Consider the following 57,671-nt stretch of genomic DNA (forward strand, 5'->3'; position numbering starts at 1 on the left):
GTTAACCAATTTTTCATTCCTGGTCTACTGTCTGGCCAACTTATTTTAGTAGTGTCTGGATTTCCCCAATTATAAAGATGGAGGGAAAATGGAATTCCAAGTATTTTTTGATTTGGTTTCTGTTGTAAATAACTTTGAAGCTCTAAAGATGTATCTTTTTTATCGTTTACTAAAATAGTATTTTTTTCTAGCAGATATTCTCCATCAGAAACATGCTTAACTACATTACACGAAACAATGATTAGTAGCAATAGGATAAATAGTACTATTTTCGTGAAAATGTTATGCAATATGGCCCGAATTTAAATTTTTTTTGAAAGCAAAAATATTCAAATAATACCAAAAGTAATACTATTTAAATGCTAAGCAAAAGTCAGATAAAATTAATAACGAGTTTACAGCAAAAAAAGTACCGAATTAGCCATGGTTTATTTGTAGTTGAAGGTGTTAAAGGTGTTAATGAATTTTTAGATTCTGATTATGAATGTGAATTTTTGTTTTGTACTGGAGAATACAATGCTCGATTTTCTAAAAAGAAACCGTTATTAATTTCAGACAATGAATTAAAAAAAATAAGCTCACTAAAATCACCTAATAAAGTTTTGGGAGTTTTTAAGATTCCAGAGAAAAAGAAAATTAGAGAAAAGGGATTAATTTTAGCATTAGATGGAGTAAATGATCCTGGTAACCTAGGAACAATAATAAGATTATGTGATTGGTTCGGAGTTGAGCAGTTGGTATGCTCTAAAGATACAGTAGATTGTTATAACACAAAAGTAGTGCAGTCTACCATGGGCTCGTTGACTCGGCTATCAATTATCTATACTGATTTAACTTCTTTTTTAAAACAAACTCAACTATCAGTTTATGGAGCCGTTATGGATGGAGAAAATATTTACGAAAAGAAGTTAACTAATGAGGGAATAATTGTAATGGGTAATGAAGCTAATGGCATTACACAAGAAATTGAAAAATTAATTCAGACTAAATTAACAATTCCGAAATATGGTAGAAAGCTAACAGAAAGTTTAAATGTTGCTACCGCGACAGCAATACTTTTAAACGAGTTTAGAAGAAGTTGATTATTCAAATGTCAAGTTAAGAAAAACACCTCTTGTTCCAAAATAGTTTATAGATGCTGTATAAGGGCTTCCATTAATATTGTCTTGAACTAATTCGTCATTAATAGCAAAAACGCCTCTTATAGATGGCGAAAATTTAAAAAAGTAGAGGTAAAGATCGACACCTAGACCGACTTCATACATAAAATTATTAGTTTTCATTCTAAACTCACCACTTAGATTATCAGCAGTATTATTTTGATTACTTGAAAAGTTATAATCGTATGAAAACCCACCTATTACAAATGCCCGCATATTATGTATTCTATTGGTGCTAAATTTTAACAATAAAGGAAAACGCATATATGTTCCTGAAATATCCCGTTCTGTGCCAGCGTTATTTACACCATTCATTCCTAAAATTTGAGAGTTATATAGTATTTTTTTAGAATTACTAGATAGACCTGGTTCAAAACGTAAATTAATGTTATTATGTAGTTTATAATCTACTACAAGCCCTATATTAAAACCTAAAGACTCATCAACGACTATATAGTCTGTATTAAGAGTATTAACTAATGCATTAGTATCATCATAATTTATTTTAAACCCTTTTTTGTTCAGACCTAAATAATAACCAAAATGCAATTTCTTCTTATCAAAATTTGGCAAATACTCGATTTTATCTCTCTTTTGAGCATATAAGTTAGAAGAAATTAAAACTATAAAACCTAGTAAAAGGATAAAAAAACGTTTCATTTATAAATTACTTTGTTGCGGTATACATGGAAGCAATTCCAAAAGTTAGGGATTTGTTAGTTGTATTTATAAACCGATTTTTCTCTAAAATATTGTTGAAAGCTTTTCCATAAGGAAAAACGGCGGCTGATTCTGGTAAATAATCATATGCTCTTTTGTCTTTAGAGAACATTTTACCAACTGTAGGAATAATATATTTTGAGTAGAATTTATATAATGATTTCATAATAAAACCTTCTGGTTGTGAAGTTTCTAAAACAACAAAAATACCATTTGGCTTTAGAACTCTATAAATTTCTTGAAGCCCTTTATCTAAATTTTCAAAATTACGCACACCAAACCCCACACTAATAGCATCAAAAGAATTATCTTCAAATGGCAAATTTTCAGAATCACCTTGAATCATTTCAATTAAATGCTCTAAGCCTTTCTTTTTTATTTTTTCAATGCCAATATTTAGCATCCCTTGCGAAAGATCTAGACCAATAACTTTTTCAGGATTTAATTTTGAAAGCATTATTGCAAAATCACCTGTTCCGGTAGCGATATCAAGAACTTGTTTAGGGTTCTTTTTAGCAACAGTTTTCACTACTAACTTTCGCCATTTCATATCAATACCAAAAGTTAGTAAACGATTTAAAAAATCGTACTTATACGAAACGTTGTCAAACATCTCGGCAACTTGCTCTTTCTTACTTCTAGAATCTTTATATGGAGTTACTTTACTATCCATAAATTAATTTTCGCGCAAAGATAAGTAATCAATCTGCAAGCTCTGATTAAATATTACCCAAAATACTTGACAATGGCTATTCTGATATTGTATATTTGCCCTCATTTTCACAAAATTAGCCTACTATTATATATGAAATTATCACATTTTAAGTTTGATTTACCAAAAGAATTACTAGCAGAATATCCTTCAGAAATTAGAGATGAAGCACGTTTAATGGTTTTGAATCGTAAAGATCAAACAATCGAACACAAGCTCTTTAAAGATTTAGTTAATTATTTTGATGAAGGAGACATCATGGTGTTTAATAACACTAAAGTTTTCCCTGCAAGATTATATGGTAATAAAGAAAAAACAGGAGCTAGAATAGAAGTTTTCTTATTAAGAGAATTGAATAAAGAAAGTAGACTATGGGATGTTCTAGTTGATCCAGCACGTAAAATACGTATAGGGAATAAATTATTCTTTGGAGACAATGATGATTTGGTAGCTGAGGTTATCGATAATACTACTTCTCGTGGGAGAACATTACGTTTTTTATTTGATGGTAGTTACGAAGAGTTTCGAAAAAAACTACAAGATTTAGGAGAGACACCTTTACCAAAATATATTAAAAGAGAGACTGAACCTGAGGATGCGGAACGATACCAGACTATTTATGCAAAACATGAAGGGGCAGTTGCTGCGCCAACAGCAGGATTACATTTTTCAAAACATCTGATAAAACGTTTAGAAATTAAAGGAATAGATTTAGCAGAAGTCACTTTACATGTAGGTTTGGGGACATTTCAACCAGTAGAAGTAGAAGATCTTTCTAAGCATAAAATGGATTCTGAGGAAATTATTATACCAGAAAACGCTGCTGAGGCGGTAAACGCTGCTTTAGAAAGTAAAAAACGTGTATGTGCAGTTGGAACAACTGTAATGAGAACTATGGAAAGCTCTGTTTCTGCGGATCATCGTTTAAAACCATTTAATGGTTGGACGCATAAATTTATTTTTCCTCCGTATGATTTTAGTATCGCTGATAGTATGATTACTAATTTTCACACTCCTCAATCTACTTTAATGATGATGACAGCTGCTTTTGCAGGGCATGACTTTTTAAAAGAAGCTTATGCTGAAGCTATTAAAGAAAAATACAATTTCTATTCGTATGGAGATGCGATGTTAATTTTATAAATAAAGCTATAAATAAAACAAAAAGCCTTAAGATTTATCTTAAGGCTTTTTGTTTTAAAAGCCTTATATTTACTAACTTTTTTAAAAAAATAAATATGAAAAAAATATTACTTTCAATTTTCACATTACTTTTCACATTTTTTTCTTTTAGTCAGGTTACAAATAAAGGTGAGCCATTAAGTTGGAACTTAGCCGAAAAGATAACATCATTTCAGGCTATAAAGTTGCCTAGTCTAGATTTAAAAAAAATAAGAATTGAAGATGAAGTAAATAATTCTAAAATAACAAAACCATATAGAATTAGTTATGCGCTTAGATTAAATTATGGAATTAGAAAGAATATAGAAAATTGGACAACTTTGAGTAATGGGGATAAAATTTGGAAGATATTAATCCAATCAAAAGACGCATTACACTTAAGCGTCGTTTTTAACGAATTTCATTTACCTAAAGGCGCTAATTTATATATATATAGCGACGACAGAACTGATTTGCAAGGAGCCTATACTTATAAAAACAATAATAATCAACGGAAACTTAGCTCTTGGTTTGTAAAGGGCGATAAGTTATGGATTGAGTATTACGAACCTAAAGAAGTTACAGGTCAAGGAAGACTAAATATTTCTGATATAATGCATGGATATAGATTAGGGCATGATTATCAAAAAGGATATTTTGAGAGTAATGAAAAAGCATTAAATAGTTCAGGTAACTGTAATCATGATGTTGATTGTGATATAGGGGCTGACTTTGAAGCGAAAAAAAATATTTTAAAAAAATCAGTTGGCTTTATTATTATACCAGATCCAGGAATAGGTACTTTTGTTTGTTCAGGAAGTTTAATTAATAATACTTCGCAAGATAAGACACCATATTTTTTAACAGCAAATCATTGCTACCAAAGAAGTAACGGAACCCAAAGAGATCCGTCATTATCATCCATGAGATTTAATTGGATAAGTCCTAATCCAATATGCGCTGGAAATGAAGATAGCGATGATGCTATAAGTAATTTTACAATGAATGGAGCAACTCTAAAAGCTAGAAACGGGAATTCCGATTTTATGTTATTGGAATTCAATAACGATATCCCGAGTACTTGGGATGTGGTTTATGCAGGTTGGGATAAAACAGATACTAATCCAACATATGAAGTTGGTATTCACCATCCTCAAGGAGATATTATGAAAGTATGTAGAGATGATACTGGCGCAGTAAAACGAATTAATAATGGTGCTCAAACTTGGGACATAACTGGTTTGACTCAAGGAGGGGGTAATTCAGGTAGCATTACTGGTTGGGAAACAGGTGTAACTGAAGGTGGTTCTTCAGGATCTCCATTATTTAATCAAAATGGCCATATTATTGGTCAATTATTTGGTGGTACAGCTGCTTGTATTGGAGTAACAGATAATGCAGGACATGATTTTTATGGACGTTTTGCTATTTCGTGGGATAGCGGAAGCTCATCTTCTCGACTTAAAGATTGGTTAGACCCTGGAAACTTAAACCCAAATACTTTAGATGTTTTACAAAATGTTTTAGCTACGAATGATGAAGCTTTAGAAGAATCTTTATCATTATTTCCAAATCCCACTAGTGGAAAACTTCAAGTAAAATTATCTGGTGTAGCTGGAGAATTAAAGTATGATGTTTTTAATGTACTAGGGCAAACATTAAAGTCAGGATTGTTAAATAACGATTCAATAGATTTAAGTTATTTACCAAATGATATATATTTAGTTAAAATTACGGATTTAGATAGAAACGCGAGCTTAACAAAAAAGATAGTCTTGAATAAATAAGGTTTAAAAGATAAAAGATTATGAAGTCCCGCCTTGGCGGGATTTTATATTTTTGCAACAATGACAAAAAAGAAAGACATACGCGCTCTAACAAAAGAAGAACTTCGTGATTTTTTTATAAAAAATGGCGATCAAGCCTTTCGCGGAAATCAAGTATACGAATGGCTATGGAGTAAAGCATCACATTCTTTTGATGATATGACGAATGTTTCGAAAGAAACAAGAGCAATGCTCGATAAACATTTCGTAATTAATCATATAGAGGTTGATCAAATGCAACGGTCAAATGATGGGACAATAAAAAACGCCATTAAGCTTCATGATGGATTAATTGTTGAGTCAGTTTTAATCCCTACAGAAACGAGAACAACTGCTTGTGTATCAAGCCAAGTAGGATGTAGTTTAGATTGTAATTTTTGTGCTACAGCGCGTTTAAAGCGAATGCGAAATTTGAACCCAGATGAAATTTATGATCAAGTTGTTGCCATAGACCAACAAAGTAGATTTTATCATAATCATAAATTGTCAAATATTGTTTTTATGGGTATGGGTGAACCATTGTTAAACTATAAAAACGTAATAAGTTCTATTGATAAGATTACTTCTGATGAAGGTTTAGCTATGTCGCCTAAACGAATCACGCTTTCAACAGTTGGAATTCCTAAGATGATTAAAAAAATGGCTGATGATGAAGTGAAATTCAATCTAGCTGTTTCATTACATTCTGCGATTGATGAGGTCCGTTCTAAAATGATGCCTATTAATGAGAAAAGTAACCTAGCTGAGTTATTAGAATCATTACAATATTGGTATAACAAAACTAAAAAGATAATAACATTTGAATATGTAGTTTGGAAAGGAATTAATGATACTCAAAAAGATGCAAATGCTTTAGTAGATTATTGTAAAAAAGTACCAAGCAAAGTGAATCTAATAGAGTATAATGCTATTGACGATGGAGAATTTCAACAAGCTACTCCAAAAGCCACTGATATGTATATTAGAGCTTTAGAAGCTAATAGAATAGTGGTAAATGTACGTAGAAGCAGAGGTAAAGATATTGATGCTGCTTGCGGACAGCTAGCCAATAAAACTTCTTAAATTTTATTCATTCAATAAATTATTAATAGCATCTAAATTTGGTGCTAGAATAATTTCTATACGTCTATTTTTTGCTTTACCAGAAACTGTATTATTACTTGCTACAGGTAAGAATTTACTTCGACCAGCAGCAGTAATTTGCTTCGGTGAAACATTATTGTTCATTAAAATACGGGCTACTGCTGTTGCACGCTTAGTTGATAGATCCCAGTTGTCTTCTATAGCGCCTTTCCCTCCGTAAGGCACATTATCTGTATGCCCCTCTATTAACACATCAATATCAGAATTTTGTCGTAGTACGCCAGCCAAATTCACAACGGCTGAACGTCCTTGACTTCCTACCGCCCAACTACCTGAACTAAATAACAACTTATTTTCCATAGAAACATATACTTTACCGTTTCTACGTTCAACAGTAAGACCTTTTCCTTCAAACCCGCTTAAAGCAGCAGAAACAGCATCTTTTAAACGTAGCATCTTAGCTTCTTTAGCAGCGATTAACCCTTCTAACTCATCCACACGTTTAGAACGAGCGTCTAAATCACCTTGTAATTTTTCTAGACGCCCACTTTCTTTAGCTAATTGCGCTTCTTTTTCTTGTAATTGTAATAACAATTCTCTGTTTTGTTTCTCTTTATCAGATAATTGCTCAGCACTCATTTCAGAAAGCTCATTGTATTCCTTTTCAAGTTTACTTTTACGATCTTCTAATCGAACAACCTCATCATTAAGTTTACTTTTATCAGAAGATAATTTATCTACTTCTGATTGTAATTTTAATTTACTTGCTTCTAATTCTTTTTTCTTGTCTATAAGGTCTTGATTCTCACCAAAAAGCTCAGAATTATTATCACGTAAACGGTTGTATTTATCTTCTAATTCGGTATATACTTTCTTAGAGACACAAGAGGTTAATAAGCTGGTTAGGATTAGAATAAAAACTACTTTTTTCATGATTTTTTAGTTTAATCTATTTCAACACCAATAGGACAATGATCAGAATGCTTTGCTTCGGGTAGAATATAAGCACGCTTTAATCGACCTTTTAATGGTTCAGAAGCCATACAATAATCGATACGCCAACCTTTATTATTATTTCTAGCATTGGCGCGATAACTCCACCAACTATAGTGATGAGGTTCTTTATTAAAATGTCTAAAAGTGTCTATAAAACCATTATCAATAAACTTGCCAATCCATTCTCGCTCAATTGGTAAAAATCCTGAAACACCTTTCATTTTTGGATTATGAATATCAATTTCTTCATGACAAATATTATAATCGCCACAGATAAGAAGGTTTGGAATCTCTTTTTTTAACTGATTTACATATTCTTGAAATTCAGCCATATAATTGAGCTTGAAATTTAGCCGAGCATCACTTGTTCCAGAAGGTAAATATAAGCTCATAATAGAAACATTATCAAAATCTAAACGTAAATTTCTACCTTCAAAATCCATGGTTTCTATCCCAGTACCATATTCAATATGATTGGGTTCTATTTTTGATAAAACAGCTACACTACTATACCCTTTTTTTTGTGCAGAAAACCAATAATGATACGGATAACCAGCCTGTTCAAATATTTCTAAATCTAGTTGTTCTTTGTGTGCTTTTGTTTCTTGAATGCAAACTACATCTGGATTGGCAGCTTGCAACCAGTCAATAAACCCTTTTCTTAAAGCTGCACGAATGCCATTTACGTTGTAAGAGATAATATTCATTTAGAATTGCATTTCAGGAATTTCACTATTAACAACCAAAGTCCCTTCAGTAGCATTTTGAATTTCTTCAACTGAAACACCAGGAGCTCTTTCTAGTAGATGAAAAGCATTATCCTTAATTTCTAAAACGGCAAGATTTGTTACAATTCTAGTAACACATCCAACGCCAGTTAAAGGAAGCGAGCATTCTTTTAGGAGTTTAGATTCTCCTCGTTTATTTGTGTGCATCATGGCTACAATAATGTTTTCCGCGGAAGCGACTAAATCCATAGCACCCCCCATACCTTTAACCATTCTTCCTGGTATTTTCCAATTGGCAATATCGCCATTTTGAGCTACTTCCATTGCCCCTAAAACGGTTAACTGCACATGTTGACCACGAATCATGGCAAAGCTTGTTGCTGAGTTAAAAATAGATCCGCCATCTAGCACAGTTACCGTTTGCTTTCCCGCATTGATTAAATCTGCATCGACATCTTCTTCATAAGGGAATGGTCCCATACCCAATAATCCATTCTCACTTTGAAACTCTATATCAATCCCTTTAGGGATATAATTTGCCACCAAAGTGGGAATACCAATACCTAAATTAACATACCAACCATCTCTAAGCTCTTGTGCGATGCGTTTTGAGATTCCAATTTTGTCAAGACTCATTAGACTAATTTTTAGGTGTTATAGTTCTGTTTTCAATACGTTTTTCATAGCGCTCGCCTTGAAAAATACGCTGCACAAATATTCCGGGAGTATGAATTTGATTTGGGTCTAATTCACCAGCAGGCACTAATTCTTCTACTTCGGCAACAGTAATTTTACCAGCCATAGCCATCATAGGATTAAAATTTCTAGCGGTTCCTTTAAAAATTAAATTACCAGCTGTATCACCTTTCCAGGCTTTTACAAACGCAAAATCTGGGTTAAAAGCATGTTCTAAAACATACATTTTACCATTAAATTCACGTGTTTCTTTGCCTTCAGCCACTTCGGTACCATAACCCGCTGGTGTATAAAATGCAGGAATACCAGCACCAGTTGCGCGGCAACGTTCAGCTAAAGTTCCTTGCGGGATAAGATCTACTTCTAATTCTCCACTTAGCATTTGACGTTCGAATTCGTCATTTTCACCCACATAAGATGAAATCATTTTTTTTATCTGACGCTTTTGAAGTAGTTGACCTAATCCAAAATCATCAACGCCAGCATTATTAGAGATACATGTTAATCCTGTAATTCCTAATTTTACTAATTGAGCAATACTATTTTCTGGAATACCACATAAGCCAAATCCGCCCAGCATAAAAGTCATGTTGCTTTCTACACCTTGCAAAGCTTCTTCAACACTATTAACAACTTTATTTATCATATTCTTTGATTAAAATTCAGGATCTTCTTCAACAGGAGTTTCATCTCCATCTTGATTTTCTGGATTTTTATATTTTTCGCAATCTAATTCTATACTTAGATTTTCAGGTTTTTCAAAAGCTTTATCACTAATCTTTAAGTCTTTATTTGCATAACATTTTTTCATGTACAATGCCCAGATAGGTAGTGCCATTGAGGCTCCTTGACCTCTTGCTAGATCAGGAAAGTGTACAGCGCGATCTTCTGCACCTACCCAAACCCCTGTTGTCAAATTAGGTACGATACCCATAAACCAGCCATCCGATTGATTTTGTGTAGTTCCTGTTTTACCTGCAATAGGATTTGTAAATTTATATGGGTAACCAGAAGCTATACTATCTGGATATTTCCCTGCTGAGCTACGCAAGCGTACACCAGATCCATATTGAGTTACACCTTCTAATAGGTTGATAACAGTATAGGCAGACTCTTCACTTAAAACTTCTTTGGTTTTAGGTGTAAAATCTTCTAATACAGTTCCATTCTTGTCTTCAACACGTAAGATCATCATAGGCTCTACATACATACCTTTATTTGCAAAAGCATTATACGCTCCAACCATTTCGTATAATGTTAGATCAACACTCCCCAATGCTATAGATGGCACAGGAAGAATTTCATTCTTCACCCCTAAGTTTTCAGCCAACCTTACCACATTTGTAGGTGTCACCATATCTATTAATGTAGCAGTAATTACATTGGTAGAATTTGCTAGTGCATTCTTTAATGTTTTGGTACCACCATATTTTAAGCTAGAATTTTTTGGAGTCCAATCTTTAGGTAAACCATATTTCCCTTTTGGGATGGTGTATGGAGTATTATTCAATTCATAACATGGAGACAATTGCAATTGATTAATAGCTGTAGCATAAACAAACGGCTTAAATGTAGAGCCTACTTGACGTGAACCTTGTTTAACCTGATCATATTGAAAATGCTTATGATTAATACCACCTACCCAAGCTTTTACATGGCCCGTTTGAGGATCTGTAGATAATACACCCGCTCGCATAATATGTTTATAGTAACGTATAGAATCTCTAGGTGTCATTAAAGTATCAATTTCACCTTTCCAAGAGAAGATTCTCATGTCTGTTTTTTCATCAAAGGAAGCACGAATTTCTTTTTCAGACTTTCCCTGTTTCTTCATTCGCTTCCATCGGTTGGAACGCTTCATAGCTGATTCTATATTACTACTAATTTGCTTTTTTGTTAAATCGTAAAAAGGAGCATTTCTATTTCTTTTCTGACTTTTAAAGAATACTCTTTGTAAGTTAGACATGTGTTCCTCCATCGCTTCTTCGGCATATTTTTGCATCCGAGAATCGATGGTTACATATATTTTGAGGCCATCTCTAAAAATATTATACTCTGTTCCGTCTGGTTTCGGGTTTTCTTTTACCCAATCTTTCATAAAACCACGTAAATATTCTCTAAAATAAGTAGCCACACCAAAGCTGGTATCTTCAGGTGAATAATCTAAAGTAAGGGGTAGATTTTGTAATGAATCTTTTTCTTTTTGGGTTATAAAGTCATATTTACCCATTTGAGCTAGCACAACATCACGTCTATTTTTAACCATTTCTTCTCTTCGTAGAGGATTATAAAGAGATGAGTTTTTAAGCATCCCTACCAACATGGCAGATTCTTCTTGTTTTAAATCAATAGGTTCTTTGCTAAAATAGATTCTTGATGCTGAGCGAATACCTACCGCTTGGTTTAAGAAATCGTACTTGTTAAAATACATAGCAATGATCTCTTCTTTGGTGTATTGGCGCTCAAGGCGAATGGCAATTACCCATTCCTTCATTTTTTGAAGGATTCGCATTACTATATTTTGCGAAGCTCTTTCTGTAAATAGCATTTTTGCTAATTGCTGTGTAATAGTACTAGCTCCACCGTCTTTACCTAATTTTATTGCCGCTCTTGCCGTTCCTTTAAAATCTATGCCAGAATGCTTTTTAAATCGAACATCTTCTGTGGCGAGTAATGCGTCTACTAAATTTTGAGGTAGATCTTTATATCCAATTGGAGTTCTATTTTCTAATGCATAAGTTCCGATGGTTTTTCCATCTATAGAAATAACTTCAGTAGCTAAATTACTTTTAGGATTTTCTAATTCAGCAAAATCTGGTAGAGGACCAAAAACTCCAAATCCAGCCAATAAAAACAGTAATATTAAAGATGCTATCCCAATAAAGAAAAGACGCCAAATCCAACGTGTATATTTTTTAAATGTGGTTTCTTGTTGAGTTACTTTTTTAGTCATTTGTTTGCACTTTTTCTATACTTAATCCGACATCTGTAATCCCGTTAAGGTTTGTAATTCCATCGACATCGCCACTTTTTCGCATAGCTTGTTGTAGGTTGATGTTATACTCACCTGATTTAGGAAAAACAACATTGGTTTTGTACTCTAATTTATTTTCTTTTAAATCTGTGAATCCTGTACCCAAAAATTTACCTTCTGCATCTGCCATTTCATATTCCAACGTATCTACAATACTTGTATTGTTAGGAAAATCAATACCGACAATTAGAAATAGATTACTGTATTGATAATCATTATTATTTCTTAGATTAACATAAATATTATTTCTTGAAAGTGTGTCTGCTGGGGAAAACTTAAAATTAATGATTGAATCTTTATGCCATTGCGCATTTGCAACTGGTTTGTACTCATCAAACACCTTAGAATTACTACATGAAAGGACAATTACTGACCCTAAAATTATCATTAAAAATTTACGCATTCTTGCGAGATTTTTTTCTTCTATTGTTATTTCTATTTCTCCTTTTTTGCTTTCCTTTTTTATCGAAACGAGTAAGGCTATCTTGACCTACAACATCACCAAAAATAACATCATCAGTTTTAGTGGTTTCATATTCGGCAGCATATTCTTCTAAACTTGCTACTTTCTTTTTTGTAGAATTTATTTCAATAATCTTATTAGCCTGCTCTACTTTAAGCTGATGCCAATTCATAGGATTTTCTTTATATGCATACCAGATCAATCCTTTAAAAATATCCATTTTCTGAAAAACACCAACTCCTTTTTCTGTTTGCAACCATGTATCTGTATTCGGAAACTCTTTTAAAGCATCCATATAAGAATCTAATTCATAGTTCAAGCAACACTTCAACTTACCACATTGCCCAGCTAGTTTTTGAGGATTTAAAGACAATTGTTGATATCTAGCAGAAGATGTTGTAACTGATCTAAAATCTGTCAACCAGGTAGAGCAACATAACTCCCTACCGCATGAGCCCACGCCTCCTAAACGAGCGGCTTCTTGACGTAAACCAACTTGTTTCATTTCAACTCTAATTCTAAAAGTTGATGCCAGCTCTTTGATTAACTGTCTAAAATCTACGCGATCATCTGCAGTATAATAAAATGTAGCCTTGTTACCATCGCCTTGAAATTCTACATCAGATAGCTTCATTTGCAATCCAAGTCGACTAATAATAAGTCTAGATTTTCGTTGTACTTCTAATTCTTTATCTCTAGCTTCTTGCCAAATATCAATATCTTTTTGTGATGCTTTTCTATAGATTTGTTTAATATCTTCACTATCTATTTCGACATTCTTTTTACGCATTTGAATTTTAACTAATTCTCCAGTAAGAGAAACAGTTCCAATATCATGGCCTGGTGAAGTTTCTACAGCTACCACATCGCCAATATTAATTGGTAAATTTTTAGAATTCTTAAAAAAATGCTTTCTTCCGTTTTTAAAACGGATCTCCATAATGTCGAATTTTGATTGACCATTTGGTAAGGTCATATTAGATAGCCAATCAAAAACAGTTAACTTATCACAGCTTCCTGTACCACAACTTCCATTACTTTTACAGCCTTTAGGAATGCCGTTAGCATCTGTAGAGCAACTATTACAGCTCATATATGTTATATTTTGAAATCGAACCTGAAGATCGATTTTAAATTCGTAAATCGTTTATAATTTGTAAATATAATCAATATTGATAAAAGAAAAACCTAACTATTTTTTAAGTTTTACAGCAGAATAGATGCCTTATTGGTTTATATTTGTTTAATGCTTTTTAAAGATATTATTGGGCAACAAAAAGCCAAAAAACAATTAGTAAAGTCGGTTGAAAATCAGCGGATTCCTCATGCGCAATTGTTTGTTGCGCCCAAGGGTAGTGGCGCATTACCACTAGCGATTGCTTATGCGCAATATATTCTATGTCAAAATTCAGACGGCGAAAATATTACTGGTAACGAAGCATGTAATTTAAAGTTTAATAAACTGATGCACCCAGATATGCATTTTGTATTTCCTGTTGCTGCTAACTCTAATGTAAAAAAGCATCCTGTAAGTGATCTTTTTTTGGATGAATGGCGACATTTTATTACTAATAATTCGTATGGAGATTTATTTGATTGGTATCAACAATTAGGTATAGAAAACAAGCAAGGACAAATTGGAGTAGATGAAGCCGAAAGTATAGTTAAAAAATTATCATTCAAAGCTTACGAAGGAAATTTTAAAGTAATGTTGATTTGGATGGCTGAAAAGATGAATATAGCTGCCTCAAACAAATTATTAAAACTAATTGAAGAGCCTCCAGAAAAAACGATCTTATTATTAATTACAGAAAATGAAGATCAGATAATAAACACCATTCTATCACGGAGTCAGATTGTAAAATTATTTCCATTAAGTGAAAAAGAAATAAAAAGTGCACTTTTAGAATTAGAGCATGTAACCGAAAAAGAAGCATTTAAAATTGCACATCAATCAGATGGCAATTGGAATAAAGCTTTAAAATTATTACATAACGAAAATACTGATGAGCAATTTGAGCAGTGGTTTATTATGTGGGTAAGAACCGCCTTTAAAGCTAAAGGAAATGCCGCTGTAGTTCAAGAATTAATCAGTTGGAGCGATACTATAGCTGCGTATGGTAGAGAGGTGCAGAAGAACTTTTTGCAATATTGCTTACAATTTTTTAGACAAGCTATGTTGAAGAATTATAAAGCTGATGAATTAGTTTTTTTAGAGCCAAAAACTTCAAATTTTAGCTTAGAAAAATTTGCACCTTTTGTACATAGCAATAATGTTTTAGAAATTAGTAATGAGTTGAATGATGCAATTTACCATATAGAACGAAATGGAAATGCTAAGATCATATTGCTAGATTTATCAATAAAACTAACTAGATTACTACACCAAAAAGAAACAGCTTAGTTTATTAGAATATAATAGTATACCGCTATAAAATGTGAAAAACTACCTAACAGCACAAACACATGGAAAATAGCATGATTGTATTTTATTTTTTCGATACTATATAAAATAGCCCCCAGCGTGTAAAAAATTCCTCCTGCTAGCAACCAATACAATCCGTTTAAAGGTAGATTTTCTATTAAGGGTTTAATGGCGAAAATGATAATCCAACCCATAGCTACATATGCTACTGTTGAGATTTTATCGAAGCGTCCTGTATAAAATAGTTTAAGGATAACTCCAATTAAAGCGATTCCCCAGGTGATACTAAAAATAGTCCAGCCCAGCCATCCTTTTAAAGTTATAAGTGTAAAAGGAGTATACGTCCCTGCAATTAGCACATAGATTGAAGCATGATCAAGAATATTAAGTTTTTTTCGCAATTCAGGATTTTGAAAATAGTGATAAAAAGTAGAAGCTGAGTATAATAAAATAAGGCTCGCGCCGAAAATGGCAAAACTTACAATATGTCTTATGGTTCCATAGTTGTTTGCATGAATTACCAATAAAACGAATGCGATAATACTTAGAATTAACCCTAAACCATGTGTGAGTATATTTAACCTTTCTTCTGTTTTACTATAATATGTTAGATATTTATCGTCCATGTATTTTTTTGTCTTCAATCAATTCATTGTAAATCAAATCGAAAGCTTGTTGTTTTAGATTGTCCATATCCTCTACTGTTAAGTTATTAGCCTCTATAAATTTATGAACCTTAACACGCAATTTTCCGGGCCAACCGCTAAAAAAAGTCCATGAAAAACGCTTTTTTACATCATAAAATGTCATGGGTACAATAGGGATTTGATGCTCAATAGCCATTCTAAAAGCTCCATTTTTAAAAGGGGCAAGAGTTACGCTTTCTTTAGGAACCAGCCCTTCCGGAAAAATACAAATACTTAAACCTTGTTTTAATCTTTTTTGAGCACTTATATAGACTTCTTTACGGCTGTCTGCACTACCACGATCTACTAAAATACTCGTCTTCTTCGCTACATAACCAAAGACAGGAATTTTTTCAACTTCTTTTTTCCCTACAAAAACAGCAGGGTTTTTCATTACAGAGAGCATTAGCATCACATCAATTAAAGATGCATGGTTTGCTATAAACATATAACTCTTATTAGGCATTATTTCTTGCTCATATTCAACCATAGGTTTAAAACCCATAATAAAAACGATGGTTTTACCCCATGCTATAGCAATTTTAAAAAAAGTTTTATAATACCGCTCGTCATAAATCACAAAGATCAATAGCGGTAGGGCAAAGAGTATGGTAAAAAATACCCAACCGTAAAACCAAGCACGCCAGAAAATGCGGAAAATGTTTTTGAAAAATTCCATGAAAGCCAAAAATAGTATTTTTTCTAATGAGTGAATTTGAGTAAAAAAGCACGAAATAAAAAAAATGATTAACTTTAACTTTATTAATCAATTAAATCAATTCAATTATGGAAGGAATTTTATATTCTATTATCATTGGTGGTGTAGCTGGATGGCTCGCTGGAAAATTAATGAAAGGCGGGGGATTTGGCCTTTTAATGAACATTATATTAGGTATTATTGGAGGTGCGGTTGGTAACTGGCTCTTAAATAATTTAGGTGTGTCGCTCGTAGATGGTGTTGTTGGTGATTTGTTACGCAGTGTGATTGGCGCTGGCCTCGTTTTATTTGTAGCTGGGTTTTTCAAGAAGTGATGTTAGTTTAATAAATTTATAAAGCGACCAACGGTCGCTTTTTTTATGCCTTTAAATATGTATTTTTGCGATCAAACTTGTCATTGCGAAGCTTTGAAGAAGCTGTGGCAATCTCTTTAAAAGATTCCTTCGTTTTTACTCGGAATGACAAAAACTTTATTATGGCAAGAATACTTACAGGTGTACAAAGTACAGGAACTCCACACCTAGGAAATTTATTAGGTGCAATCATACCGGCAATAGAAATGGCAAATGACCCTAAAAATGAGTCATTTCTTTTTATTGCAGATATGCATACGCTTACTCAAATTAAGGATGGTAAAATTGTTAAACAGAATACATATAGTACCGCAGCGACATGGTTGGCATTTGGGTTAGACATTAATAAAACTGTATTCTATCGTCAAAGTGATATACCAGAAGTGACTGAACTGTCATGGTATTTAAGTTGTTTTTATCCATATCAGCGATTAACCCTAGCGCATAGTTTTAAAGATAAAGCGGATCGTCTAGAAGATGTAAATGCGGGGCTGTTTACGTATCCAATGTTGATGGCGGCTGATATTTTATTATATGATGCTGATATTGTACCTGTTGGTAAAGATCAGGCACAGCATTTAGAAATGACACGAGACGTAGCAAGTAGAATTAACCATCAGGTAGGAGATATACTTGTGCCACCAGCTACTAAAGTGCAAGAAGAAACCATGTTAGTTCCAGGTACGGACGGTGAAAAGATGAGTAAGTCACGTGATAATGTGATTAACTTGTTTTTAGATGATAAGAAGCTGCGTAAGCAGATCATGAAAATTCAAACAGATAGTACACCTTTAGAGGAACCTAAAAACCCAGATATTTGTAATTTATTCGCTTTGTATAAATTAGCAGCAAATGAGGAGCAAATTGCTGAAATGCGTGCGAATTACCTTGGTGGAAATTATGGATACGGTCATGCTAAGCAAGCCTTTTTTGAATTACTAATCACCAAGTTTGCTAAAGAACGTGAGTTATATCATCATTACATGAATAATTTAAATGAAGTTGATGATGCTTTAGCAATTGGAGCTGAAAAAGCAAGAACTGTAGCTCAAGAAGTTTTAGAAAGAGTTCGTAAAAAATTAGGGTATTAAGCAGCCGGATTAGGCATTACAGCATGCACTGCATTTATTTCATCAATTATTTTTTGAGATAATTTTACGTTGATACTATCAATATTTTCTTTTAACTGACTCATTTTAGTGGCACCGATAATATTGCTTGTTACGAATGGTAATTGATTTACAAAAGCCAATGATAATTGAGCTAGCGTTAACCCATTTTTTTCTGCAATCTCTTTGTAAGCCAAAACGGCTTTTTCTGATTCTTTACTACTATAACGATTGTAATTTGGAAATAAAGTTACACGTGCGTCACTTGGCATGTTGCCGTTTAAATATTTGCCAGATAGAACCCCAAATGCCAATGGTGAGTAGGGAATAAGACCAATATTTTCGCGCAAACAGATTTCAGAAAGATTGGTTTCAAAACTTCTATGCAATAATGAATATGAGTTTTGTAAAGTAATCATTCTTGGTAATCCTTTTTGTTTAGATTCTTCAAGATACCGCATAACTCCCCAAGCTGATTCGTTAGAAAGACCGACATGTCTAATCTTACCAGCCTTCATGTGTTCTTCTAGCGACTCTAATATTTCTGCAAAATTATCTTGCCATTGTGTCTCTTGATGATATGGATAATCTCTAACACCAAAACAATTTACAGGCCTTTCGGGCCAATGTAATTGATACAGGTCAATATAATCTGTTTGTAAACGTTTTAAACTACCTTCAATAGCCTCTGCAATTGCTTCTTTTGAAAAACCAGTATTTCTAATATGTGCAGTATATGGTCCTGGACCAGCAATTTTGCTAGCTAAAATTACTTTATCACGATTACCACTCTTTTTAAACCAACTACCAATAATTTTTTCTGTCGATCCGTAAGTTTCTGCTTTAGCAGGAATGGAATACAATTCAGCTGTATCAAAAAAATTAACACCTTTCTCAAAAGCATAATCCATTTGTTCATGACCTTCTGCTTCGGTATTTTGCTGACCCCAAGTCATGGTGCCAAGGCATATTTTACTGACTTTTATATTTGTATGTGGTAGTGCGGTGTATTTCATTTCTTAATTTAAAATAGCTTCAATTCCTGGCAAGGTTTTTCCTTCTAACATTTCTAACATAGCACCACCTCCGGTAGATACATAACTTACTTTGTTTTCAAAACCAAATTGCTTTACGGCGGCTACTGAATCACCTCCACCTACTAATGAAAATGTTCCTTCGGAAGTAGCATCTGCAATGGCATTACCTAATTCAATTGTTCCTTTTGCGAATTTTTTCATTTCAAAAACCCCAAGAGGTCCATTCCATAAAATGGTTTTAGAATCAGCAATAACAAATGAAAAACCAACGTTCGTTTTCGGACCAACATCTAAGCCCATCCAACCATTAGGGATCTCATTTGCAGGAAAAATTTGAGTGTTTGCATCCTCATTAAAGGCATCTGCAGCAACAACATCAATTGGCAAATGGATTCTCGTATTCTTTTGTTTCGCTAAATTCAGAATATCTTGAGCAAGTTCTAATTTATCATCTTCAACCAAGGAATTACCTACTTTACCTCCTTTTACTTTTATAAAAGTAAAAGCCATACCACCACCAATGATAATATTATCTACTTTGTCTAAAATATTTTCGATAACATCTATTTTAGAAGAAACTTTAGCACCACCAATAACAGCAGTTACAGGTTTTTCACTATCGTTCAGTACTTTTTTAATACTTTCTATTTCTTTTGCCAAGAGATAGCCGAAGCATTTTTTATCGTTAAAGAATTGAGCAATAACTGCCGTTGAAGCATGTGCTCTATGTGCTGTACCAAAAGCGTCGTTTACATAAATATCACCAAGCTTAGATAGCTGTTCTGCAAAATCAACATCACCGGCTTTTTCCTCTCCGTGAAAACGTAAATTTTCTAGCAAAAGCACTTCACCACACTGTAATTCACTAGCAGCTTTTTCGGCAGCCTCACCTACGCAATCATTAGAAAATTTAATTTGAACACCAATAACTTCACTTACCTTGTTTGCTACATGTTTTAATGAGAATTTATTTTCTACACCTTTTGGGCGCCCCAAATGAGACATTAGAATACAGCTACCGCCATCCTCCAAAATTTTAATAATAGTTGATTTAGCAGCCTGAATTCGAGTGTCATCAGTAACTTGAAATTCATCATTTAATGGCACATTAAAATCTACACGAATCAATGCTTTCTTATCTTTAAAATTAAAATTATCTACTGTTATCATTCCTAAATTTTTAAGAAGACCAAAGATACTAGTTATGACTTATTTTTTACCGAACTCAATTTGTTTTTTTATAATGGTGGCATCATTAATTACAAATGGCATTGGCATCATAATTTCTGAACGAGGTTTCACATTGAAATTCGAATTATTTAAGAGGTCATAAGCGACTTCATAGATAATTAATTTTGGGGTTTGCTCCTTTGGTGTTGAAAATTGAATTTTTAAAATAGAATCTTTAGGAGTAAAATAGCAAGAAAGAATTTTTTTATAATTTTTAGTGTTATAAACAAAGTCTTTATCTTTTTTGTTTTCAAGATTAAAATTATTGATAGTTAATGACTTAACAATAAAATCATTTTCGGCTAATATTTCAATACGATTTACTTTACGTTGAGGTTTAATAGAAAAATCGATCGATCTTAATTCACCAGAAATGGTATCTTTATCTATACTTATTTTTGGTTCTAAAATTGGTTTAACATCAGCTTTTTTATGAAGTTTTATACCTATACTGTATTTACTACTTGTAGTGTTAGAATCATAACCTCCTTTTACAGGATTGTCTCCTAAAAATTGTTTAGTATACTCATCTACAGAATTGTTATAGCTCGCCCAATAGGCTTCATTTTTATCGACATCTAAAACATAGTTAATACTATTTGGTTTTTTTCTATCTACTGTATAAGATGATTGAAAAGATGCAGTAATAAATAAAATTACTGAAAGCAGTAAAAACAAACGCCCTAACTTTATCTTTTGGTAATTAGAAAATATAGGAATTAACAATCCGAATAATAATACAATAAACGTAGTGCTAACCACTAAGATCTTTAAACCTAATCCGACTGGAAACATTTGAATCATTGGCACAAAAATTAGGATAATAGGTATTGATAAGATTGTTACCCATAATAATTTGCTTTGTTCCGAAGATTTAGAAAATAAAAGTACTGCCAAACAGATAACTCCAAACAATCCTGCTGTTATAAAATAAGCTGCCCCTTTAAGATATAACGCAACTGCTATATTAATGGTAACCCATAGTATGATAGGAGCAATTAATAAGTTAGAGGAATTATATTTTTTGAAATATTTTTTATAAGTAATAAAGCAAATAGCTAAGGCTAATGCAGAAAATGCGGCAATATATAAATGTCCGTTATACGTAAATCCGTGTTGAATATCATTGTATTGAGGGTGAATTGTTTTTAAGAACTCCCAGCCATACTTGGCCAATAATCCTGAAATGATTAAAGATAATAGTAGTGGAATGAATCCTTTAAAAATTTCAGTTCTTTTTAATTTTCCTTGAGACAATCCGAAAAATAATAATCCTAAGAAGAGAAGTATAGAAACAATTAGCATGGGTATAATCCATGCAAAAGGATAATATACCATTCCGATAAATGGGAAATTAAAATAGACATAGTCTACATCTGATTTAAGGTTTGACAGATCTGCACCAGCAAAATAATGCAATAAAGGCATTAAATAAGTACCTTGATGTTGTAATGTATTTTTATCGAGTCGCTCAACTCTATCTTGGGCTGTATGGTAATCGAAATGATCATCTATAAATGCAAAATTAAATCCGTCTATATTACCTTTTTCTCTAAAAACAGTTAGATCAGTATCATTAGGGAGCATTTTGTAAATGCTATACATTAATGATGTTGCAACAGGATATTTAGATTTTGCTTTTTGAAATTGCTGAATTAAATCTTTGTTACCACCATTCGTTTCCATGAGCATATAACTGGGGCCGCCACTACCACGTGCCTCAAAATTTAAAACCAATCCAACATCTTTTGCCCAAAGATGATTCTTTACAAAAGCATGAGCACCGAGTAATCCTAATTCTTCACCATCCGAAATAAGAATGATAATATCATTTTTTGGTTGTTTTTCTGAAGCAATGTAAGCTCTTAAACCTTCTAAAATTGTTACAATTCCACTGCCAGCATCACTTGCTCCAATAGCAGAATGAGGATCTGAATCATAATGCGATAAGAGTAGCAATGCTTTACCAGATCCCTTACCTTTAATTCTAGCTAGTATATTTTGCACATTAGTACCTTCTCGCCACTTTTTCTCTATAATAAGTTGTTCTTGAATTTCGGTTTGTAGCCCTAGTTTTTCAAGCTCAGAAACGATATAATTTTGAACTTTTTTATGATTTTCTGAACCAACATAGTGTGGCTTTTTAGAAAGTTTTTTTAACTGAATCATGGCTCTTTCAGTAGAAAATTCTGTTAACGGAGCAGATGCATCAGAAATTTTTTGAGGCATTAACGAATAAAAACTAAAATAGATAGAGGCAACTAAGATTAGAAAAGAAATAGCCAGCGCATATTTTTTCATTGTATAGATTTAGAGTTGGTTAAAAGTAGCTAAAAAAAGAGGAAATCTAAACTTGTTAAGCGCTTAGCAATCTTAACTTTAAGAAATATTGTCTATATTTAAAATTATAAATTTTTATTGTTATGGGTATTAAAAGTTTTCAAGGAAGAAGAAGTCAGCCAAAAAAAGCGGAATTAAAACCAGCTTTAGTTTCTGATTACATGACAAAAAAACTAATTACATTTAGACCAGATCAATCTGTATCTGATGTGATGCAAACTTTAATAAAAAATAAAATTTCTGGCGGACCGGTGGTAAATGAAAAAAATGAACTCTTAGGTATTATTTCTGAGGGCGATTGTATTAAACAGATTTCAGACAGCAGATATTATAACATGCCTATGGAAAATGATACGGTTGATAAGCATATGGTAAAAAATGTAGAAACCATAGATGGCAATTTAAATGTTTTTGATGCCGCAAAACAATTTATTGATTCTAAACGTAGACGTTTCCCGATAGTAGAAAATGGTAAGTTGGTAGGGCAAATAAGTCAAAAAGATATTCTAATTGCTGCATTAGAACAAAAAGGACAGAACTGGAAATAGCCCTGTTTTTATATAACTAACATAACCTAGTAAACATATCATTTCTTTTTACCAGATAATAATTCATTGTTAGATCGTACCGAATTATAATGATTGTAGATGGTATTTATAAAACTTAAAATAATACCAATACCAATAATTATATAGAAGATAGTAAATATCTTGCCCCCGTTTGTTTGAGGTGAAAAATCACCATAACCAATTGTGGTTAATGTTATTATTGAAAAATAAATAGCATCTAACCAATTCCAACCCTCTAGATAATGATAAGCTACAGAACCTATAGCTATTACTATTGAAGTAGTAATTAAGAGGTCGCGGTATTCTTTTTCTTTTAAAAATGATATGATTGTTCTAAAGAATAGCATGTTTTTATTTTAAGATTAATCTCTTTTAATTAATAAATAATATTCATTTTCTAAGGCTAAATAACCTTGATCGTATACATAATAATAAGTGTTACCAGTTTTGGTTGTGTAAATTGAAGTAAAAAAACGAAAGTCAAAACCTTTATCATATAATTTATTTCTACTCACTTTTGTTTTGCCAGTTTTATTTAATTCAGAAAGCACTTTGTAATTTTTGCGTAAGCGATTGTTTATGTTTCTAATTAAGTTTTTACTTTCTTTATTGACCTTATTATTAAAGGTATTTCGGCAATAATCTGAGCAGAATTTTTTATCTATTCTACCAACGACTTTTTCGCCACACTCTAAACATTTTTTATTCATTTCATTGGTATAATTCTATTTCAATATTATCTATAAAAACAGAAGATTCAATTTTGGTATTTAGATATAATCGCACCCTAATTTTACTAGTCTCCAGGGGTAAGCAAATAGCAGATGTTTCAAAATCCTCATATAACATTGTTCCAGAGTTATTGTTAATTAAATTATAGTAAAGCGCAAAAAATTCATCACTCTTATCATAAAGATCTACTATTAGAAAGAAATCACCTTCGGTCAAATTTTTAGTAATCACATCAGCTCTTACTGTTATGTTAGCACAAAGATCAAATTCTGAAACACTAAAATCTTTATACCAATAAGCATAAGCATAAGATGTAGCATCAGCTTTTGAAGAAATACCTATAGATGATGGGCTAGAAAGTGCATTATCATTATCAATAAAGAAGGTATATCTACCAGAGTTGTTAGGGTCATTTACTACTCTAGTTTCCCAGTTTTTCAGTGGATTTTCGAAATTTTCATTATATAGATTTTCTGAAAATATTTTTTCACTAGCCCATTCAGGCATTTGTATTCTAGAATCAAGTAATTGATCTAAGTAATAATTTCTCTGATCTAGCTGATATTTATTATATGTTCTGTAATTATTACAAAAATCACTACTGCACATTATAGATTTAGGAGATCCATTAGGATAATAATCACTAAAATGCTGTTTACCTAAAAGCGCATGACCAAACTCATGATAAAGTAAATTTTCTTTTTGTATATCACTCCAGCGACCCCAGCAATTTTCTGAATCAATAATTTCAACTCTATCAACCCCACTTCCATTAAAATTATTCCAACCATACCCACAGAATCTTTGATCGTTTTGACCAGTAATTCTGTCTACAAAAACAACTGTAATATTTCTGCTTTTTAGGTTTAAACCCCTTACTTCCATTTCATTTAAAAAGTTATTTAAATAAGGTTTAAACTCTTCATCGACATTATGTATTCCTTGAGGCTCGACAGGATTGTCCAAGATTGGTGTATTAGTATCATCCCCACTAGTACAAGAAAAAATGAAGATTAATAAAAAACAAATGGAAATGTTCTTCATCACAGATTACTGTTTATAGAAATATAAAGATAATAAAAATTCTAAATTGACAACAATTGATTACATTCATTTACAATCGAAAGCAAACGTTTAACAACCGAATAATATTTTAAATCTATAACATTTTTGCATCGTTGAATTGAACAAACGATATTCAATAGGCTTAACTGTTAAACAATAAAATTTAAATTATGAACACACTTAGAAACAAAGTACAGTTGATTGGTAACTTAGGAAACAACCCAGAAATTTTAACATTGGATTCTGGTAAAAAATTAGCAAAATTCTCTATTGCTACAAACGATAGTTACAAAAATGCTAAAGGAGAAAAAGTAACAGACACACAGTGGCATAATGTAGTGGCTTGGAACAAAACTGCAGAAATTATCGAGAAATATGTGGTAAAAGGAAATGAAGTTGCTATTGAAGGCAAATTAACTTCTCGAAGTTATGAAGATAAGAATGGAGACAAAAAATATATAACTGAAGTAGTTTGTAATGAGCTATTGATGCTAGGTGGGAAATAGTTATTTTGAAAAAGAACTAAAAAAAGAGCGACCAATTGGTCGCTCTTTTTTAATCCCCTTTTTATTTTTTAGATTAATTACCTGCTTCTTTTTTAGCATCGTTAATCATTTTATCACTAGCTAGAATAACAATATTCACTCTTCTATTTTTTGCTCTACCAGAAGCTGTGCTATTATCTGCCATTGGTTTGTCTTCACCAAACCAGTTTACATTTAATCTAGAACCGCTAATACCACTATTATTTCTAAAGTAATTAGATACTGCATTAGCTCTATTTTTAGAAAGTGTCATATTATAACTCCCATCACCCGTACTATCTGTATGACCAACAACTAGTAACTTAGTGTCATTATATTCTTTAAAAACACCTGCCAATTTATTAAGCGTTTGTTGAGAGGCATTATTAACAGTGTATTTATTCGTGTCAAAATAAATACCACCGCCTTTATTCTCATCAAATGTTACCACAATGGCTTCGTCTATACGCTCTACTTCTGCACCAGGCACTTCATTTTCAATTTTTTGTGCTTGCTTGTCCATTTTACGACCGATCAATACACCAGCAGCTCCACCTACAACACCACCAATTACAGCTCCTAATTCACCATTACCACCTTTACCAACATTGTTACCAATAATAGCTCCGATAACGGCACCACCAGCAGCTCCAATAACACCACCTTTTTGTGCATTATTAGCATTTTGAATGGCTTTACAATTAATCAAGCTAAATACAATAGCTAATGCTAAAGTTGTTGAAAATAGTTTTTTGCTTATTGTTTTCATAGTATTATTTTTTAGAAAAATTCATATTTATTTTAAATGGCTTGCCATCTACTGAAACGGTTTGTTGCCATTGCATTGTAGACTCAGAAAGTTGGGTTAACTGTAGTCTAAAACCTTCGTTAGTTTCTGACTTTTTCTTTTCATTAACTGGTTTTAATAAAAACCCTTGATAACCAGTAGCACCATCCACATCTTCTATTGTAAAGATGAAATTTCTAGTACCAGTTGTACATCCATCATTTGTAATAGCATATGTGCCCGAATTATTGTTTGGGATAAATTGCCAGTTACTACCTTCAAAACATTCTTTTGAAGCATCTTTTAATAACTTAACGTTATAGGTGCCAGTTTCACTGTAGGATATAGTATTTAAAATCCATTCACCTTTAATAGTTTTTTTAGATTGTTGTACTAGTTTAGAAGTACCACAAGAAAGCATTGCTAAAACAACCATGCTTAAAATTATTTTTTTCATATCGTATTAATTTTAGCGCAAGATTATTTAAAAATCTAAAGATTTTCTAAAGAGAAACATATTTTATACAGTAGTCTGATTTCTTTAGATTTACTTCAGATTTCTATATTACTTTTGACTCAAAATCAACCATTAGTATATTTAAAACTAATGTTCTAAATATAAGCCTCCTCCCGTACAATTCGGCATTGGAGGCTTTTTTATTTATGCAACTTTAACTGAATTCGCTTTCGCGGGACATCGATAGCTAAGACTTTAACTATAACTTGTTGGTGAAGGTTTACATGCTCATTTACATCTTTTACAAAAGTATCTGATAAGTTTGAAACGTGTATTAAACCACTTTCTTTGATTCCAATATCTACAAAACAACCAAAATTGGTAATATTATTTATAATACCTGGCAATAACTGACCTTCACGCAAGTCATTAATGGTTTTAATATTTTGGTCAAATGTGAATACTTTTGCTTTTTCTCTCGGGTCTAATCCTGGTTTTTCTAGCTCTTTAATTATGTCTTCTAAAGTTGGTAAGCCGATCGTTTCAGTACAATATTTTTCAAGATTTATTTTTTGAAGAATGGCTGAATTCCCGATTAAATCGGAAACAGAGATATTTTTATCCTTTGCCATTTGCTCAACAATAGGATAACTTTCTGGATGCACAGCAGAATCATCTAATGGATTCTTAGCGTTTTTAATTCGTAGAAATCCAGCTCCTTGTTCAAAAGCTTTTCCGCCTAAGCGAGTCACTTTTTTAATTGATGCTCTAGAAGTAAAAGCACCATTTATATTTCGATGATTTACAATATTTTCAGCAAGTTTTGGGCCAATGCCAGAGACATAACTCAAGAGAGGTTCACTAGCCGTGTTGATATTAACACCAACGGTATTTACACAACTTTCTACTACGGTATCTAGTGATTTCTTCAATTTGTTTTGGTCAACATCGTGCTGATATTGCCCTACACCAATAGACTTTGCATCAATTTTCACCAATTCAGCAAGCGGATCAGCTAAACGTCGGCCAATAGACACAGCGCCTCGAACGGTTACATCATAATTAGGGAATTCATCACGAGCAATTTTGGAAGCTGAATAAATAGATGCACCAGCTTCACTCACTACAAATACCTGGACCTCGTTTTTAAAGTGAATTCTTTTAACTAAATGTTCAGTTTCTCTTGAAGCTGTTCCATTTCCGATGGCAATCGCTTCAATTTTATAGGCATCAACTAAAGAACTAATTTTTTTTATAGCTCCTTTCTGATCATTTTTTGGAGGATGCGGAAAGATGGTTTCATTATAAACTAATCCGCCTTGTGCATCTAAACAAACCACTTTACAGCCAGTTCTAAATCCTGGATCTATAGCTAAAATTCGTTTTTCACCCAAAGGAGAACCTAACAATAATTGCTTTAGGTTTTTAGCAAAAACAGTAATGGCCGCTTCATCAGCTTTTTCTTTTGCAATAGACAAGGCTTCATTTGATAAAGCTGGGAATAACAAGCGCTTATAAGCATCTTCTATTGCTATCTGAATCTGTTTAGAACATTCGTTATTTGATCTGATAATTCTATCTTCAATCTTTGTTAAAGCTCTTTCATTATCAATCTCAATTTTTACACGAATAAACCCTTCGTTTTCTGCTCGTAGAATAGCTAATAAGCGATGTGATGGAATTCTATTTAGTGACTCATTCCAGTCAAAATAGTCTTTAAATTTTTGAGCTTTTTCGTCATTTATTTTCGATTTGATCGCTTTTGTAGATATGGTTGCAAAACGTTCTAAATGATAGCGAATATTATTTCGAATATCTGTTCGTTCGTTAATCCATTCTGCAATAATATAACGAGCTCCTTGTAAAGCGTCTTCAACAGATATAACTTCTCCTTTTACATATCTAAAAGCGATAGACTCAATATCATTCGCGTTTTGAGCCATAATAATTTTTGCCAAAGGCTCTAAACCATTGTTACGAGCTGTTTCAGCTTTGGTCTTACGTTTCTTTTTATAAGGTAAGTAGAGGTCTTCTAAAGATGTAAGATCAGAACATTTGCTAATATTTTGCTTAAGCTCATCAGTTAGAACGTCTTGTTCTTCCAATGCTTTTAAAATGGCTTCTTTACGTTTTTCAAGAGCTTCAAATTGTTCTTTGTATTTAACAATGTCACCAATCTGTACTTCATCTAAATTGCCTGTTCTCTCTTTTCTATATCGAGCAATAAACGGAATAGTACAATCTTCATTTAATAATTCAATGGTATTTTGAATTGATTTTTCAGGGAAATTGGTTTTGGAGATTATAAATTGAATCATTCTAACTTACTTGCTCCCCATTAGTAACAGCTCTTTCAGCCTCTACAAAAGCTAGTTTTCCATCTGGTGTATCAGTCATTAGAATCATACCCTGACTTTCTACTCCTCTAATTTTTCTAGGAACTAAATTACATAATACAGTTACTTGCTGCCCAATAATTTCTTCAGGTGAAAAGCTTTCGGCTATACCAGAAACAATAGTGCGTGTATCTATACCTACATCTACTTTTAATTGAAGTAACTTTTTAGTTTTGGCAACTTTTTCGGCTTCTAAGATCGTACCTACACGAATATCTAATTTGGTAAAATCGTCAAATTCGATGGTGTCTTTTTGTGGTTCTACAGTTTTTGCTGCCTGCTCATTCGCTTTTTTAGAAGCTTCTAGCTTGTCTAATTGTTTTTGAATCTCAGCATCTTCAATTTTTGTAAAAAGTAATTCTGCTTTACCAATTTGGTGATTAGAAGCAATTAACTCTCTATTTTCGGAAACACCTGACCAACTCAATCTATTTTCTAAGTTTAGAATAGATTTTAATTTCTTGGATGTAAATGGTAAAAAAGGTTCAGATAAAACAGCTAAGCCAGATGCAATTTGTAGTGCAATACTCATGATGGTTTTTACGCGTTCTTCATCTTCTTTAATTACTTTCCAAGGTTCTTCATCAGCCAAATATTTATTTCCTAAACGTGCGAGATTCATTAATTCATTTAATGCTTCTCTAAAACGATAGCGTTCTATGGATTTAGAAATAATTTGAGGATATTTTCTAAGCTGTTCTAATGTTTTATCATCAACTTGAGAAAACTCATTTGCTGCAGGCACAACACCATTGTAATATTTATTGGTTAATACTACTACACGATTGATAAAATTTCCAAAAATAGCAACCAATTCATTGTTATTTCTAGCTTGAAAATCTTTCCAGGTAAAGTCATTATCTTTAGTTTCAGGTGCATTTGCTGTTAAGGTGTAACGTAATACATCTTGCTTATCTGGAAATTCTTCTAAATATTCATGTAACCAAACAGCCCAGTTTTTAGATGTAGATAATTTATTTCCTTCTAGGTTTAAAAACTCATTGGCAGGCACATTATCGGGTAACACATAAGTACCATCTGCCTTTAACATACTTGGGAAGATAATACAATGAAACACAATATTATCCTTACCAATAAAGTGTAATAATTTGGTGTCTTTATCTTTCCAATAAGGTTTCCAATCTTTGCCTTCTCGCTCCGCCCATTCTTTGGTTGCTGAGATATAACCAATAGGCGCATCAAACCATACATACAATACTTTGCCTTCTCCACCCTCTACCGGAACAGGAATTCCCCAATCTAAATCACGCGTAACTGCTCTGGGTTTTAATCCGTCATCTATCCAAGACTTGCATTGCCCGTATACATTTGGTTTCCAATCATTTTTATGACCTTCTAAAATCCATTCTTTTAAAAATCCTTCATATTGATCTAAAGGTAAAAACCAATGCTTGGTTTCTTTTAATGAAGGAACATTCCCTGTAATAGCAGATTTTGGATTAATTAAATCTGTAGCATTATGACTGGTACCACAGTTTTCACATTGATCACCATAACTTTCTTCAAATCCGCATTTAGGGCAAGTTCCCACTACAAAGCGATCTGCTAAAAATTGATCTGCTTCGGCATCATATAATTGTTGATTGGTTTCTTCTACAAACTGCCCATTTTCATACATTTTTTTAAAGAGTTCAGAAGCAGTTTCATGATGCACTTTTGCTGAAGTACGCGAATAATTATCGAACGATATCCCGAAATCTTCAAATGACTTTTTAATAATACCATGGTACTTGTCAATAATTTCTTTAGGTGATACACCTTCCTTTTTAGCACGCATAGGTATAGCAACACCATGTTCATCACTTCCACAGATGTAGATAACATCTTTTCCGGTTAACCGTAAATAACGTGCATAAATATCTGCAGGCACATAAACCCCAGCTAAATGCCCAATATGTATAGGGCCATTAGTATATGGTAACGCAGCTGTAATGGTATATCTTTTCGGTGTTGTCATATTCAAAAATTGTAAGGGCAAAAGTAAGAAAAAGGTGCTACACCAAATGAGTTTTGAAATGGTAATAAAGAAATTGGAATATTTTTTTGATAGTCTAGGCAATTTTTTTTCAGCATAGCATTAGCTACGGTTAAATTTTTTAACGAAGAATAGCGAAAAAGAAGTGATTTATTACAGCTGTTTTAATACTTATTTGGTGTTAAGTGCGTTTATAGATAAAAATGTATTTTTACAAAAAGTAGCATAATGATGAAACTCAAATTTTATAGAATTTTTTTCATTGTAATGCTTGTGTTTAACCTAACACTTTGCTTTTCGCAAAGTAGAAAAGCAAAAATTATTAATTCGCCGCTTATGCAAGCTCCATATTTACAAAAAGGTGACACTGTGATGATCTTGGCTACAGCTGGAATTGTTTCTGATTCTACCTTTATAGATAACGGAATTGAACTTCTAAAAAGTTGGGGATTAAATGCCAAGCTTGGCAAAAATTTATTCAAGTCTAACGGGCATTTTGCAGGTACAGATGAAGAACGTGTAGAAGATTTTCAAAATGCACTAGACGATCCTTCAATTAAGGCAATTTGGTGCGCGCGAGGCGGATATGGAACTGTTCGTATTGTAGATCAGTTAAATTTTTCTAATTATGAAAAGAACCCGAAATGGATAGTTGGTTTTTCTGATGTTACAGTTTTACACAATGCAATTCATAATAGAGGAGGAGAATCATTACATGCATTGATGCCATCTACATTAAAGTTGGGTAATGAAGAGCAACAGGCATCTCAAGAATCATTACGAAAAGCGTTGTTTGGTGAAGAAATCGAATATGAATTTGAAAGTTCAAAATTCAATAAAAAAGGAAAAGCTAAAGGACAATTAATAGGAGGAAATCTTTCCATTTTATATAGTGTTTTAGGTTCTGAAACTTCATTAAAAACAGATGGCAAGATCTTGTTTGTTGAAGATTTAGGTGAATACGCATATCACATAGACAGAATGATGCGTAACTTAAAGCGAAACGGATATTTCGACAATTGTTATGGTTTACTGGTTGGCGGAATTACTAATGTTCGTGAGAATGATGTTGAGTTTGGTAAACCCGTAGAGCAAATAATTTTGGATGTAGTAGAAGAATATGATTTTCCAGTAGTTTTTGATTTCCCTGCTGGGCATATTCGTGATAATAGAGCTTTGATTCTAGGTAGAGAAATCTCTTTAAAAGTCCGTGAAAATAAAACCATTGTTAAGTTTAAGAATTAGTGGCGCAACACAACGAACTTGGTAAAAAAGGCGAAGAGTTAGCTTTAAAACATTTAGAAAGTAAAGGCTATACTATTTTAGATAAAAATTGGCGCTATCAAAAAGCAGAAGTAGATATTATTGCGAAAAAAGAAAATATATTGGCTGTTGTAGAAGTAAAAACACGTTCTACAACAGATTTTGGCAATCCACAAGATTTTGTAAACCCTAAAAAAATAAAATTGCTAGTTTCTGCAATTGATGAATATGTAATATCTAAAGACTTAGATGTAGATGTTCGCTTTGATATTATAGCAATTGTAAAAGAGAGTAGCAATTTCTCTATTGAGCACTTAGAAGATGCTTTTTTGCATTTTTGACTCAGAGTGTCACCCTGAACTTGTTTCAGGGTCTCATTATCTAAAACTAATTCAGTTTATGGTTCCTAATACACGTAATTAATAACTAAGTACACATTTTACCTTTCGCAAACCTTATTTATTTGTAAATTTAGGGCTAAACTAGCTGAAAATGAGACTATTTAAAATCCCTTCCGTTTTTGCTGCACTTATTATTTTATTGACTGTAGCTTGTAAAAAAGATAAACCTAAACCTTTTCCTGAGTTAGCTTCTCTTGATTTATTGAGAGGAGAACTCTTATTGTGTGATACAGAAGAATTTGGAGAAGTAGATTTCTCACTTTCCTGCAACTATGAAACGCGTGCTACATTCGATTTAGCATTGTCACTATTACATTCTTTCGAATATGCTGAAGCAGAAAAAGCTTTTGTAAAGGTAATTGATGCAGATCCAAATTGTGCAATGGCCTATTGGGGAGTATCAATGAGCATTTTCCATTCTCTTTGGATGCAATCTGATTTAAGCTACCTAGAAAAAGGAAAAAAACTATTAGAAATAGCAAAGAAATTACCAACTTCTGGTAAAGAAAAAGATTATATAGATGCAATAAGTATATTTTATAAGGATTGGGATACGAAAGACTTAGCAACCAGAAAATTATTGTATGAAAAAAAAATGGAAGAACTTTACAATAAATACAAAGATGATACTGAAGCAGCTGTGTTTTATGCATTGGCAATTCGTGCTGCTGCTGATCCAAAAGATAAAGAATATGTAAAACAAAAAAAATCTGGAAAAATACTCGAAGATCTTTTTATTAAACAGCCTAATCATCCAGGGATAGCACACTATATAATTCATAACTATGACTATCCTGAACTCGCAGAAAAAGCATTAAAAACGGCAAGGCGTTATGCTATCATAGCTCCAGCTTCAGCGCATGCTCAACATATGCCTTCTCATATTTTCACAAGACTAGGGCTTTGGCAAGAATCTATTGATACCAATATAAATTCAGCCTCGTCTGCTATTTGTTATGCAGAGAGTGTAAATCCAGACGCAAATTGGGCAGCAGAGATACATGCGGTTGATTATTTAGTATATGCTCATTTACAAATGGGTAACAATCAAAAAGCAACAGAATATTTAAATGAAATGCAAGCCGTAAAAGATGTTTTCCCTAAAAATGATTTTGCTGCCACTTATGCATTGACTGCAATGCCTGTAAGGATGGTTTTGGAAAATAAAAACTGGAAAGCTGCTTCAAATCTTAAATTCCCATCAATAAATTTTCCATGGGAAAAATTACACTGGCAAACAGCGATGTTACATTTTGGTAAATCATTAGGCTATTCTCATGTAGGAGATGTAAAATCCGCAGAAACTGAATTGCAAACATTACAAGCGTTACATAAGAACTTGTTGGAGGCAAAGGAAATTTATAAAGCCGATCAGGTTGAAGTTCAAGTAAATGCAGCACATGCTTGGGTTGAATTAGCAAAAGGAAATAACGATGAAGCACTTAGATTAATGAAGAAAGCAGCTGACTTAGAAAGTAAAACTAGTAAGCACCCAGTAACACCAGGAGAAGTGTTACCAGCTGATGAACTTTTAGGTGATATATTATTAGCTTTAAATAAACCAAAAGAAGCTTTAGATGCTTATGAAGTTAATTTAAAAGGACACCCTAATAGATTTAATGGTTTGTATGGAGCAGCCATTGCCTCACAAAAGACTAACAATAGAGAAAAAGCTGAAAAATATTATAAAGCGTTACTCGACCTTGCAAAAGGGGTTAATAGCAATAGGCCTGAACTAAAAGAAGCCGAAAAGTATTTACAGAGTATTTAACTTATTCAGATTCACTATAAAAAACTTTTAATTTTTTCACATCATCTGGTTTAGCCAAAATCTTCTTTTTTGAATCTAAAAAGTAAAAAGAAGGTGTAGCATTAACTCCATATTCGTTGGCAAAACGATTTTTCCATTTGTCTTTGCCATAAACGTGTGTCCAATTTGGGTATTTAGCAATTTCTTTTTGCCAGTTTGTGGTACTTTGCTCATCTTCCAGCCCAACTGCTACCACATGAATTGTAGGCTTATCTTTTAAATACTCTTTTAGTTGAGGTAATTCTTTTAAACAATGTGAGCAGCCAGAACTCCAAAACAGCACCAAATAATTAGTTGAACCATATAATTTATGCAATGTTTTTTGTTCGCCATTTTCATCCCATAAAATATTGGGTGCTATATTGCCGATAGCTGTTCGTAATTGCCCTTTTACATCATTAATAAATGAAGCATCTTGCAGTTCTTTCGGTAATTGTAAATAATGATTAATAATATAATTGGTCATTACCACATCTTGTTGCTGTGCAAAATTGTATAATAAACTTTCCTGTACATCCTTAGAGAACGCCGTGTTTGTCTTAATTTTTTCTAATACTTGATCTACGGCTACTTTTCGCAGTTTTGTTTGTGTTTCCGAGTCATCGGTACTATTCAGATAAAAGATAAAATCATTGATCTTATCATGTTTAAATGTAGAATTTTCTAACTCAGTACTATTAAAATCTATATTGTCGAAAAAATGTTCTTGTGTAGTTTTTAAATAATCTGATGGTAGCTTAATTAATGTATCGTTATTATATCTGGCACTCGCTTTTATAAAATGGTATGCTAATTTGCCTTTTGCTATATTTTCAAAATGACTTTGAATGGTCTTAAGCCGATCGTATTTTTTTTTATACAAAATAGAAATAGCACCGTTTGCATCTGGCTTAAAATAATCTACTTGCAACGAGTCTAACTGTTGTTGAGGCTTCGTAATTGCCCTAAGATAATTGTAGTATAACTTGTTGTTTTTAGATTTGGAAAACTGTACCAGATTATTAGGATGTTTCGGATGAAAGTTGAATTCGATATCTTCCTTATCATAAATTACATCTACAAATAATTGGTTTTGATTATCATATACCAATCTATAAACTCCACTAGTTGCATTTTTAGGAACTGTTATTTGAAACTTTCCATCTTTTATAGAATCATAAGCCACAAAATCTTGCTTAGAACCTTGTAATTTGTACAATAGCATCCAAGGATAATTTTCAGCTGGGTGCATTTCACCCTTAATAGTGTGTTGTGCATTACTAAGAAATGCTGTGAAAACAAAAAGACAGAATAAATTTTTAATCATAGTTACAGATTTACAAAAACCGAACCAAAAATACAGTTTTAAATCAATTAAGTACATTTGTTTAAAATCGAATTTTATGAGTTTTAAAGACAAAGTTGTTTGGTTAACCGGAGCTTCTTCGGGTATAGGTAAAGCAACCGCGTTAGAGTTGTCAAATCAAGGTGCAAAGGTGATTATTTCTTCACGAAATATTGAGAAGCTAGAAGAGGTTCGACTATTGTGTAAACATCCTGATAAAACAAAGATTTTACAAGTTGACCTTGACGATTATAAAAAATTAGATAAACTGGTAAAAGAAGCAATTTCCCTTTTTGGAGAAATTGATGTTTTAATAAATAACGGGGGTATCAGTCAACGATCTTTAGCTATTGATACAGGAATAACCATCGACATACGCATTTTTAAAACTAACTACTTTGGCACTGTGGCTTTAACCAAAGCACTGTTACCGTATTTTGTTGCCAGAAAAGAAGGACAAATTGTGGTAGTGACTTCTGTAGTTGGTAAGTTAGGAACACCGCTACGATCTAGTTATGCAGCATCAAAGCATGCATTGCATGGTTTTTTTGATAGTTTGCGTGCAGAAGTTCATAAAGATAATATTGCCATCACTTTAGTATGCCCTGGTTATGTAAACACGAATGTTTCTATGAATGCCTTAACTGAAGACGGTACGCCGCAAAATAGTATGGATAAAAAAACCGCCAATGGTTTAGCACCAGATTATTTCGCTAAAAAAATGCTAAAAGCTATTGACAGAAAGAAACAAGAAGTTGTTATTGGTGGATTTTTAGAAAAACTATCTGTATATGTAAAACGGTTCTTCCCGAGATTGTTGTCAACTATGATTCGTAAGCTGGCTGTGACATAGATTACAACTAGTTTTTAGAGATTCCTTTTCGTTATATTTGTAATCCTCACTTTTAAAATTATCGATTATGAATATATTTTCTTCTAAGAAATTAGAGCAATTTTTACCTAAGGTTAAAACTATTTTAGAAGAAAACTTATTCCCGTTAGAACAAAAATATTTGCACTTACCATTCAGTAAGGTTGAACCAGAATTAGCAAAAATTCGCACACTAGTTAAAGAAAGAGGTTTGTGGAATCCACATTTATCAGAACCCCACGGAGGGTTAGGTTTCAATCTTGTTGAGTTTGGTCAAATAAGTGAATTATTAGGTCAATCGCCTTACGGACATTATTGTTTTAATTGTAATGCGCCAGATATTGGCAATCAAGAATTGTTATTAGGCTATGCTTCAGACCATATTAAAGAAACTTATTTAAAACCCTTGTTAAAAGGTAAGACTAGAAGTTGTTTCTCAATGACTGAACCAGATTTTGCAGGTTCTAATCCTGTCAATATGGGTACCACCGCAGTTAAAGAAGGTAATAATTATATTATTAATGGCACCAAATGGTTTACTACTTCTGCTGATGGAGCATCTTTTGCGATTGTAATGGCAAATACAAATATAGACGCTGAAAATAAATACCAAAAAGCGAGCATGATCGTGGTGCCGGCTGATACCGAAGGTTTTCACTTAAAACGGAATATCTCCATTATGGGTGAAACTAATGACACCTATTTTAGCCATGCAGAAATCGAATATAAAAAATGTAAAGTACCAATTACAAACCTAATTGGTAACGAAGGAGATGGTTTTTTATTAGCTCAACAGCGCTTAGGACCTGGGAGAATCCATCATTGTATGCGTTGGATTGGTATTTGCGAACGCGCTTTTGATATGATGTGTTCTAGAGCAGCAACTAGAGACTTAGGAAATGGTACTATGTTAGGCGACAAACAAACCATTCAAAATTGGATTGCCGAGAGCAGAGCAGAAATAAATGCTTCAAGATGCATGGTGTTGCATACTGCTCAAAAAATAGATAAAGTTGGTACCAAAGCTACACGATTAGAAATTTCTACTATTAAGTTCTATGTTGCCAATGTTCTAATGAAAGTGCTAGATAGAGCAATTCAAGTGCATGGCGCTTTAGGAATTACAGACGATACCATTTTATCGTTCTGGTATCGACATGAGCGAGGCGCTAGAATTTATGATGGCCCAGACGAAGTCCACAAATCTACATTAGCTAGACAGATTTTAAAGGATTACGGATTAAACACAAAAAAGTAGATGAGCAATACTATCGATAAGGCTACTGAAATCCGTAAAGGTGAAGAACTCGATATAGCAAAACTAAGTGCTTATTTAAAAGAAAAACTATCTGGTTTTAAAGAAAGCATCAACGTAAAGCAGTTTCCAGGAGGTTTCTCTAATCTTACCTATTTAATTACCTCTGGTTCTAGCGAATATGTGTTGCGTAAACCACCTTTTGGTGCCAATATAAAATCTGCTCATGATATGAGCAGAGAGTTTAATGTATTGAGTTTATTAGAGCCTGTTTATGCTAAAATTCCAAAACCAATTGTTTATTGTGAAGACGATTCAGTTTTAGGATCATCTTTTTACTTAATGGAACGTGTAAAAGGAATGATCTTAAGAAACCGAATACCTAAAGGATTAGATTTAACTCCGAACCATTTTCAGAAACTATCAAATCAAACTATTGAAAATTTAGTTGATCTACATGATCTTGAATTAGAAAAATCTAATTTAATTTCTTTAGGAAAACCAGAAGGTTATGTACAACGGCAAGTAGAAGGCTGGACGAAACGTTATTTTAAAGCTGAAGCGGATGAAATAAAATCGATGAATGAGGCGGTAGAATGGATGCAAAATAATATGCCTGAACATGAAGGAACTTCTTTTATTCACAATGATTATAAGTATGATAATTTAGTTCTAGATGCTGATTCATTACAAATTAAAGCTGTTTTAGACTGGGAAATGGCTACCGTTGGTAACCCTTTAATGGATTTAGGAACTTCATTAGCCTATTGGGTAGAAGCAAAAGATCACCCCGCTTTGCAAGCATATAATTTAACATGGCCTGAAGGTAATTTAACGCGACAAGAAGTTATTGAAAAATATGCTGAAATGAGAAGCATCAAAGTAGAGGATATTTTATTTTATTATGTGTTCGGATGCTTTAAACTAGGTGTGATTGCTCAGCAAATTTATGCTCGCTATAAGAAAGGATTTACCAAAGACGAACGTTTTGCAATGCTAATACATATTGTGAAGGCATGTGGGAGTAATGCTAAAAATGCTATTAAATTTAATCGAATCAATAATTTTTATTAAACATTTGTCATTCCTGTAAAGGCAGGAATCTTTTTTTTGAATTTTCTGGATTCCGCATCAAGTGCGGAATGACAAAAAAATATAGATATGAAGGAATTAAAGGATATTAGAAACATACTCGTTTTAGGTAGCGGTACTTTAGGGCTACGCATAGCGTTAGCAAATGCCTTAAATGGTTATAAAGTAATAGTATATGATATACGGGAAGAAGCCTTTGAACAGGCAAAAAAAATACAGTTAGACTTAATAAAATTTTTGATTAAGAATGAGACTATAACTAAAGAACAATCAGAAAAAGCATTAGCAAATCAAACATTTACAACAGATGCTAAACTAGCAGCTAAAAATGCAAATTTAGTTAGTGAATCTGTAACTGAAGATTTAGAATTAAAGAAAAAAGTATGGGCTCAATTTGGTGAATTATGCCCAAGTGATACTATTTTTACTACCAATACTTCATCATTATTGCCATCACTCTTCGCAGAAGAAACAGGCCGACCACATTTATTTTGCGCCTTGCATTTTCACGATGTTTTTTATGCCAATGTGGTAGATATAATGCCGAATCCTAAAACTGAGTCGTGGATTATTCCACTTTTAAAAGAATATGGCGAAAGTATTCAGCAAACACCAGTGATTATTAAAAGAGAAAATCCTGGATATATTTTTAATGCAATGTTAATTTCACTAATTGGAGCAGCTGGAGCACTAGTAACTTTTGATGTTGCTAGTATAGAAGATGTAGATCGTTCTTGGATGGGTAATTTTAAAATGCCAATGGGGCCATTTGGCATTTTAGACGAAATAGGTTTAGATACTGCTTGGCATGTTGTACATGTGTTTAAAGACGAAAAAAGTAAACGATTCTCTAAGCTTTTAAAAGAATATACAGATAGAGGAGAGCTAGGGAAGAAGGTCGGTAAAGGTTTTTATTCGTATCCAAATCCTAGATTTCAAGAAGAAGATTTTGTAAAAGGGTAAATCTTGAAAAAACCCTAATTAACCTTTCATTAAATTTTGATTTTTTTTCACCTGATCTAAATAAACCTTACCTATATTAAAATTTTGTATTGACCAATTTTCATTTAAATTGTGAAGCAAAAAAAGAATATTAAAAGATTTGTTAGCATATTTAACTAAACAAATAACTTCTTTTTTTTGAGGACTTAGAATTTGTGTATTAACTATTTTATAATCTATAAAATCACCTGATTTACTAAGAATCTTTTTTAATTCTTCTGTAGTTTCTTTTTTCTTATAATGATTTGCGTTTTTAAGATTTGAAGCTTCTGTATATAATTTTTCTACTGTCTTTACAGGAGCATCTTTAAAAGAATCAAAGAAACTGTCTAAGGTCTTATCATTTTCTTTTTGCGCATAGCAAGTTATAGAACCTAAAACTAGAAAACTTGCTATTATCAATATCTTGAGTTTCATTTTTTTATTGATAAAGTTATTATTAATCATAATTCTTTGATTATATTTTTGATAAAGTTTCTAACGCCTTATCAACAGGATGATAAAACTTTACTGCGAGTATCTGAGTTCTAGATTTTACGAGGATGATTTTGTAAAAAATAAGTCATTCAGTTTTTACTCGATTGAATACTTTCTATTATTACAGTAGACAGTATTAAAACTCCACCAATAATAGTTTTAGAAGAGGGTATTTCACTTAAAAATAACACTCCTAGCAAAATACCATATATAGGCTGTATACTACTCATAATACTTGCACTCGATATTGAGAAATTTTTAAAACTCTTTACAAATAGAGTATGCCCTATAGCAGTAGTAAGTAAAGCCAAAACAATTAGTGCTTTCCAATCATTTACACTAGGTTGCACCTCAAAAAGAAAAAGTACTGGCGATAAAACTAATACAAGCGTTATTAATTGATATAGCATCAACATTGAACCATTATAAGTTGATATTTTCTTTTTAAGAATTATGTTTCTAATAGCATAAAAAATAGCTGAGAGCAAACCTAAAAGAATGCCTTTTGTATAATTGTTTTCTATGCTTAACTCTGGAGTTAAAAAATAGATGCCAACCAAAACGATAATGCCAAGTAGTACGTGTTTTTTATTGAGCTTTGAATTGAAAAAAACAGGCTCTAATAAGGCCGTAATTACTGGATATGTAAATAAAGAAAGCATTGCAATTGCAACATTAGATAATTGCAGACTGTGGAAATAAGTTATCCAATGAGCACCTAAAAAAACACCGCTTAAAGCAATTGTTTTCCAGTCTTTTTTGCTGGTAATTTTTAAACCTATTTTTTGATACCAGCAAAAAATTCCAAGTATAACCATAGCCAATAAACATCGAATCCAAATAGTGACTGGTGGCGGCATTGAAATATAACGACCTAAAACACCTGAAGTACTAATAAATAGCATTGCTAAATTAAGCTCTACAAGATGTTTTAAATGTTGATTTTTCAAGTCAATATTTTTTTCAGAATAGCAAATGCCTTATCCACAGAATTTATGTTATCAAAAGAAAGTAATAAACGTAAACCTAATTTGGTTTCTTTTTCTTTCATTTTACAGATAGATGAATTATGCTGCACAAACTTTAAAATGCGTGTAAATATTTCACTTTGGTAAAAAGGTGATTGTTGATCAGAAACAAAGTACCCGATCATCTTTCCTTTCTTTAAAATCAATCGAGTTATACCTAATTGTTTAGCAATCCATTTTAATCGAACACTATTTAATAAATCTTGAGCTTGCACTGGTAATTCACCAAATCGATCAATTAATTGAGATTCATAAGTCATCAATTCTTCTTCATTCTTTAGAGCACTAAGGTCGTTATACAAACTCAAACGTTCTTTTATAGAGTTGATATAATCATCTGGGAAAAGAATCTCAAAATCTGTATCTATTTGCGTATCCTTTACAAATGTTTTAGGCGTATCATCATCATTTTTATATAAGTCTTTAAATTCATTTTCTTTCAACTCATCAATAGCTTCATTCAATATTTTTTGATAGGTTTCAAAACCGATATCATTAATAAACCCACTTTGTTCACCACCTAATAAATCACCAGCACCACGTATTTCTAAGTCTTTCATTGCAATATTGAATCCGCTACCTAGATCAGAAAATAATTCTAATGCTTGAATACGTTTTCTGGCTTCGTCAGTCATCATATGATATGGCGGCGTAATAAAATAACAGAAGGCTTTTTTATTAGAACGACCCACGCGTCCTCGCATTTGATGCAGATCAGACAAGCCAAAATAGTTTGCATTATTAATAAAGATAGTATTGGCATTTGGCACATCAAGACCGCTTTCCACAATAGTGGTAGAAATCAAGACATCAAATTCATTATTCATAAAACTAAGCATCAATTGCTCTAGCTTTTTCCCTTCCATTTGACCATGACCAATACCTACTTTTGCATCTGGTAGTAAACGTTGAATCAATCCAGCAACTTCTTTAATATTTTCAATACGATTATGAATAAAAAAGACTTGACCACCACGAGAGATTTCATACTGAATAGCATCTCGAATGGTTTCTTCGCTAAAGCGGATAATATTAGTTTCAACAGGATGTCGATTTGGTGGCGGCGTATTAATAACCGATAAATCACGCGCTGCCATTAACGAAAATTGTAATGTTCTTGGTATTGGTGTTGCTGTTAAGGTTAATGTATCAACATTTTCTTTAATAGTCTTTAACTTATCTTTTACAGAAACACCAAATTTTTGCTCTTCATCAACAATCAATAAGCCTAAATCTTTGAATTTAACATTTTTATTTACCAATTGATGCGTACCAATCACAATGTCTACGGCTCCACTTTTTAATCCATCAATAACCACATTGCGCTGTTTAGTAGTTCTAAACCTATTTAAATAATCTACTGTTACCGGAAAGTTTTTTAAACGTTCACTAAAAGTTCTAAAGTGTTGAAATGCTAAAATGGTAGTTGGCACTAAAATGGCTACTTGTTTTCCATTATCAACTGCTTTAAAAGCTGCGCGGATGGCTACCTCAGTTTTCCCAAAACCTACATCCCCACAAACTAACCTATCCATAGGCTGCTGACTTTGCATATCTTGCTTTACGTCAGCAGTTGCTTTAGATTGATCAGGGGTATCTTCGTACATAAAACTAGACTCCAATTCCAATTGCATATAACTATCAGGATTGTAAGCATACCCTTTTTGCATTTTACGCTTAGCATAGAGTTGAATTAAATCATATGCAATCTGTTTTACACGAGTTTTGGTCTTTTGTTTGAGTTTTTTCCAAGCTCCAGAACCTAGTTTAAACAACTTAGGAACCTTGCCATCTTTACCGTTATATTTAGAAATTTTATGGAGTGAATGAATGCTAATGTAGAGTACATCTCTATCTCCATAAATAAGCTTAATTGCTTCTTGTTTTTTGCCTTCTACATCAATTTTTTGGAGTCCGCCAAACCTACCAATGCCATGATCGATATGTGTTACATAATCACCAATTTGTAAACTATTTAGTTCTTTTAAAGTAATAGATTGCTTTTTAGCAAAGCCACTTTTTAATCTGAATTTATGATAACGTTCAAATATTTGATGGTCTGTATAGCAAGCAATTTTGTGTTCTGCATCAATAAATCCTTGATATAATGGAAAAACAATGGTTTTATAAGTGACATCTTCATCAACATCATCAAAAATATCATGAAAACGTTGTGCTTGTTTTTCATTGGCGCAAAACAGATAATTCTCTATGCCGTTTTTATTATTTTCATTGAGATTTTCAATCAATAAATTGAATTGTTTATTAAAAGAAGGTTGAGGGGAAACATTAAATTCAATTTGAACGTCATTCCGAACTTGTTTCGGAATCTCATCATGCGATGCTGAAACAAGTTCAGCATGACGACTGTTTCCAATCTCTACAAAGCTATACTCTTCTAATTGTTGCTTTATGAGGTCACTATTACAGAATAAAGCTTCTGGTTCAGATAATTTTAATTCACCTTTTGTTTCGACAAAAGCCACTTGAGCTTTATTAAATAATTTATCTAATCGACCAAAAAGCAACTCTCTATTTTTAGAAAAAATGACTGTTTTATTAGTGATATACTTTATAAAACTCTCACGCTTTTCTTGTAGTTTTTTATTCTCAACATTTGGTAGAATACTAATCTTTTTTTCTTTTTCTGTTGATAGTTGAGTTTCAATGTCAAAAGTTCGTATACTATCAACTTCATCACCAAAAAATTCGATTCTATAGGGCTCTTCGTTAGAAAAAGAGAACACATCAATAATACCACCACGAACTGCAAATTCACCAGGTTCAGTAACAAAATCAACACGATTAAATTGGTACTCAAACAATACTTCGTTTACAAAATCGAGTGAGATTTGTTCACCTACACTTAATTTTAATGTGCTTCGTTCTAGTTCACTTTTAGTAACAACTTTTTCGAACAACGCATCAGGATAGGTAACAATAACAGCTGGTTTTTTGCGTGAATTGATACGATTTAAAACTTCTGAACGCAATAAAATATTGACGTTATCAGTTTCTTCTATCTGATAAGGTCTACGATATGAGCCTGGATAAAACAGTACATTTTTATCGCCTAATAATTGTTCTAAATCGTTTAAATAATAGGCCGCTTCCTCTTTATCATTAAATATTAATAAGTAGGGTTTTTCAACCTGTTTAAAGCTACTTGAAATTACAAAAGACAATGAAGATCCTGCCAAATGCTGTAGTTGGAGCTTTTGGTTTTCTTGTTGAAGTTGTTGAACAATCTGCTTTATTTTAGGCGATTGTTCGTAAAGAGAAACAATGGTTTGTTTACTCAATTGTTAAAATTTTGGGCAAATATATACTTAATGATTAAATTACTTATGTAGTTACCACCAATTATTTACTCTGCTTTTACTTTAGGGTCATGTTTCTGCCCACGTTTGTTTTTACTTTGATATTCTCTTCGTTGTTTGGCTATTTCATACAATACAATTCCAGAAGAAGTTCCCAAATTCAGACTTTCAATAATCCCAAACATTTCAATTTGAATGCAGGCGACACTATTTTCAACTGCCAATTGACTAATTCCACGTGATTCATTTCCAAACCAAACGGCAAGTCTTTTTTGAGTAAAGTTTGTTTCGTGTAAAATTACATTGGTTTTACCTTTTATATGAGGTGAAGTAACTACTGAAGTAAATCTATTATTGTTTAAATGATCAATACATTCTTGAGTGTTTTCAAAAGTTTTAACAAAACTCCATTTAATTGCTGAAACAGAAGGCTTAATTAAAGAACGCCTTTCTCTCATTTCTTGCCAATCATCTGGTAGTCGGTTTTGACTGTCGATAACATAAAGTTTTTCAACTCCTAGCGCGTTTATATTCCGAATTACGGTTCCGATATTTTTAATCATATTCGGCTCTTCTAGAACGGCAATTAGATTTTTGCACCTATGTTTTTTTATTTCGTCAGCTCTTTTTCGCAAAGAACTTTTTTCATTTATTTCAATTTCTTTACTCATTTCTCAAATTATTCTAATGACTATATATTATGGGGTGTAATTAAAAATTTACTTAAAACACTGAATCAATCTCTCAAAATCTTGCTTATCATTATAAACATTCGAAGATATTCGAATGGCATTACCACGAAATGAAACATATACATTATTATTATAGAATGTAGTTTTGAGCTTTTCTAAATCAACATGTTCTGGTAAATAAACGCCAAATAAATGTTTTCTTCGATAAGCATCTTCTTCAATAAAGCAGTCTAGCTCTCTTAATTTTTCAATGGCAGACTTAGAAATTGAATGACAGTATTGTTGTATGTTTTTTGGTTGCCATTCTTGTAATTGCTCTATACTTTTTGTCATCATTGGGGTAGCAATAAATTGTGAACGCTCACCCATATTATAACGACCTGCTTTTGGTTGGTATTCATCTTGGTAATTCACCAAATTTCTAAAGTCTTCGCTACCCTTTCTATTAATCCAGTTTTCCTCAAGAGGCACACCATCATTAAATCGATCAGAATAGTAAGCCATTCCCATAGAGTATAAACCTAGTAACCATTTATAACCTACTGTAATTAAAGCATCAGGCTCAATCTTTTTAACAGAAAATGGTACAGCTCCAATATTTTGAGAGCCGTCTATAATAAGCAATGCATCATTTTGAGTTGTCTTTTCTCGAATTGGTTTTAAATCGAAAATGGTACCATCTGCCCAATGACAAGGGCCCATGGCTACAACCGCAGTGTTTTTATTAATTGCTTGTAAGATACTGTCATTCCAAAGTTTACCTCTGTTCGAGAATTCAATTGGAACTTTTACAGTTATGAGCTTAGCGTTATATTGATCTGTTAATCTTTTCCACACATAATAATTACTAGGAAATTGCTCGTCTATAACTACAACTTCATCACCAGCTTTTAGCTTTATATTATTTGCAACAGTAGATAATCCGTAAGACGCAGAAGGAATAATAGCCGTATTATGATAATTTGGAGCATCAATAAATTTTGCAAAAGTCTTTCGAAGCTCTTCGGTATGGGTAAAAAAATCTTCAGATTTTATTAAGTGAGGTAAAGCTTCTTTTGTAATCAACTCATGACCAATTTTTTCAACTGTTTTTAATATTGGAGAACGTGAAGCTCCATTAAAATAAGTAATGTCTTCGGGTAATTTAAATTTATCTTTTTGGCAAGCGAGTATTTCCAATGTTTCCATATTCAAATGTATGGGTTTTGATTAACAATTTAAATTTTTAGACATGTCTAAAAATTTATTTATATTTATCAAAAATTAATTGATTGTGTTTTCACAGGCCGAAGAAAATTACTTAAAAGCTATTTACTCATTAGAAGCAATTGCAACTAAAGGAGTGAACACCAATTTGATTGCTAAAAAGATGCAAACAAAAGCTTCTTCGGTTACAGATATGATAAAGAAATTATCAGATAAGGGGCTTGTTGATTATAAAAAATATCAAGGAGCTCAATTGTCAAAAAAAGGAAAAAGTATTGCGGTGTCTATAGTACGCAAGCATCGTTTATGGGAATGTTTTTTGGTCGATAAACTCAATTTTTCCTGGGATGAAGTACATGATATTGCTGAACAATTGGAACATATTAAATCAGAGACATTAATAGATAATTTAGATGCTTTTTTAGAATTTCCTACAGTTGACCCTCACGGTGACCCAATTCCCGATAAGGAAGGAAACATTACCGCAAGAAAGAAAGTGAAACTATCTACTTTAAAACCACAAGAGGAAAGCCAATTGTTGGGGGTAAAAGATTCATCAGATGAATTTTTAAGGTATTTGAACAATAAGAACATCGCAATCGGTAATCATATTAAGGTGGTGAGCATTGAGCCTTTTGATAAATCGATGCAGATAGAAATTAACAAGAACGAATTATTAATCACTGAAGAAGTCGCCAAGAATTTATTGGTAAAAGAATTAGAATAATAGATGAAGAAACAAAATTACATTGTCGTACTATTTTTATTAGCAAGTGTTGTATTCTCTAATGCACAAGAAGAAGATAAAAAACAAGATTATGGAATTATTTCTACCGATAGGCCAGATCAAACAGAAGCTTCTAATTTAGTACCAAAAAAGTTTTTGCAAGTTGAGACGGGAGCGTTCTTTGAATCATTAAATGATGTTGATGCAACGACCTATAATACAACTTTACTTCGCTATGGATTATTAGATAACCTTGAATTAAGATTAGGATTTGACAATACCGAAGTTAAATTTAACTCTAATACAATTGCAAGTGGATTTTCACCTTTGTTATTAGGTGTGAAAATAGGCATTACCGAAGAAAAAGGAGTGCTACCAGAAATTGCTTTTATTGGTCATATTAATTCTAACTTTTTAGCTTCAAACGATTATAAAACTATGAATACGGCTGTTGATTTTAGATTTTCATTATCACATACATTGAGTCAAAAATCAAGTATAGGTTACAACCTCGGTATGGCTTGGGATGGAGATACAACAGAACCATCATATGTATATACTGTTGCCTATGGATATAATATTTCAGACAAAGTAGGAGCTTATATAGAATTATATGGTGATTTGCCTGAAGACAATAGAGCTATACATAAATGGGATGCTGGTTTAACTTATTTATTAAGTGATAATATTCAATTAGATATTTCTGGAGGAACAGGAATAACAAAAAATGTACAAGATTTATTTTTAAGTGCAGGTATAAGTTTTAGAATACCTGAATAAAATAGAAAAGATGAGAAAAGTAGTATTTATATTTCTTGCTTTAGCAATAATTAGCTGCAAGACAAAAGAAAAAAATGAGAACGGTAAGCTGCAGGTTGTAACTACCACCACAATGATTACTGATCTCTTAAAGAATATTGGTGGCGATAAAATAGATGTACAAGGTTTGATGGGTACAGGTGTTGACCCACATTTATACAAAGCCAGTGAAGGCGATGTAAGCAAATTATTTAATGCAGATGTAGTTATTTATAATGGACTACATTTAGAAGGGAAACTAGAGGAAGTTTTTGAAAAAATGCGTCATCAAAATAAAAAAGTGATTGCAGTTGCAGAAGCAGTAGATGAAAAGACTTTAATTGGGTCAGAATATTTTGCTTCTAATTACGATCCACATATCTGGTTCGATATTGATAATTGGGAACGTGTTACACTATATGTAGTTACTAGGCTATCTGATCTTGATCCAAAAAATGCTGAAACTTATCAGACAAACGGAAAAGGCTATTTAAATCGTTTAGCAATTCTAAAAACAGCTATTAACACAGCAATAAATCAGTTACCTGTTGAAAAACGAATTTTGGTAACAGCACATGATGCATTTAACTATTTTGGTAAAGCTTATAATTTTCAAGTAGTTGGTTTGCAAGGGTTGTCTACAGCTACAGAAGCTGGTGTGCAAGATGTTCAAAAAATGGGCAATTTTATTATAGAAAATAAAGTAAAAGCCATTTTCGTAGAAAGTTCGGTGCCAAAAAGAACAATAGAAGCTTTGCAAGAAGCTGTAAAATCAAAAGGATTTGAAACTGTAATTGGCGGAACATTGTTTTCTGATGCTTTAGGAAGTGATGGAACTGAAGAAGGGACTTATGTTGGTATGTATAAATACAATGTAAAAACCATAGTTGACGCATTGAAATAATTTGTCATTCTGAACAAAGTGAAGAATCTAAATTTAATTACTTCGCTAGGCTCAGTATGACACTTAAAAATAAAAATGAGCAATAAAAAACTAGCAGTAACGGTAGACGATTTAACAGTAGCTTATAACTATAAACCAGTACTATGGGATATTGATTTAGCGATACCAGAAGGTGTATTGATGGCCATTGTTGGCCCAAATGGCGCTGGAAAATCAACTTTAATAAAAGCTATCTTAGGAATTATTGAGCCGATTGCTGGCAGTATCTCTATTTACAATAAACCATACAATAAACAGCGTAAACTAGTAGCGTATGTGCCTCAAAAGGGAAGTGTTGATTGGGATTTCCCAACAACGGCTTTAGATGTAGTAATGATGGGTACGTATGGTAGCTTAGGATGGATTAAAAGACCAGGACAAAAACAAAAAAAAGCTGCACTAGAAGCTCTAGAAAAAGTAGGGATGCTCGCTTTTAAAGACCGGCAAATTTCACAGCTTTCGGGAGGGCAGCAACAACGAATTTTTTTAGCTAGAGCATTGGTGCAAAATGCATCTATTTATTTTATGGATGAACCCTTTCAAGGGGTAGATGCCACTACAGAAATTGCTATTATTAATATTTTGAAAGAACTCCGTAAAGCGGGAAAAACATTAATTGTAGTTCATCATGACTTGCAAACGGTTCCTGAATATTTTGACTGGGTAACATTCCTTAATGTAAAGAAGATTGCTACAGGTCCTGTAAAAGATATTTTTAATGATGATAATCTAACAAAGACCTACGGAATCAATTATAAAGTAAGTATTCAAGAATAATGGATTTTTTAGAGTACTTTAAACTTGTTTTCACCGATTATACGCTACGTACAATTACGTTAGGCACGGCTATTTTAGGCGCTATCTGTGGTATGCTGGGTAGTTTTGCAGTGCTTAGAAAGCAAAGTTTATTGGGTGATGCAATCTCGCATGCGGCCTTACCAGGAATAGCCATCGCATTTTTAATTACTGGAACAAAAGAAACAAATATCCTTTTAATTGGTGCTTTAATAAGCGGATTAATAGGTGCTTTTTGGATTCGAGGAATCATTAGAAAAACGCATTTAAAATCAGATACAGCACTAGGATTGATCTTATCACTCTTTTTCGGATTCGGTATGTTATTGCTAACATTCATCCAAAAACAACCCAATGCTAATCAATCAGGCTTAGATAAATTTCTATTCGGTCAGGCTGCAACATTACTAGCAAGAGATGTATGGTTTATGGCAATAGTCACGGGAGTTTGTTTAATTGTATTATTGTTATTTTGGAAAGAATTCAAACTGTTATTATTTGATGCAGATTATACCAAAACGCTAGGGTTTGACACCAAATTCATCGATATTTTAATCACATCTTTTATAGTATTAGCAATTGTTTTGGGTCTACAAACAGTTGGTGTAGTACTGATGAGCGCCATGTTACTAGCTCCCGCAGCAGCAGCACGACAATGGACTAATAGTTTGGGCATCATGGTTGTTTTAGCTGCAATTTTCGGGGCTTTTGCAGGAGTAATTGGCACAGGCATTAGTGCCAGTCAAAGCAATTTATCAACCGGACCAGTAATTGTATTGGTAGCTGCTGTTTTTGTGATCTTTTCCTTTATTTTTTCACCTTCAAGAGGATTGTTATTTCGACAAATACGACTCATTAAAAACAGAAGAGACTTACAATTGCACAAGACTTTAGCCTTTATGTTTGGTATTGCCGAAACGCATGAAGATAAATCACACCCACATACAATAAAAATCTTAAATAATTTTCAAGGATTTACTAGAAGTACACTAAAAAAACTTGAAGACAGAAACTATATCAAGATTAATGGTCAAATGTGGTCAATGACAAATGAAGGCTATAATTTTGCTGGTAATTTATACAATCAACAAGTAGAAAAAGAAGATGAGTAGCGCGCAATTCGAAATACAATTAATAGCCAGTTTAGTCGCAATTGCTTGTGCTATTCCGGGAGTGTTCTTAGTGTTAAGAAAAATGGCATTAATTAGCGATGCCATTAGCCATTCTATTTTACCTGGCTTGGTCATTGGTTTTTTTATTACGCATGACTTAGGCTCGCCATTATTGATCTTTATGGCAGCATTATCTGGCATTATTACGGTCGTATTGGTGGAATACATTCAAAAAACAGGATTGGTAAAAGAAGACACAGCAATAGGTTTAGTCTTTCCAGCGCTATTTAGTATTGGTGTTATTTTAATAGCTAAAAATGCCAATGATGTACACCTAGATATCGATGTGGTGCTATTAGGCGAATTAGCTTTTGCGCCTTTTGATCGAATTATTGTAGATGGTATGGATGTAGGCCCAAAATCATTATGGGTAATAGGTTGCATCCTTTTGGTTACACTCATTTTATTATTTGCCTTTTTTAAAGAATTAAAAGTAAGCACCTTTGATGCCGGTTTAGCGACTGCACTTGGTTTTTCACCTGTAGTGATGCATTATGGACTTATGAGTATAGCTTCGGTTACTACCGTTGGGGCATTCGATGCTGTGGGCGCTATTTTGGTTGTAGCTTTAATGATCGCTCCGGCCGCGACCGCTTATTTATTGACGAATGATCTAAAAAAAATGTTGCTATTGTCTGTTTTATTTGGAGTCTTTTCAGCAATTGCAGGATATTGGGTGGCGCATTGGCTAGACGCTTCAATTTCAGGCTCAATGACAACAGTACTAGGGTTGGTATTTTTATTAGTGTACTTGTTTGCCCCTAACAGAGGATTGATTTCAGTACTATATCGTAACAAACAGCAACAAATAGAAGTACAATTACTGACTTTTTTATTACATCTGAATAACCATCAGGAAGAACAAGAACGTCATATCAACCACTTAAATGAACATATTAATTGGCATAAAGTGAAATCGCAATCAGTAGTAGATTTAGCTTTAAAAAATAATATGGTTACTATTGAAAAAAATATTATTTCCCTTACCAGAAAAGGAAAATCGTTTACCGATAAAGCCATTGATTACATTATTACAAACGATGATACGGGTATCGAATCGATGAAGGAAGATTTCTTCTTATTTAGGGGTTAATTTTTGTATTTTGCATAAAATTCTACGGTGCAAAAACCTACAACATTTAAAGTCTATAACGCTTCTGCGGGAAGCGGTAAAACTTTTACGTTAGTTAAGGAATTTCTTAAGATTCTATTAAGTACTCCAGATTCAAATCGCTTTCAGAATATTTTAGCAATTACTTTTACTAATAAGGCTGCAGCCGAAATGAAAGAACGTGTTATTTCTAATTTGCGCGATTTCTCTAAAGCGGAGATTTTACAAGATAAAACAGCTATGTTTTTGCAAATAGAAAATGATACGGATATTCAGGATAGTATATTATATCAACGATCAAAGAAAGTTCTACAAAATATTCTTCATAACTACTCAGCTTTTAATATTACTACAATAGATAGTTTCACCCATCGATTGATTCGAAATTTTGCTTTTGATTTGGGTTTATCTCTCAATTTTGATGTAGAGATGGACACTAAATCATTATTGAATGAAGCAGTTGATCTACTTATTTCTAAAATTGGTGAAGACAAAGAATTAACTAAAGTACTGATCGATTTTTCATTACAAAAAGCAAATGAAGATAAGTCTTGGGATGTATCAAGAGAGTTAAAAGAAATTGCTCAAATCTTATTGAATGAAAATGATTTGTTGCATGTGCAACAATTAAAAGATAAGTCACTTGAAGATTTTATTGAACTAAAAGAAAGCCTTCAAAAGAAATTAAAATTAGCTGAAAAAGAATTTGAAGAAATAGGAAAACAAGGGTTAGAACTTATTGAAAATTTTGAGATTGATCATAAAGACTTTTATTATTCACAATTCCCAAAGCATTTTCAATATAGTATATCAGATATTTCTAAACTGAACTTCGATAAGAGTAAAGGTTTAGCAAAAAGTATTGAGAACAGACAGTTTTATACAAAAAATAAACCCGAAGAGGTTAAAACTGCTATAGATAGCATTGTGAATCCTTTATTAAATTTATACGATCAATCCGGGAAATTATACCAAGAGTATTCCTTATATAAACTGTTTTTAAGTAGTCTAATTCCATTGGCGGTTTTAAGTAAGATCAATGAAAGTTTAGAAGAATTAAAAACAGATAAAAACATTCACCTAAATGCAGAGTTTAACCAACTTATTAGTGAGCATTTGCGAGAGCAGCCCGCAGCATTTATTTATGAACGTATTGGTGAAAAATACAAGCATTATTTTATTGATGAAATGCAAGATACTTCAAAACTACAATGGCAAAACTTAGTTCCATTAATAGGTAATGCGCTATCACAAGAAAGATCAAGCTTATTATTGGTTGGCGATGCCAAACAATCTATTTACCGATGGCGTGGCGGAGAAGCAGAACAATTTATTAGCTTGGCTAATAAAGAGAATCCTTTTTTTATGGAAAAAAAGATTTCTCAACTAGAAATAAACTATCGGAGTTATTCTGAGATTATAAATTTTAATAATGACTTTTTTCAATTTCTATCAAAGTACTTTAATAAAACAGCACACTCAGAGATCTACTCTAAAGAAAATCAACAACAGCTTACAGATAAAATTGGCGGTTATGTAAATGTGTCTTTTATAAAAGAAGGGTTATTGGCCTCGGAAAAGGACGAGATTTATCCTAAAAAAATATTAGATATTATCAATAATATTAAATACGATTTTGATCTTAATGAAGTTTGCATACTAACCAGAACTCGAAAACAGGGGGTCATTATTGCCAATTATTTAACCGAAAATGGTATTGATATTATCAGTTCAGAAACCTTGTTGCTACAGAATTCTACCAAGGTGCAATTTATTGTTGACTTACTATCATACTTACATCAACAATCTAATAAAGAGGCCCAATTAAAAGTTCTATATTTTCTGTTTAACCATATAAGGCCTCAGCACAATAAGCATGAATTTTTAAGTAAGTTTATTGACTATGAAACTGAGCAATTGTTTAATGAATTAAAAGAATTTAATATTAATTTTAGTTATGAAACATTTTCACAATTACCTATTTATGAAAGTGTAGAATACATTATTAGAGGTTTTAATCTAACTGAAACTTCAGATGCATATTTACAGTTCTTTTTAGATGAAATATTACAATTTTCAATTAAAAAATCAGAAACTACGTCAGGATTTTTAGAGTACTGGAATGAAAAAAGAGAGAGTTTAAGTATCGTAATTCCCGAAGAAAAAAATGCTGTTAGAATTATGACGATTCATAAATCAAAAGGATTGGAGTTTCCAGTAGTAATTTTTCCTTATGACTTAGATATATATCGTGAGCTGAACCCAAAAACTTGGTATCCTATTAAAGAAAAAGAGCAATTTAATAACTTCGAAAGTTTGTTGGTGAATGCAAATAAATCTTTAGAACAATCAAGTAAGATAGGTTCATCATTATACCAACAAAGAAGAAATGAATTAGAGCTAGACAATATTAATTTACTTTATGTTACACTTACCAGAGCTATTGAACAACTTTATATAATTTCAGAGAATAGAAAGCTTATAGGTGAGCCAAAGTGGTATTCACAATTCTTTTTAGAATATTTAAAATCAAAAAATGAATTTGAAAAAGATAGAATTGAGTATGAATTTGGTATAAAAGAACGTGTTTCTATAAAGAAATTAACTAGAACGAATAGTTATGAATTAAAGCAGTTTATCAGTTCACCATGGCAAGGTCATAATATTACTATAGTTGCAACTTCTAGCCTACTCTGGGATTCTGAAAAAGGAGCATCTATTCTTTATGGTAATTTAATACATGAAATTTTAGCTAAGGTTAAAACAAAGGCTGATTTAGATGAAGCTATTGAGCATTTTGTAATTAATGGAACAATTACCAAAGACCAAATAGAAGAGATTACTAAAGTGGTTAAAAATGTAATTGAGCATCCTCAGTTAGAAAAGTATTTCCAACAAAATCTTACAGTTTATAATGAGCGTGAAATTTTAACTACCGACAAAGAAATTATTATTCCAGATCGTTTGGTTATAGAAGAAAATAATCAAGCCACCATTATTGATTACAAAACGGGAAAGCCAGATAAAAATTATCATTTTCAGCTAGAATTGTATGCAAATACTATTGAACAGCTAGGCATTAAGGTTAAAAAAAAGATGTTAATTTATATTGCTGACATAATTGAAATTGAAGAAGTATGATTAAAAGTAATATCTTTGACAACCTTATCAAATTAATTGAATGAGCACCATAGATATTATCCTAGCAGCAATATTACTTTTCGGATTGGTAAAAGGATTTATGAAAGGATTATTTGTTGAAATTACTTCGCTTGTAGCTTTAGTATTGGGTTTATATGGGGCTATTCATTTCTCTTATTTTATATCAGATTTTTTAAAGGAAAGAGTTGAGTGGTCAGAAAAATATATTCAGATCATAGCATTTGCCAGTACGTTTGTTCTAATAGTTTTATTAATTTCTTTATCAGGAAAATTACTCACAAAACTTGCCGATGCTGCATCATTAGGTATTATGAATAAAGTTTTTGGAGGAGTATTCGGATTATTAAAAATAGGACTGATATTAAGTGTAGTATTGATAGTATTTGATAAGTTAAATAGAAATTTACCTTTTGTTAATGAAGAAAAGTTGGAAACTTCGATATTATATAAACCAGTTAAAAATTTAGCCCCAATAATTTTCCCTTCAATTTTAGAAAGAGAATGGGATGCTGTTAAAAAAAGGTAATCTAATAATATAAAAAATGTCAACAGCCAAAAAAGAATACAAAAGAATTACAACCAAAACTTTAGTTGAAATGAAGCGTAATGGTGAAAAAATCGCCATGTTAACTGCTTATGATTATAGTATGGCCAAAATTGTAGACCATGCTGGTATCGATGTGATTTTAGTAGGTGATTCTGCATCAAACGTTATGGCAGGTCATGAAACTACCTTGCCAATTACCTTAGATCAAATGATCTATCATGCTACCTCGGTAGTAAGAGCTATAGAACGTTGTTTGGTGGTTGTAGATATTCCTTTTGGGAGTTATCAATCAGACCCGAAAGAAGCGCTACGTTCTGCAATTAGAATTATGAAAGAATCTGGCGGACACGCAGTCAAGCTGGAAGGAGGGAAGGAAGTTAAGGAGTCGATAAAACGAATTTTAAATGCTGGTATTCCAGTTATGGGACATTTAGGATTAACACCACAATCTATTTATAAATTTGGCACATACACGGTTCGTGCAAAAGAAGAAGAGGAGGCTGATAAGTTAAAAGAGGATGCTAAACTTTTAGAAAAATTAGGTTGTTTTGCTGTTGTCTTAGAAAAAGTACCGGCAAAATTAGCCAAAGAAGTCGCAGAAAGTATTTCTATACCTGTAATTGGTATTGGAGCTGGTAATGGTGTTGATGGTCAGGTATTAGTAATACATGATATGTTAGGAATGACACATGAATTTAATCCACGTTTTTTGCGTCGTTATCTTGATTTATATACCGAAATGAATGGTGCTTTTAAACAATATATCTCAGACGTAAAGTCTAGAGATTTTCCTAGTGACAAAGAACAATACTAAAGATATTATTTCTATAGAATAAAAAACCTCGCAACTGCGAGGTTTTTTTTATTAATTCATTTTTTAAAAACTAAACGTAATACCAGCTTTTAAAACAGTTCCTAAGAAACCAAATTGATTTACTTCCCATGGATACCTAAAGCGACCACCTAAATCTGTAACAACATCGCCACCAGTTACAATTTCATCAGGATATACATCTAAAACATTATTAGCTGTAATATTGGCACTAAACTTATCAGAGAAATTATAATTAAGAATAACATCAGTTACAACTTTTCCCCCAAAAGTTTGGTCATTTGCAGGAGTTGAAGCATGTTGCCAAGTTACCTCACCAAAGTAAGTATTGTTTAAAGTAGCACTAAATTTATTGATTTGATAATTCAAACCTAATGTTCCTTTAATGTTTGGCCTAGCACTTTCAATTCTAGAAGCTTCCTTTCTATTAAAGATTTCGTAACCATTTGCAGCTAAGATCCCTGGTGCAGTAACTGTACCTTGTATTTCAGTTTTATTCCAGTTTCCTGCTAGAGTAACGTTTAACTCGCCTTCGCCTAATTCAATATTATTATAGTTTGCAACGAAATCAATACCATTAGTTTTTGTATCTACGGCATTAGTAAAGAATTTTAAACTAGTTACACTAAAATCATTTAAAATTGCCTCAACAGGATTAATTGTTGTGTCATCACCGTCGAAACCTATTTCTCCGGTAAAAAGAACGCGGTCATCTACTGAAACATTATAATAATCTAATGAGATATTAAATTGAGGTGAAACTTTATAAGTTATACCTGCAGATATATTATTTGAAGTTTCAGCTTTTAACTGTGGTACCCCCAATCCTTCTCTAATAAC

Annotated in this window: 54 protein-coding genes (2 of these 54 only partly in view); 25 read left to right on the forward strand and 29 right to left on the reverse strand. The window is 32.5% G+C overall.

Translation table 11 applies throughout. The annotated features are described in order from the left end of the window. Window positions 1–290, reverse strand: the beginning of a protein-coding gene (gene tamL / locus AC3IF2_RS12665; protein WP_489167830.1) for a translocation and assembly module lipoprotein TamL. Its footprint begins 2,320 nt before the window's first position; the window shows 290 of its 2,610 coding nt (coding positions 1–290); its start codon is at window positions 288–290; the stop codon falls past the left edge of the window. A gap of 69 nt (window positions 291–359) precedes the next feature. Here tamL and AC3IF2_RS12670 point away from each other — a divergent pair, with 69 nt between their 5' ends. Continuing rightward, window positions 360–1,082, forward strand: a complete 723-nt coding sequence (locus AC3IF2_RS12670; RefSeq protein ID WP_489167832.1) for a TrmH family RNA methyltransferase — start codon at window positions 360–362, stop codon at window positions 1,080–1,082. On the opposite strand, the gene porT is transcribed toward AC3IF2_RS12670, so the two are convergent. Continuing rightward, window positions 1,083–1,820: a type IX secretion/gliding motility protein PorT/SprT gene (porT, locus tag AC3IF2_RS12675; RefSeq protein ID WP_489167833.1), complete on the reverse strand. Its 738-nt coding sequence runs from the start codon at window positions 1,818–1,820 to the stop codon at window positions 1,083–1,085. It abuts the gene before it with no gap. A 7-nt stretch (window positions 1,821–1,827) separates the two neighbouring features. Further along, a complete protein-coding gene (gene ubiE / locus AC3IF2_RS12680) occupies window positions 1,828–2,553 on the reverse strand; it encodes a bifunctional demethylmenaquinone methyltransferase/2-methoxy-6-polyprenyl-1,4-benzoquinol methylase UbiE (protein ID WP_489167835.1) in 726 nt (241 codons plus the stop codon). 132 nt (window positions 2,554–2,685) lie between these two features. Here ubiE and queA point away from each other — a divergent pair, with 132 nt between their 5' ends. The 3 genes from queA to rlmN all read left to right on the forward strand — a co-directional run bounded on the left by queA (window position 2,686) and on the right by rlmN (window position 6,641). Continuing rightward, on the forward strand, window positions 2,686–3,735 hold the full coding sequence (queA, locus tag AC3IF2_RS12685) for a tRNA preQ1(34) S-adenosylmethionine ribosyltransferase-isomerase QueA (protein WP_489167837.1): 1,050 nt from the start codon (window positions 2,686–2,688) through the stop codon (window positions 3,733–3,735). A 95-nt stretch (window positions 3,736–3,830) separates the two neighbouring features. Next, a complete protein-coding gene (locus tag AC3IF2_RS12690) occupies window positions 3,831–5,540 on the forward strand; it encodes a T9SS type A sorting domain-containing protein (RefSeq protein ID WP_489167838.1) in 1,710 nt (569 codons plus the stop codon). 60 nt (window positions 5,541–5,600) lie between these two features. After that, window positions 5,601–6,641 (forward strand): dual-specificity RNA methyltransferase RlmN, encoded by a 1,041-nt coding sequence (gene rlmN, locus AC3IF2_RS12695; RefSeq protein ID WP_489167840.1) that lies wholly within the window; start codon window positions 5,601–5,603, stop codon window positions 6,639–6,641. 3 nt (window positions 6,642–6,644) lie between these two features. On the opposite strand, the gene AC3IF2_RS12700 is transcribed toward rlmN, so the two are convergent. Genes AC3IF2_RS12700 through AC3IF2_RS12730 form a run of 7 tightly spaced genes read right to left on the reverse strand, consistent with a single transcriptional unit; the run spans window position 6,645 to window position 13,672 of the window. Next, entirely contained in the window at window positions 6,645–7,595 is a 951-nt protein-coding gene (locus AC3IF2_RS12700) for an OmpA family protein (RefSeq protein WP_489167842.1), read from the reverse strand. An 11-nt stretch (window positions 7,596–7,606) separates the two neighbouring features. Then, a complete protein-coding gene (locus AC3IF2_RS12705; protein WP_489167844.1) occupies window positions 7,607–8,365 on the reverse strand; it encodes an exodeoxyribonuclease III in 759 nt (252 codons plus the stop codon). After that, window positions 8,366–9,022 carry a 3-oxoacid CoA-transferase subunit B gene (locus tag AC3IF2_RS12710; protein ID WP_489167846.1) on the reverse strand — a complete coding sequence of 219 codons (657 nt, stop codon included), beginning with the start codon at window positions 9,020–9,022 and terminating at the stop codon, window positions 8,366–8,368. 4 nt (window positions 9,023–9,026) lie between these two features. Next, a complete protein-coding gene (locus AC3IF2_RS12715; RefSeq protein ID WP_489167847.1) occupies window positions 9,027–9,728 on the reverse strand; it encodes a CoA transferase subunit A in 702 nt (233 codons plus the stop codon). A 9-nt stretch (window positions 9,729–9,737) separates the two neighbouring features. Beyond that, entirely contained in the window at window positions 9,738–12,035 is a 2,298-nt protein-coding gene (locus AC3IF2_RS12720) for a transglycosylase domain-containing protein (RefSeq protein WP_489167849.1), read from the reverse strand. Further along, on the reverse strand, window positions 12,028–12,519 hold the full coding sequence (locus AC3IF2_RS12725; protein WP_489167851.1) for a gliding motility lipoprotein GldH: 492 nt from the start codon (window positions 12,517–12,519) through the stop codon (window positions 12,028–12,030). Before AC3IF2_RS12725 ends, AC3IF2_RS12720 begins: the two co-directional genes overlap by 8 nt. Beyond that, on the reverse strand, window positions 12,512–13,672 hold the full coding sequence (locus AC3IF2_RS12730; RefSeq protein WP_489167853.1) for a PSP1 domain-containing protein: 1,161 nt from the start codon (window positions 13,670–13,672) through the stop codon (window positions 12,512–12,514). The genes AC3IF2_RS12725 and AC3IF2_RS12730 overlap by 8 nt, the downstream gene beginning before the upstream one ends. A gap of 153 nt (window positions 13,673–13,825) precedes the next feature. On the opposite strand from AC3IF2_RS12730, the gene AC3IF2_RS12735 reads away from it, so the two are divergent. After that, window positions 13,826–14,983 (forward strand): DNA polymerase III subunit, encoded by a 1,158-nt coding sequence (locus tag AC3IF2_RS12735; RefSeq protein ID WP_489167855.1) that lies wholly within the window; start codon window positions 13,826–13,828, stop codon window positions 14,981–14,983. Here the strand turns inward: AC3IF2_RS12735 and trhA are convergent. Both trhA and AC3IF2_RS12745 read right to left on the reverse strand, forming a co-directional pair. Further along, window positions 14,980–15,630 carry a PAQR family membrane homeostasis protein TrhA gene (gene trhA, locus AC3IF2_RS12740; protein WP_489167857.1) on the reverse strand — a complete coding sequence of 217 codons (651 nt, stop codon included), beginning with the start codon at window positions 15,628–15,630 and terminating at the stop codon, window positions 14,980–14,982. The genes AC3IF2_RS12735 and trhA overlap by 4 nt on opposite strands. Further along, the gene (locus AC3IF2_RS12745) at window positions 15,620–16,369 is read right to left on the reverse strand and encodes a lysophospholipid acyltransferase family protein (RefSeq protein WP_489167859.1); all 750 of its coding nucleotides are present in this window, start codon (window positions 16,367–16,369) and stop codon (window positions 15,620–15,622) included. Before AC3IF2_RS12745 ends, trhA begins: the two co-directional genes overlap by 11 nt. Window positions 16,370–16,476: 107 nt before the next feature. On the opposite strand from AC3IF2_RS12745, the gene AC3IF2_RS12750 reads away from it, so the two are divergent. Continuing rightward, window positions 16,477–16,722: a GlsB/YeaQ/YmgE family stress response membrane protein gene (locus tag AC3IF2_RS12750; RefSeq protein WP_489167860.1), complete on the forward strand. Its 246-nt coding sequence runs from the start codon at window positions 16,477–16,479 to the stop codon at window positions 16,720–16,722. A gap of 161 nt (window positions 16,723–16,883) precedes the next feature. Next, window positions 16,884–17,852, forward strand: a complete 969-nt coding sequence (gene trpS, locus AC3IF2_RS12755; RefSeq protein WP_489167862.1) for a tryptophan--tRNA ligase — start codon at window positions 16,884–16,886, stop codon at window positions 17,850–17,852. Here trpS and AC3IF2_RS12760 read toward each other — a convergent pair. The 3 genes from AC3IF2_RS12760 to AC3IF2_RS12770 are packed head-to-tail and all read right to left on the reverse strand — an operon-like array spanning window position 17,849 to window position 22,438. After that, a complete protein-coding gene (locus AC3IF2_RS12760) occupies window positions 17,849–18,886 on the reverse strand; it encodes an NADP(H)-dependent aldo-keto reductase (protein WP_489167864.1) in 1,038 nt (345 codons plus the stop codon). The two genes, trpS and AC3IF2_RS12760, sit on opposite strands and share 4 nt — an antisense overlap. Before the next feature lie 3 nt (window positions 18,887–18,889). Further along, window positions 18,890–20,077, reverse strand: coding sequence for a phosphoglycerate kinase (locus tag AC3IF2_RS12765; RefSeq protein WP_489167866.1), 1,188 nt, complete (start codon window positions 20,075–20,077; stop codon window positions 18,890–18,892). Window positions 20,078–20,116: 39 nt separating this feature from the next. Beyond that, window positions 20,117–22,438 (reverse strand): M28 family peptidase, encoded by a 2,322-nt coding sequence (locus AC3IF2_RS12770; protein ID WP_489167868.1) that lies wholly within the window; start codon window positions 22,436–22,438, stop codon window positions 20,117–20,119. Between the two features lie 122 nt (window positions 22,439–22,560). On the opposite strand from AC3IF2_RS12770, the gene AC3IF2_RS12775 reads away from it, so the two are divergent. Beyond that, entirely contained in the window at window positions 22,561–23,025 is a 465-nt protein-coding gene (locus tag AC3IF2_RS12775) for a CBS domain-containing protein (RefSeq protein WP_489167870.1), read from the forward strand. 38 nt (window positions 23,026–23,063) lie between these two features. Here AC3IF2_RS12775 and AC3IF2_RS12780 read toward each other — a convergent pair whose 3' ends face one another. Genes AC3IF2_RS12780 through AC3IF2_RS12790 form a run of 3 tightly spaced genes read right to left on the reverse strand, consistent with a single transcriptional unit; the run spans window position 23,064 to window position 24,822 of the window. Then, on the reverse strand, window positions 23,064–23,393 hold the full coding sequence (locus tag AC3IF2_RS12780; protein ID WP_489167872.1) for a potassium channel family protein: 330 nt from the start codon (window positions 23,391–23,393) through the stop codon (window positions 23,064–23,066). Between the two features lie 15 nt (window positions 23,394–23,408). Next, the gene (locus AC3IF2_RS12785) at window positions 23,409–23,756 is read right to left on the reverse strand and encodes a hypothetical protein (RefSeq protein WP_489167874.1); all 348 of its coding nucleotides are present in this window, start codon (window positions 23,754–23,756) and stop codon (window positions 23,409–23,411) included. Between the two features lies 1 nt (window position 23,757). Next, the gene (locus AC3IF2_RS12790; RefSeq protein WP_489167876.1) at window positions 23,758–24,822 is read right to left on the reverse strand and encodes a hypothetical protein; all 1,065 of its coding nucleotides are present in this window, start codon (window positions 24,820–24,822) and stop codon (window positions 23,758–23,760) included. 191 nt (window positions 24,823–25,013) lie between these two features. On the opposite strand from AC3IF2_RS12790, the gene AC3IF2_RS12795 reads away from it, so the two are divergent. Further along, window positions 25,014–25,349 carry a single-stranded DNA-binding protein gene (locus AC3IF2_RS12795; RefSeq protein WP_489167877.1) on the forward strand — a complete coding sequence of 112 codons (336 nt, stop codon included), beginning with the start codon at window positions 25,014–25,016 and terminating at the stop codon, window positions 25,347–25,349. Between the two features lie 73 nt (window positions 25,350–25,422). Here the strand turns inward: AC3IF2_RS12795 and AC3IF2_RS12800 are convergent, their stop codons facing one another. The 4 genes from AC3IF2_RS12800 to metG all read right to left on the reverse strand — a co-directional run bounded on the left by AC3IF2_RS12800 (window position 25,423) and on the right by metG (window position 30,985). Further along, window positions 25,423–26,136, reverse strand: a complete 714-nt coding sequence (locus tag AC3IF2_RS12800; protein ID WP_489167878.1) for a YiaD family glycine zipper/OmpA-like lipoprotein — start codon at window positions 26,134–26,136, stop codon at window positions 25,423–25,425. A 4-nt stretch (window positions 26,137–26,140) separates the two neighbouring features. Further along, window positions 26,141–26,611 carry a lipocalin family protein gene (locus AC3IF2_RS12805; protein WP_489167880.1) on the reverse strand — a complete coding sequence of 157 codons (471 nt, stop codon included), beginning with the start codon at window positions 26,609–26,611 and terminating at the stop codon, window positions 26,141–26,143. A 200-nt stretch (window positions 26,612–26,811) separates the two neighbouring features. After that, entirely contained in the window at window positions 26,812–28,929 is a 2,118-nt protein-coding gene (locus AC3IF2_RS12810) for a Tex family protein (protein WP_489167881.1), read from the reverse strand. A 1-nt stretch (window position 28,930) separates the two neighbouring features. Continuing rightward, window positions 28,931–30,985, reverse strand: coding sequence for a methionine--tRNA ligase (gene metG / locus AC3IF2_RS12815; RefSeq protein WP_489167884.1), 2,055 nt, complete (start codon window positions 30,983–30,985; stop codon window positions 28,931–28,933). A 246-nt stretch (window positions 30,986–31,231) separates the two neighbouring features. Here metG and AC3IF2_RS12820 point away from each other — a divergent pair, with 246 nt between their 5' ends. The 3 genes from AC3IF2_RS12820 to AC3IF2_RS12830 all read left to right on the forward strand — a co-directional run bounded on the left by AC3IF2_RS12820 (window position 31,232) and on the right by AC3IF2_RS12830 (window position 34,438). After that, entirely contained in the window at window positions 31,232–32,248 is a 1,017-nt protein-coding gene (locus tag AC3IF2_RS12820; protein ID WP_489167885.1) for a S66 peptidase family protein, read from the forward strand. Continuing rightward, window positions 32,248–32,607, forward strand: a complete 360-nt coding sequence (locus AC3IF2_RS12825) for a YraN family protein (RefSeq protein ID WP_489167887.1) — start codon at window positions 32,248–32,250, stop codon at window positions 32,605–32,607. Before AC3IF2_RS12820 ends, AC3IF2_RS12825 begins: the two co-directional genes overlap by 1 nt. Before the next feature lie 151 nt (window positions 32,608–32,758). Continuing rightward, window positions 32,759–34,438 carry a tetratricopeptide repeat protein gene (locus AC3IF2_RS12830; protein WP_489167889.1) on the forward strand — a complete coding sequence of 560 codons (1,680 nt, stop codon included), beginning with the start codon at window positions 32,759–32,761 and terminating at the stop codon, window positions 34,436–34,438. Window position 34,439: 1 nt separating this feature from the next. Here AC3IF2_RS12830 and AC3IF2_RS12835 read toward each other — a convergent pair whose 3' ends face one another. Beyond that, window positions 34,440–35,783, reverse strand: a complete 1,344-nt coding sequence (locus AC3IF2_RS12835) for a thioredoxin-like domain-containing protein (protein ID WP_489167891.1) — start codon at window positions 35,781–35,783, stop codon at window positions 34,440–34,442. Between the two features lie 76 nt (window positions 35,784–35,859). Here AC3IF2_RS12835 and AC3IF2_RS12840 point away from each other — a divergent pair, with 76 nt between their 5' ends. From AC3IF2_RS12840 to AC3IF2_RS12855, 4 genes are all read left to right on the forward strand, one after another. Further along, a complete protein-coding gene (locus tag AC3IF2_RS12840) occupies window positions 35,860–36,654 on the forward strand; it encodes an SDR family oxidoreductase (RefSeq protein ID WP_489167892.1) in 795 nt (264 codons plus the stop codon). A 67-nt stretch (window positions 36,655–36,721) separates the two neighbouring features. After that, entirely contained in the window at window positions 36,722–37,930 is a 1,209-nt protein-coding gene (locus tag AC3IF2_RS12845; RefSeq protein ID WP_489167894.1) for an acyl-CoA dehydrogenase family protein, read from the forward strand. Then, entirely contained in the window at window positions 37,931–39,001 is a 1,071-nt protein-coding gene (locus AC3IF2_RS12850) for a phosphotransferase family protein (RefSeq protein WP_489167895.1), read from the forward strand. An 87-nt stretch (window positions 39,002–39,088) separates the two neighbouring features. After that, complete coding sequence (locus tag AC3IF2_RS12855; protein ID WP_489167897.1) at window positions 39,089–39,982, forward strand: 3-hydroxyacyl-CoA dehydrogenase; 894 nt, start codon at window positions 39,089–39,091, stop codon at window positions 39,980–39,982. Window positions 39,983–40,000: 18 nt separating this feature from the next. Here the strand turns inward: AC3IF2_RS12855 and AC3IF2_RS12860 are convergent, their stop codons facing one another. From AC3IF2_RS12860 to AC3IF2_RS12880, 5 genes are all read right to left on the reverse strand, one after another. Beyond that, window positions 40,001–40,438, reverse strand: coding sequence for a hypothetical protein (locus tag AC3IF2_RS12860; protein ID WP_489167898.1), 438 nt, complete (start codon window positions 40,436–40,438; stop codon window positions 40,001–40,003). 149 nt (window positions 40,439–40,587) lie between these two features. Further along, on the reverse strand, window positions 40,588–41,448 hold the full coding sequence (locus AC3IF2_RS12865) for a DMT family transporter (RefSeq protein WP_489167900.1): 861 nt from the start codon (window positions 41,446–41,448) through the stop codon (window positions 40,588–40,590). After that, a complete protein-coding gene (gene mfd / locus AC3IF2_RS12870) occupies window positions 41,445–44,828 on the reverse strand; it encodes a transcription-repair coupling factor (RefSeq protein ID WP_489167901.1) in 3,384 nt (1,127 codons plus the stop codon). The genes AC3IF2_RS12865 and mfd overlap by 4 nt, the downstream gene beginning before the upstream one ends. A 65-nt stretch (window positions 44,829–44,893) precedes the next feature. Then, window positions 44,894–45,517 carry a TrmH family RNA methyltransferase gene (locus AC3IF2_RS12875; protein ID WP_489167903.1) on the reverse strand — a complete coding sequence of 208 codons (624 nt, stop codon included), beginning with the start codon at window positions 45,515–45,517 and terminating at the stop codon, window positions 44,894–44,896. A 48-nt stretch (window positions 45,518–45,565) separates the two neighbouring features. Then, window positions 45,566–46,726 carry an aminotransferase class V-fold PLP-dependent enzyme gene (locus tag AC3IF2_RS12880; RefSeq protein ID WP_489167905.1) on the reverse strand — a complete coding sequence of 387 codons (1,161 nt, stop codon included), beginning with the start codon at window positions 46,724–46,726 and terminating at the stop codon, window positions 45,566–45,568. A gap of 85 nt (window positions 46,727–46,811) precedes the next feature. On the opposite strand from AC3IF2_RS12880, the gene AC3IF2_RS12885 reads away from it, so the two are divergent. From AC3IF2_RS12885 to panB, 9 genes are all read left to right on the forward strand, one after another. Next, the gene (locus tag AC3IF2_RS12885) at window positions 46,812–47,471 is read left to right on the forward strand and encodes a metal-dependent transcriptional regulator (protein ID WP_489167907.1); all 660 of its coding nucleotides are present in this window, start codon (window positions 46,812–46,814) and stop codon (window positions 47,469–47,471) included. A 3-nt stretch (window positions 47,472–47,474) separates the two neighbouring features. Continuing rightward, window positions 47,475–48,251, forward strand: a complete 777-nt coding sequence (locus AC3IF2_RS12890; RefSeq protein ID WP_489167909.1) for a transporter — start codon at window positions 47,475–47,477, stop codon at window positions 48,249–48,251. 10 nt (window positions 48,252–48,261) lie between these two features. Continuing rightward, window positions 48,262–49,173, forward strand: a complete 912-nt coding sequence (locus AC3IF2_RS12895) for a metal ABC transporter solute-binding protein, Zn/Mn family (protein ID WP_489167911.1) — start codon at window positions 48,262–48,264, stop codon at window positions 49,171–49,173. A gap of 75 nt (window positions 49,174–49,248) precedes the next feature. Beyond that, the gene (locus AC3IF2_RS12900) at window positions 49,249–49,989 is read left to right on the forward strand and encodes a metal ABC transporter ATP-binding protein (protein ID WP_489167913.1); all 741 of its coding nucleotides are present in this window, start codon (window positions 49,249–49,251) and stop codon (window positions 49,987–49,989) included. Continuing rightward, complete coding sequence (locus tag AC3IF2_RS12905) at window positions 49,989–51,119, forward strand: metal ABC transporter permease (RefSeq protein WP_489167915.1); 1,131 nt, start codon at window positions 49,989–49,991, stop codon at window positions 51,117–51,119. Before AC3IF2_RS12900 ends, AC3IF2_RS12905 begins: the two co-directional genes overlap by 1 nt. After that, the gene (locus AC3IF2_RS12910) at window positions 51,112–52,272 is read left to right on the forward strand and encodes a metal ABC transporter permease (RefSeq protein WP_489167917.1); all 1,161 of its coding nucleotides are present in this window, start codon (window positions 51,112–51,114) and stop codon (window positions 52,270–52,272) included. Before AC3IF2_RS12905 ends, AC3IF2_RS12910 begins: the two co-directional genes overlap by 8 nt. A 27-nt stretch (window positions 52,273–52,299) precedes the next feature. Beyond that, entirely contained in the window at window positions 52,300–55,431 is a 3,132-nt protein-coding gene (locus AC3IF2_RS12915) for a UvrD-helicase domain-containing protein (RefSeq protein ID WP_489167919.1), read from the forward strand. 40 nt (window positions 55,432–55,471) lie between these two features. After that, window positions 55,472–55,978 (forward strand): CvpA family protein, encoded by a 507-nt coding sequence (locus AC3IF2_RS12920; protein ID WP_489167921.1) that lies wholly within the window; start codon window positions 55,472–55,474, stop codon window positions 55,976–55,978. Between the two features lie 16 nt (window positions 55,979–55,994). Further along, window positions 55,995–56,813, forward strand: a complete 819-nt coding sequence (gene panB, locus AC3IF2_RS12925) for a 3-methyl-2-oxobutanoate hydroxymethyltransferase (protein WP_489167922.1) — start codon at window positions 55,995–55,997, stop codon at window positions 56,811–56,813. Between the two features lie 63 nt (window positions 56,814–56,876). Here panB and AC3IF2_RS12930 read toward each other — a convergent pair whose 3' ends face one another. Then, window positions 56,877–57,671: the 3' portion of a TonB-dependent receptor gene (locus AC3IF2_RS12930; protein ID WP_489167923.1), read on the reverse strand. It continues 1,836 nt past the right edge of the window; 795 of the gene's 2,631 nt are visible here — the last part of the coding sequence; the start codon falls outside the window, past its right edge; it ends in the stop codon at window positions 56,877–56,879.

The sequence above is a fragment of the Maritimimonas rapanae genome (assembly GCF_057837205.1).

Bases quoted from the DNA above. Each gene is read 5' to 3' on its own strand.
- AC3IF2_RS12920 (WP_489167921.1), top strand. From the start codon at position 55,472: ATGAGCACCATAGATATTATCCTAGCAGCAATATTACTTTTCGGATTG.
- AC3IF2_RS12725 (WP_489167851.1), bottom strand. From the start codon at position 12,519: ATGCGTAAATTTTTAATGATAATTTTAGGGTCAGTAATTGTCCTTTCA.
- AC3IF2_RS12700 (WP_489167842.1), bottom strand. From the start codon at position 7,595: ATGAAAAAAGTAGTTTTTATTCTAATCCTAACCAGCTTATTAACCTCT.
- AC3IF2_RS12810 (WP_489167881.1), bottom strand. From the start codon at position 28,929: ATGATTCAATTTATAATCTCCAAAACCAATTTCCCTGAAAAATCAATT.
- AC3IF2_RS12670 (WP_489167832.1), top strand. From the start codon at position 360: ATGCTAAGCAAAAGTCAGATAAAATTAATAACGAGTTTACAGCAAAAA.
- AC3IF2_RS12715 (WP_489167847.1), bottom strand. From the start codon at position 9,728: ATGATAAATAAAGTTGTTAATAGTGTTGAAGAAGCTTTGCAAGGTGTA.
- AC3IF2_RS12710 (WP_489167846.1), bottom strand. From the start codon at position 9,022: ATGAGTCTTGACAAAATTGGAATCTCAAAACGCATCGCACAAGAGCTT.
- metG (WP_489167884.1), bottom strand. From the start codon at position 30,985: ATGACAACACCGAAAAGATATACCATTACAGCTGCGTTACCATATACT.
- AC3IF2_RS12910 (WP_489167917.1), top strand. From the start codon at position 51,112: ATGAGTAGCGCGCAATTCGAAATACAATTAATAGCCAGTTTAGTCGCA.
- AC3IF2_RS12770 (WP_489167868.1), bottom strand. From the start codon at position 22,438: ATGAAAAAATATGCGCTGGCTATTTCTTTTCTAATCTTAGTTGCCTCT.
- AC3IF2_RS12790 (WP_489167876.1), bottom strand. From the start codon at position 24,822: ATGAAGAACATTTCCATTTGTTTTTTATTAATCTTCATTTTTTCTTGT.
- AC3IF2_RS12705 (WP_489167844.1), bottom strand. From the start codon at position 8,365: ATGAATATTATCTCTTACAACGTAAATGGCATTCGTGCAGCTTTAAGA.
- AC3IF2_RS12750 (WP_489167860.1), top strand. From the start codon at position 16,477: ATGGAAGGAATTTTATATTCTATTATCATTGGTGGTGTAGCTGGATGG.
- AC3IF2_RS12780 (WP_489167872.1), bottom strand. From the start codon at position 23,393: ATGCTATTCTTTAGAACAATCATATCATTTTTAAAAGAAAAAGAATAC.
- AC3IF2_RS12855 (WP_489167897.1), top strand. From the start codon at position 39,089: ATGAAGGAATTAAAGGATATTAGAAACATACTCGTTTTAGGTAGCGGT.
- AC3IF2_RS12730 (WP_489167853.1), bottom strand. From the start codon at position 13,672: ATGAGCTGTAATAGTTGCTCTACAGATGCTAACGGCATTCCTAAAGGC.
- AC3IF2_RS12900 (WP_489167913.1), top strand. From the start codon at position 49,249: ATGAGCAATAAAAAACTAGCAGTAACGGTAGACGATTTAACAGTAGCT.
- AC3IF2_RS12800 (WP_489167878.1), bottom strand. From the start codon at position 26,136: ATGAAAACAATAAGCAAAAAACTATTTTCAACAACTTTAGCATTAGCT.
- AC3IF2_RS12835 (WP_489167891.1), bottom strand. From the start codon at position 35,783: ATGATTAAAAATTTATTCTGTCTTTTTGTTTTCACAGCATTTCTTAGT.
- ubiE (WP_489167835.1), bottom strand. From the start codon at position 2,553: ATGGATAGTAAAGTAACTCCATATAAAGATTCTAGAAGTAAGAAAGAG.
- trhA (WP_489167857.1), bottom strand. From the start codon at position 15,630: ATGGACGATAAATATCTAACATATTATAGTAAAACAGAAGAAAGGTTA.
- AC3IF2_RS12890 (WP_489167909.1), top strand. From the start codon at position 47,475: ATGAAGAAACAAAATTACATTGTCGTACTATTTTTATTAGCAAGTGTT.
- AC3IF2_RS12850 (WP_489167895.1), top strand. From the start codon at position 37,931: ATGAGCAATACTATCGATAAGGCTACTGAAATCCGTAAAGGTGAAGAA.
- rlmN (WP_489167840.1), top strand. From the start codon at position 5,601: ATGACAAAAAAGAAAGACATACGCGCTCTAACAAAAGAAGAACTTCGT.
- AC3IF2_RS12760 (WP_489167864.1), bottom strand. From the start codon at position 18,886: ATGAAATACACCGCACTACCACATACAAATATAAAAGTCAGTAAAATA.
- AC3IF2_RS12775 (WP_489167870.1), top strand. From the start codon at position 22,561: ATGGGTATTAAAAGTTTTCAAGGAAGAAGAAGTCAGCCAAAAAAAGCG.
- AC3IF2_RS12830 (WP_489167889.1), top strand. From the start codon at position 32,759: ATGAGACTATTTAAAATCCCTTCCGTTTTTGCTGCACTTATTATTTTA.
- AC3IF2_RS12735 (WP_489167855.1), top strand. From the start codon at position 13,826: ATGCTTTTTAAAGATATTATTGGGCAACAAAAAGCCAAAAAACAATTA.
- AC3IF2_RS12690 (WP_489167838.1), top strand. From the start codon at position 3,831: ATGAAAAAAATATTACTTTCAATTTTCACATTACTTTTCACATTTTTT.
- AC3IF2_RS12840 (WP_489167892.1), top strand. From the start codon at position 35,860: ATGAGTTTTAAAGACAAAGTTGTTTGGTTAACCGGAGCTTCTTCGGGT.
- AC3IF2_RS12720 (WP_489167849.1), bottom strand. From the start codon at position 12,035: ATGACTAAAAAAGTAACTCAACAAGAAACCACATTTAAAAAATATACA.
- AC3IF2_RS12765 (WP_489167866.1), bottom strand. From the start codon at position 20,077: ATGATAACAGTAGATAATTTTAATTTTAAAGATAAGAAAGCATTGATT.
- panB (WP_489167922.1), top strand. From the start codon at position 55,995: ATGTCAACAGCCAAAAAAGAATACAAAAGAATTACAACCAAAACTTTA.
- AC3IF2_RS12895 (WP_489167911.1), top strand. From the start codon at position 48,262: ATGAGAAAAGTAGTATTTATATTTCTTGCTTTAGCAATAATTAGCTGC.
- AC3IF2_RS12785 (WP_489167874.1), bottom strand. From the start codon at position 23,756: ATGAATAAAAAATGTTTAGAGTGTGGCGAAAAAGTCGTTGGTAGAATA.
- porT (WP_489167833.1), bottom strand. From the start codon at position 1,820: ATGAAACGTTTTTTTATCCTTTTACTAGGTTTTATAGTTTTAATTTCT.
- trpS (WP_489167862.1), top strand. From the start codon at position 16,884: ATGGCAAGAATACTTACAGGTGTACAAAGTACAGGAACTCCACACCTA.
- AC3IF2_RS12795 (WP_489167877.1), top strand. From the start codon at position 25,014: ATGAACACACTTAGAAACAAAGTACAGTTGATTGGTAACTTAGGAAAC.
- AC3IF2_RS12745 (WP_489167859.1), bottom strand. From the start codon at position 16,369: ATGGAATTTTTCAAAAACATTTTCCGCATTTTCTGGCGTGCTTGGTTT.
- AC3IF2_RS12805 (WP_489167880.1), bottom strand. From the start codon at position 26,611: ATGAAAAAAATAATTTTAAGCATGGTTGTTTTAGCAATGCTTTCTTGT.
- AC3IF2_RS12880 (WP_489167905.1), bottom strand. From the start codon at position 46,726: ATGGAAACATTGGAAATACTCGCTTGCCAAAAAGATAAATTTAAATTA.
- AC3IF2_RS12875 (WP_489167903.1), bottom strand. From the start codon at position 45,517: ATGAGTAAAGAAATTGAAATAAATGAAAAAAGTTCTTTGCGAAAAAGA.
- AC3IF2_RS12860 (WP_489167898.1), bottom strand. From the start codon at position 40,438: ATGAAACTCAAGATATTGATAATAGCAAGTTTTCTAGTTTTAGGTTCT.
- queA (WP_489167837.1), top strand. From the start codon at position 2,686: ATGAAATTATCACATTTTAAGTTTGATTTACCAAAAGAATTACTAGCA.
- AC3IF2_RS12905 (WP_489167915.1), top strand. From the start codon at position 49,989: ATGGATTTTTTAGAGTACTTTAAACTTGTTTTCACCGATTATACGCTA.
- AC3IF2_RS12845 (WP_489167894.1), top strand. From the start codon at position 36,722: ATGAATATATTTTCTTCTAAGAAATTAGAGCAATTTTTACCTAAGGTT.
- AC3IF2_RS12820 (WP_489167885.1), top strand. From the start codon at position 31,232: ATGATGAAACTCAAATTTTATAGAATTTTTTTCATTGTAATGCTTGTG.